The 57,671-nt window shown below is 71.6% G+C and carries 43 protein-coding genes, 2 tRNA genes and 1 pseudogene; 18 read left to right on the forward strand and 28 right to left on the reverse strand.

What is annotated here, in order from left to right:
- Window positions 1-413: 413 nt before the first annotated feature.
- The 4 genes from JXZ78_RS04740 to JXZ78_RS04755 all read right to left on the reverse strand — a co-directional run bounded on the left by JXZ78_RS04740 (window position 414) and on the right by JXZ78_RS04755 (window position 6,536).
- Complete coding sequence (locus JXZ78_RS04740; RefSeq protein WP_238782675.1) at window positions 414-1,157, reverse strand: TIGR03936 family radical SAM-associated protein; 744 nt, start codon at window positions 1,155-1,157, stop codon at window positions 414-416.
- A 118-nt stretch (window positions 1,158-1,275) separates the two neighbouring features.
- Window positions 1,276-2,484 (reverse strand): hypothetical protein, encoded by a 1,209-nt coding sequence (locus JXZ78_RS04745; protein WP_030020529.1) that lies wholly within the window; start codon window positions 2,482-2,484, stop codon window positions 1,276-1,278.
- 122 nt (window positions 2,485-2,606) lie between these two features.
- A complete protein-coding gene (locus JXZ78_RS04750) occupies window positions 2,607-4,532 on the reverse strand; it encodes a TIGR03960 family B12-binding radical SAM protein (protein WP_030020530.1) in 1,926 nt (641 codons plus the stop codon).
- A 195-nt stretch (window positions 4,533-4,727) separates the two neighbouring features.
- A complete protein-coding gene (locus tag JXZ78_RS04755) occupies window positions 4,728-6,536 on the reverse strand; it encodes a CYTH and CHAD domain-containing protein (RefSeq protein ID WP_238782676.1) in 1,809 nt (602 codons plus the stop codon).
- 297 nt (window positions 6,537-6,833) lie between these two features.
- Here JXZ78_RS04755 and JXZ78_RS04760 point away from each other — a divergent pair, with 297 nt between their 5' ends.
- The 3 genes from JXZ78_RS04760 (at window position 6,834) to JXZ78_RS04770 (ending at window position 10,776) form a co-directional block, all read left to right on the forward strand.
- Window positions 6,834-8,213: a family 2B encapsulin nanocompartment shell protein gene (locus JXZ78_RS04760; RefSeq protein WP_030020532.1), complete on the forward strand. Its 1,380-nt coding sequence runs from the start codon at window positions 6,834-6,836 to the stop codon at window positions 8,211-8,213.
- On the forward strand, window positions 8,200-10,167 hold the full coding sequence (locus tag JXZ78_RS04765) for a SufS family cysteine desulfurase (protein WP_372498396.1): 1,968 nt from the start codon (window positions 8,200-8,202) through the stop codon (window positions 10,165-10,167). The genes JXZ78_RS04760 and JXZ78_RS04765 overlap by 14 nt, the downstream gene beginning before the upstream one ends.
- 150 nt (window positions 10,168-10,317) lie before the next feature.
- Window positions 10,318-10,776, forward strand: a complete 459-nt coding sequence (locus JXZ78_RS04770; RefSeq protein ID WP_033037998.1) for a hypothetical protein — start codon at window positions 10,318-10,320, stop codon at window positions 10,774-10,776.
- A gap of 31 nt (window positions 10,777-10,807) precedes the next feature.
- Here JXZ78_RS04770 and rodA read toward each other — a convergent pair whose 3' ends face one another.
- From rodA to JXZ78_RS04815, 9 genes are all read right to left on the reverse strand, one after another.
- Entirely contained in the window at window positions 10,808-12,016 is a 1,209-nt protein-coding gene (gene rodA / locus JXZ78_RS04775) for a rod shape-determining protein RodA (protein WP_030020535.1), read from the reverse strand.
- Window positions 12,013-14,154 (reverse strand): penicillin-binding protein 2, encoded by a 2,142-nt coding sequence (gene mrdA, locus JXZ78_RS04780; RefSeq protein ID WP_030020536.1) that lies wholly within the window; start codon window positions 14,152-14,154, stop codon window positions 12,013-12,015. The genes rodA and mrdA overlap by 4 nt, the downstream gene beginning before the upstream one ends.
- Window positions 14,151-14,873, reverse strand: a complete 723-nt coding sequence (gene mreD / locus JXZ78_RS04785; protein WP_030020537.1) for a rod shape-determining protein MreD — start codon at window positions 14,871-14,873, stop codon at window positions 14,151-14,153. The genes mrdA and mreD overlap by 4 nt, the downstream gene beginning before the upstream one ends.
- A 3-nt stretch (window positions 14,874-14,876) precedes the next feature.
- A complete protein-coding gene (gene mreC, locus JXZ78_RS04790; RefSeq protein ID WP_030020538.1) occupies window positions 14,877-15,809 on the reverse strand; it encodes a rod shape-determining protein MreC in 933 nt (310 codons plus the stop codon).
- Window positions 15,810-16,023: 214 nt separating this feature from the next.
- Window positions 16,024-17,043 (reverse strand): rod shape-determining protein, encoded by a 1,020-nt coding sequence (locus JXZ78_RS04795; protein ID WP_003985182.1) that lies wholly within the window; start codon window positions 17,041-17,043, stop codon window positions 16,024-16,026.
- 289 nt (window positions 17,044-17,332) lie between these two features.
- Window positions 17,333-17,746, reverse strand: a complete 414-nt coding sequence (gene ndk, locus JXZ78_RS04800; RefSeq protein ID WP_030020539.1) for a nucleoside-diphosphate kinase — start codon at window positions 17,744-17,746, stop codon at window positions 17,333-17,335.
- 163 nt (window positions 17,747-17,909) lie between these two features.
- Window positions 17,910-18,269 carry a DUF4233 domain-containing protein gene (locus tag JXZ78_RS04805; RefSeq protein ID WP_030020540.1) on the reverse strand — a complete coding sequence of 120 codons (360 nt, stop codon included), beginning with the start codon at window positions 18,267-18,269 and terminating at the stop codon, window positions 17,910-17,912.
- 2 nt (window positions 18,270-18,271) lie between these two features.
- Window positions 18,272-19,810: a bifunctional tetrahydrofolate synthase/dihydrofolate synthase gene (folC, locus tag JXZ78_RS04810; RefSeq protein ID WP_030020541.1), complete on the reverse strand. Its 1,539-nt coding sequence runs from the start codon at window positions 19,808-19,810 to the stop codon at window positions 18,272-18,274.
- A gap of 112 nt (window positions 19,811-19,922) precedes the next feature.
- The gene (locus tag JXZ78_RS04815; RefSeq protein WP_030020542.1) at window positions 19,923-21,371 is read right to left on the reverse strand and encodes a peptidoglycan D,D-transpeptidase FtsI family protein; all 1,449 of its coding nucleotides are present in this window, start codon (window positions 21,369-21,371) and stop codon (window positions 19,923-19,925) included.
- A gap of 351 nt (window positions 21,372-21,722) precedes the next feature.
- Between JXZ78_RS04815 and JXZ78_RS04820 the strand changes: the two genes are divergently transcribed.
- Window positions 21,723-22,925: a hypothetical protein gene (locus tag JXZ78_RS04820; protein ID WP_030020543.1), complete on the forward strand. Its 1,203-nt coding sequence runs from the start codon at window positions 21,723-21,725 to the stop codon at window positions 22,923-22,925.
- On the opposite strand, the gene JXZ78_RS04825 is transcribed toward JXZ78_RS04820, so the two are convergent.
- Entirely contained in the window at window positions 22,891-25,536 is a 2,646-nt protein-coding gene (locus JXZ78_RS04825; protein WP_030020544.1) for a valine--tRNA ligase, read from the reverse strand. The genes JXZ78_RS04820 and JXZ78_RS04825 overlap by 35 nt on opposite strands.
- Before the next feature lie 159 nt (window positions 25,537-25,695).
- Here JXZ78_RS04825 and JXZ78_RS04830 point away from each other — a divergent pair, with 159 nt between their 5' ends.
- Both JXZ78_RS04830 and JXZ78_RS04835 read left to right on the forward strand, forming a co-directional pair.
- Window positions 25,696-26,622 carry a hypothetical protein gene (locus tag JXZ78_RS04830; RefSeq protein WP_030020545.1) on the forward strand — a complete coding sequence of 309 codons (927 nt, stop codon included), beginning with the start codon at window positions 25,696-25,698 and terminating at the stop codon, window positions 26,620-26,622.
- A gap of 42 nt (window positions 26,623-26,664) precedes the next feature.
- On the forward strand, window positions 26,665-27,729 hold the full coding sequence (locus JXZ78_RS04835; protein WP_157851606.1) for a hypothetical protein: 1,065 nt from the start codon (window positions 26,665-26,667) through the stop codon (window positions 27,727-27,729).
- Between the two features lie 81 nt (window positions 27,730-27,810).
- Here JXZ78_RS04835 and clpX read toward each other — a convergent pair whose 3' ends face one another.
- The 5 genes from clpX to JXZ78_RS04860 all read right to left on the reverse strand — a co-directional run bounded on the left by clpX (window position 27,811) and on the right by JXZ78_RS04860 (window position 32,746).
- Window positions 27,811-29,100, reverse strand: a complete 1,290-nt coding sequence (gene clpX, locus JXZ78_RS04840) for an ATP-dependent Clp protease ATP-binding subunit ClpX (protein ID WP_030020546.1) — start codon at window positions 29,098-29,100, stop codon at window positions 27,811-27,813.
- Between the two features lie 162 nt (window positions 29,101-29,262).
- Window positions 29,263-29,946: an ATP-dependent Clp protease proteolytic subunit gene (locus JXZ78_RS04845; protein ID WP_030020547.1), complete on the reverse strand. Its 684-nt coding sequence runs from the start codon at window positions 29,944-29,946 to the stop codon at window positions 29,263-29,265.
- 68 nt (window positions 29,947-30,014) lie between these two features.
- Window positions 30,015-30,617: an ATP-dependent Clp protease proteolytic subunit gene (locus JXZ78_RS04850; RefSeq protein ID WP_030020548.1), complete on the reverse strand. Its 603-nt coding sequence runs from the start codon at window positions 30,615-30,617 to the stop codon at window positions 30,015-30,017.
- Between the two features lie 324 nt (window positions 30,618-30,941).
- Window positions 30,942-32,339, reverse strand: a complete 1,398-nt coding sequence (gene tig, locus JXZ78_RS04855; protein WP_030020549.1) for a trigger factor — start codon at window positions 32,337-32,339, stop codon at window positions 30,942-30,944.
- Between the two features lie 330 nt (window positions 32,340-32,669).
- Window positions 32,670-32,746, reverse strand: a tRNA-Pro gene (locus tag JXZ78_RS04860).
- A 213-nt stretch (window positions 32,747-32,959) separates the two neighbouring features.
- Between JXZ78_RS04860 and JXZ78_RS04865 the strand changes: the two genes are divergently transcribed.
- Window positions 32,960-33,030, forward strand: a tRNA-Gly gene (locus tag JXZ78_RS04865).
- 197 nt (window positions 33,031-33,227) lie between these two features.
- Entirely contained in the window at window positions 33,228-33,605 is a 378-nt protein-coding gene (locus tag JXZ78_RS04870) for an arsenate reductase family protein (protein ID WP_030020550.1), read from the forward strand.
- A gap of 48 nt (window positions 33,606-33,653) precedes the next feature.
- Here the strand turns inward: JXZ78_RS04870 and JXZ78_RS04875 are convergent, their stop codons facing one another.
- Window positions 33,654-33,848: a hypothetical protein gene (locus tag JXZ78_RS04875; RefSeq protein ID WP_030020551.1), complete on the reverse strand. Its 195-nt coding sequence runs from the start codon at window positions 33,846-33,848 to the stop codon at window positions 33,654-33,656.
- Window positions 33,849-34,423: 575 nt separating this feature from the next.
- Between JXZ78_RS04875 and JXZ78_RS04880 the strand changes: the two genes are divergently transcribed.
- Entirely contained in the window at window positions 34,424-35,632 is a 1,209-nt protein-coding gene (locus tag JXZ78_RS04880) for an acyltransferase family protein (protein ID WP_372498397.1), read from the forward strand.
- Window positions 35,633-36,016: 384 nt separating this feature from the next.
- Window positions 36,017-37,216 (forward strand): cation:proton antiporter, encoded by a 1,200-nt coding sequence (locus JXZ78_RS04885; protein ID WP_030020553.1) that lies wholly within the window; start codon window positions 36,017-36,019, stop codon window positions 37,214-37,216.
- A gap of 20 nt (window positions 37,217-37,236) precedes the next feature.
- Here JXZ78_RS04885 and JXZ78_RS04890 read toward each other — a convergent pair.
- Window positions 37,237-37,551: pseudogene (locus tag JXZ78_RS04890) on the reverse strand (SRPBCC domain-containing protein); the annotation flags it as partial.
- Window positions 37,552-37,627: 76 nt separating this feature from the next.
- Complete coding sequence (locus tag JXZ78_RS04895; RefSeq protein ID WP_030020555.1) at window positions 37,628-38,770, reverse strand: PP2C family protein-serine/threonine phosphatase; 1,143 nt, start codon at window positions 38,768-38,770, stop codon at window positions 37,628-37,630.
- A 127-nt stretch (window positions 38,771-38,897) separates the two neighbouring features.
- Between JXZ78_RS04895 and JXZ78_RS04900 the strand changes: the two genes are divergently transcribed.
- Window positions 38,898-40,127 carry a GNAT family N-acetyltransferase gene (locus JXZ78_RS04900; protein WP_030020556.1) on the forward strand — a complete coding sequence of 410 codons (1,230 nt, stop codon included), beginning with the start codon at window positions 38,898-38,900 and terminating at the stop codon, window positions 40,125-40,127.
- A 15-nt stretch (window positions 40,128-40,142) separates the two neighbouring features.
- Here JXZ78_RS04900 and JXZ78_RS04905 read toward each other — a convergent pair whose 3' ends face one another.
- Window positions 40,143-40,952 (reverse strand): Fpg/Nei family DNA glycosylase, encoded by an 810-nt coding sequence (locus JXZ78_RS04905; RefSeq protein WP_030020557.1) that lies wholly within the window; start codon window positions 40,950-40,952, stop codon window positions 40,143-40,145.
- An 87-nt stretch (window positions 40,953-41,039) separates the two neighbouring features.
- Window positions 41,040-41,528, reverse strand: a complete 489-nt coding sequence (locus JXZ78_RS04910) for a ribose-5-phosphate isomerase (protein WP_030020558.1) — start codon at window positions 41,526-41,528, stop codon at window positions 41,040-41,042.
- A gap of 204 nt (window positions 41,529-41,732) precedes the next feature.
- Here JXZ78_RS04910 and JXZ78_RS04915 point away from each other — a divergent pair, with 204 nt between their 5' ends.
- Complete coding sequence (locus JXZ78_RS04915) at window positions 41,733-43,244, forward strand: amino acid permease (RefSeq protein ID WP_030020559.1); 1,512 nt, start codon at window positions 41,733-41,735, stop codon at window positions 43,242-43,244.
- On the opposite strand, the gene JXZ78_RS04920 is transcribed toward JXZ78_RS04915, so the two are convergent.
- Window positions 43,205-44,878 (reverse strand): serine/threonine-protein kinase, encoded by a 1,674-nt coding sequence (locus JXZ78_RS04920; protein WP_238782677.1) that lies wholly within the window; start codon window positions 44,876-44,878, stop codon window positions 43,205-43,207. The genes JXZ78_RS04915 and JXZ78_RS04920 overlap by 40 nt on opposite strands.
- Before the next feature lie 64 nt (window positions 44,879-44,942).
- Between JXZ78_RS04920 and JXZ78_RS04925 the strand changes: the two genes are divergently transcribed.
- The gene (locus tag JXZ78_RS04925; RefSeq protein WP_033038004.1) at window positions 44,943-45,692 is read left to right on the forward strand and encodes a hypothetical protein; all 750 of its coding nucleotides are present in this window, start codon (window positions 44,943-44,945) and stop codon (window positions 45,690-45,692) included.
- Window positions 45,693-45,963: 271 nt separating this feature from the next.
- On the opposite strand, the gene JXZ78_RS04930 is transcribed toward JXZ78_RS04925, so the two are convergent.
- Entirely contained in the window at window positions 45,964-46,563 is a 600-nt protein-coding gene (locus JXZ78_RS04930) for a biotin transporter BioY (RefSeq protein WP_030020562.1), read from the reverse strand.
- A gap of 311 nt (window positions 46,564-46,874) precedes the next feature.
- Between JXZ78_RS04930 and JXZ78_RS04935 the strand changes: the two genes are divergently transcribed.
- From JXZ78_RS04935 to JXZ78_RS04945, 3 genes are all read left to right on the forward strand, one after another.
- A complete protein-coding gene (locus JXZ78_RS04935) occupies window positions 46,875-48,287 on the forward strand; it encodes an amino acid permease (protein ID WP_030020563.1) in 1,413 nt (470 codons plus the stop codon).
- A gap of 288 nt (window positions 48,288-48,575) precedes the next feature.
- Window positions 48,576-50,042, forward strand: a complete 1,467-nt coding sequence (locus JXZ78_RS04940) for an amino acid permease (RefSeq protein ID WP_030020564.1) — start codon at window positions 48,576-48,578, stop codon at window positions 50,040-50,042.
- A 218-nt stretch (window positions 50,043-50,260) separates the two neighbouring features.
- A complete protein-coding gene (locus JXZ78_RS04945; protein WP_030020565.1) occupies window positions 50,261-50,902 on the forward strand; it encodes a superoxide dismutase in 642 nt (213 codons plus the stop codon).
- A 235-nt stretch (window positions 50,903-51,137) separates the two neighbouring features.
- On the opposite strand, the gene JXZ78_RS04950 is transcribed toward JXZ78_RS04945, so the two are convergent.
- The gene (locus JXZ78_RS04950; protein ID WP_030020566.1) at window positions 51,138-51,794 is read right to left on the reverse strand and encodes a DsbA family protein; all 657 of its coding nucleotides are present in this window, start codon (window positions 51,792-51,794) and stop codon (window positions 51,138-51,140) included.
- Between the two features lie 123 nt (window positions 51,795-51,917).
- On the opposite strand from JXZ78_RS04950, the gene pepN reads away from it, so the two are divergent.
- Together pepN and JXZ78_RS04960 are read left to right on the forward strand one after the other, a co-directional pair.
- Entirely contained in the window at window positions 51,918-54,500 is a 2,583-nt protein-coding gene (gene pepN, locus JXZ78_RS04955; protein WP_030020567.1) for an aminopeptidase N, read from the forward strand.
- A gap of 181 nt (window positions 54,501-54,681) precedes the next feature.
- Entirely contained in the window at window positions 54,682-55,728 is a 1,047-nt protein-coding gene (locus tag JXZ78_RS04960) for a putative endonuclease domain-containing protein (RefSeq protein ID WP_030020568.1), read from the forward strand.
- A gap of 30 nt (window positions 55,729-55,758) precedes the next feature.
- Here the strand turns inward: JXZ78_RS04960 and JXZ78_RS04965 are convergent, their stop codons facing one another.
- Window positions 55,759-57,570 (reverse strand): TIGR03767 family metallophosphoesterase, encoded by a 1,812-nt coding sequence (locus tag JXZ78_RS04965; RefSeq protein WP_238782678.1) that lies wholly within the window; start codon window positions 57,568-57,570, stop codon window positions 55,759-55,761.
- Window positions 57,571-57,671 lie beyond the last annotated feature (101 nt).

Here is a 57,671-nt window from a genome sequence, read left to right on the forward strand (position 1 = left end):
CCGTGCCCCCGGCGGAGGCGCTCGCCGCCCCCGAGGGCGGGCCGGCCGGCCGGGAGGCGGCGCGGCGCCGGCGGCGCGGCGGCAGCGTGTCGCTGGGGGTGCCGCCCTCGGAGGACTGCTCCGAAGGGCCGCTGGGTTCGTTGGGCTCAATGGGTTCGAGCATGCGGGCGGTTCTCCCGTCACGCTCCCGGGCGCCGCGCCTTGGTCCGGACGCGGCCCGCCGGTGCTGCACGGTGCCGCCCTCCGGGGCGCGGGCGCCGCACGGGAGCTGTCGTCTCGCTCGCCGGGCCCGTAGGTCGGGGACCGGCGAAAGTCTGCTGGTCAGTGCGTCTGCCGGGCCGGGGTGGCTCCCTGGCTGATCGGCGACGCGACGACGGCGGTCCTGAGCAGGACCGTCCGGCGCCTCGCGGCGCTCAGCCGGCGGCCGTTGTTGTGCCGGCCTCGGCAGCGTCGCGGTCGGGCGCGAGCGGGTCGGTCACCGCGCCGGTCTCCTCATCGAGCAGCCCCTGCGCCAGCCTGGTCACCGCTGCGGGGACCGGCGGCGCCAGGTCGGCCGTAGCTCGGAGGCCGGACAGGACGTCGTCGGGTCGTACGGCAGGTGTCAAATGCCGAACAACCAGCCGCAGTATCGCACAGGCTTTGCCGTCCGGCCTATCGCCCTCGGGGGCGACGGCTTCCAGGCGGGTGACCGCACCGCGCGCGTCGAAGGTCCGCATACCGTTTTTTGTACGGCGTTCGACCTGCACTTCTTCGGCGGCGAGGAACGTCTCGGCGGCCCGTGCCGCCTCGGCCGGCTCGACGCCGTCGAGCCGCAGCTCCCACACCGACGCCTGCAGCCGGTCGGCGAGGCCGGAGGTACGGGCCTCCACCGCGTCGGTGATGTCCAGACCGGTCGGCAGCGACTCGTTCAGCAGCTCTTGGAGCATGGCCGGATCGCGGCGCTCGGCGAGCTGGATCTCCAGGTACTCGGCCTCGCTGCCGGTACCGGTCGGCGCGGCGTTGGCGTACGACACCTTGGGGTGCGGGGTGAAGCCCGCCGAATAGGCCATGGGGACCTCGGCGCGGCGCAGCGCCCGCTCGAAAGCGCGCTGGAAGTCGCGGTGGCTGGTGAACCGGAGGCGGCCGCGCTTGGTGTAGCGCAGTCGGATGCGCTGCACCGCCGGTGCGGGCGGCGGGCCTTCGGGCTGTCGCTTGCCCAGTGTTACTTCTCCTTGGTGTGAGGGCGCTGCCGGACGTCACCCCGCGCGGGGCGGGGACGGTCCGTCCGGATGACGCCTACCCGGCGTCGCCCGGTCCGGGCCCCCGCCCAGGCGAGGACACGTCGCGCCCGGACGTCTTACCTAGAGTACGTGCCCGCGGTACCGCGGGTTCCCGCCGGGGCTCCGGCACCGCGGCGCGCTCCGGCCGCCGCGGCCCTCCGAACAGGGCCCGCCGGAGGTCGGCGCGGGTCTGCCGGACGGACTGCCGGGCGGCGGCCAGCGCGTGCCGTACGGACCGGCCCGCCGCGCCCGCCGCGCGCCGCACCGGGCGCCACAGACCGTCCCGTACGGCATGGCCCACCGGGGTGAGGACCGTGCGGTACGCCCACCGGAACGGCTCGACGAAGATCCACCGCAGGAGTGTGCCGAGGGCCCGGCCGACGGCCCGGGACACGTACCCGGCCACCCGCCAGCAGTGCCCGAACGCGGCACCGGTCTCGCGCACGACGACCGTCACGGCGGCGCCGGCCGCCCGGCCCACCGGGGCGAGGACGTACCGCCACACCGCGACGGCCGGTACGACGACCGTCCACCGTACGAGGGCGGCGACGGCGGCCGCGATGCCGCGGACCACCCGGACGATGCCGTGCCCGACGGGCGTCAGCACGTGCCGGTGGAACCACTGGGCGGGGAACACGACCAGGTGCCGGCCGAGCCAGGCCAGGCCCGCCCCCAGCCCGCGGATCAGCCGGGCGAGCCCGCTCCCGAACCACCTGAAGGCGTGTCCGGCCGGAGTGAGCACCCAGCGGTAGCACCAGAGTGCCGGCACCACGATCAGGTGATGAACCAGCCAGGCCACGGCCACGCCGACAGCCACACCGACCGGTACCAGTACATACCGCCACAGAGCGACCCACGGCCAGTAGAACAGTGCCTTGGCCAGCCAGAGCAGCCCCGTACCGAAAACCCGCGCGGTCCAGGCGATGCCGTGCCCGACCGGCGTGAGGACCCGGCGGTACACCCAGGCCAGCGGCGTGACGACGAGGACGTGCCCCAGCCAGGACAGCCCGCGCCCCACGGGACGCAGCACTCCGCGGTGCAGGGCACGGCCGCAGGCCGCGAGCGCGTCCCACACCATGCGCACCGGCACCACGAGCAGCAGTACGACGATGCGTACCGGCAGCCGGACCACTCGCGTCAGACAGCCCTCGCCCGGCGCGTAAGGCTCCGGTACCCGCTGCCGTTCGTGCGCCTTGACCAGCGACGGCCCACCCGTGGGCTCCATACGGTTTCCTCCCCCTCGCGCCCGTTATGGGCGCTGACGCACACATGCCGCGGCCCGGCCGCCGCATCGCTGCGGGGCCGGGCCGGAGCACGAGCCGTGGAACGCCTGCGCGCCTCGAACGCTTACTTGACGACGGTCAGCGGCAGCAGCTTCTTGCCCGTCGGGCCGATCTGGATGTCCAGGTCGAGCTGCGGGCACACGCCGCAGTCGAAGCACGGGGTCCAGCGGCAGTCCTCGACCTCGGTCTCGTCGAGGGCGTCCTGCCAGTCCTCCCAGAGCCAGTCCTTGTCCAGGCCGGAGTCCAGGTGGTCCCAGGGCAGGACCTCCTCGTACGTCCGCTCACGGGTGGTGTACCAGGCGACGTCCACGCCGTACTCGGGCAGCGTCTCCTCGGCGGCCTTCATCCAGCGGTCGTACGAGAAGTGCTCGCGCCAGCCGTCGAAGCGGCCGCCGCCCTCGTAGACGGCGCGGATGACCGAGCCGACGCGGCGGTCGCCGCGCGAGAGCAGGCCCTCGACGATGCCGGGCTTGCCGTCGTGGTAGCGGAAGCCGATGGAGCGGCCGTACTTCTTGTCGCCGCGGATCTTGTCGCGCAGCTTCTCCAGGCGCGCGTCGGTCTCCTCGGCGGAGAGCTGCGGCGCCCACTGGAACGGCGTGTGCGGCTTGGGCACGAAGCCGCCGATGGAGACCGTGCAGCGGATGTCGTTGGAGTTGGCCACCTGGCGGCCCTTGGCGATCACGTTGACCGCCATGTCGCCGATCTGGAGCACGTCCTCGTCGGTCTCGGTGGGCAGGCCGCACATGAAGTACAGCTTCACCTGCCGCCAGCCGTTGCCGTAGGCCGTGGCGACCGTACGGATCAGGTCCTCTTCCGAGACCATCTTGTTGATGACCTTGCGCATCCGCTCGCTGCCGCCCTCGGGCGCGAAGGTCAGTCCCGAGCGACGGCCGTTGCGCGTCAGCTCGTTGGCAAGATCGACGTTGAAGGCGTCGACGCGGGTCGACGGCAGCGACAGGCCGATCTTGTCTTCCTCGTACCGGTCGGCGAGGCCCTTGGCGATGTCGCCGATCTCGGTGTGGTCCGCGGAGGACAGCGACAGCAGGCCGACCTCCTCGAATCCCGTGGCCTTCAGGCCCTTGTCCACCATCTCGCCGATGCCGGTGATGCTTCGCTCCCGCACGGGGCGCGTGATCATGCCTGCCTGGCAGAAACGGCAGCCGCGGGTGCAGCCACGGAAGATCTCGACCGACATCCGTTCGTGGACGGTCTCGGCCAGCGGGACGAGCGGCTGCTTGGGGTAGGGCCACTCGTCCAGGTCCATGACGGTGTGCTTGGACACCCGCCACGGGACGCCGGAGCGGTTCGGCACGACGCGCGAGATGCGCCCGTCGGCCAGGTACTCCACGTCGTAGAACTTGGGGACGTACACGCTGCCGGTCCTCGCGAGGCGGAACAGCAGCTCGTCGCGCCCGCCGGGCCGGCCCTCGGCCTTCCAGGCGCGGATGATCTCGGTGATCTCCAGCACGGCCTGCTCGCCGTCGCCGACCACCGCGCAGTCCAGGAAGTCGGCGATCGGCTCCGGGTTGAACGCCGCGTGGCCGCCCGCGAGGATCAGCGGGTGGTCCTCCGTCCGGTCCTTGGCCTCGATCGGGATGCCCGAGAGGTCCAGGGCGGTGAGCAGGTTGGTGTAGCCCAGCTCGGTGGAGAAGGAGACACCGAGTACGTCGAAGGCGCTGACCGGGCGGTGCGCGTCGACGGTGAACTGCGGCACGTTGTGCTCGCGCATGAGCGCTTCGAGGTCGGGCCAGACGCTGTACGTGCGTTCGGCCAGCACCCCCTCGCGCTCGTTGAGGACCTCGTACAGGATCATGACGCCCTGGTTGGGCAGCCCGACCTCGTAGGCGTCCGGGTACATGAGCGACCAGCGCACATCGCAGGAATCCCAGTCTTTGACGGTGGAGTTGAGCTCTCCACCGACGTACTGGATGGGCTTCTGGACATGCGGGAGAAGCGCTTCCAGGCGCGGGAAGACCGTCTCGACAGGCATCGCGGCGTCTTTCATGAGCTGGCAGGGGTGACCATCCAGCGTACCCCGGGAACGCGGCCCTGTTGACGGGGACCGCCCTGGTGGGCAAGGGGTGACGGCGTACGGACAGTGGGTCACCGGGCGGACGGCGGCCCGCCGGGCGCGGCGCGGCCCCGTACTGCCGCCGCCGTCGCCCGGCGGATCACCTGCGGCGCGTCACCCGCGCAGCTTCCTGCGGTGCGCCGGTTTCGACGCCTTCCGCCAGACCTCGGGCAGCTCCCGCTCCCGGGCCGCCGCGGCCGCCTCCTCCCGTCCGTACAGCAGACCGAAACTGAATCCGCCCTCGCCCGCGCCGTGCGCCTGTACGGCGAGGTCCCGCAGCGCCGCGCGGGCCAGCACGCTGTCCTGGTGATCGCCGAGCAGCTGCTGCACCCGCTTCATACGGGTGGCGAACTTCTTCGCCGGACGGCCCAGCGCCGGCGTGGCCGCCTCCGCCGCGTACCGCACCCGCTTGGCCGCCTTGCGGGCGGAATGCAGCGCCTCGTCGCGCTCCGGCCCGGGTGGCGCCGCCAGCGCGGCCGCCATCCGCCGGTCCAGCCGCCGGTAGTCCTTGAGCACGGCCTTCGCCATCGTGCGCCCCGGCGGACGGGCCGCGGCCGGGCGCAGCGGCGGGTCCGCCAGGAGCGCGTGCAGGCTCTCCAGCAGCGCCAGGTGCCGCGCCCCGTCCAGAACCGCGAGCAGCGACTGCCGGGAGCCCAGCCGACGGCGCTGCGACCACAGGCGCAGGCGCGCGGCCACCGGGCCCAGCCGCAGTTCACGCGGCAGCTCCCCGAGCCCTTCCCGCAGGCGCTCCGCCAGCACCTCGCGGTCCCGGTCCAACCCCAACTCCCCCGCCAGCCACTTGAGTTCGTCGCCGATCGGATCGGTCACCGACCGGTCCAGCACCGCGCCGTACGAGCGGAAGGCGCTGCGCAGACGGCGGGTGGCGACGCGCATCTGGTGCACCGAGTCGGGTACGTCGCGGCGGACGGCCGGGTCCAGCTCGACGAGGGTGCGGATCTGCTCACGGACGTACGCGAGGACGGCGTCGCCGGCGGTGCGGAGGTCGGCGGGGCCGGGGGGCGCGGCAGCTTTTCCGGCCTTGCCGACCTTGCCGGGTTTGCCCGCCTTAACGGGTTCGCCCGCCTTGACCGCCTTGACCGCCTTGCCGGACTTTCCAGGCTTGGCCGGTTTCCCGGTCAGGGAAGACCTCCCCCGCTTGATCCGCTCCTGCGGCTGCCGACCCGCCGTCTCTGCTGTTCCTCCCGCCTCTCCCGCCTCTGCCGTCTCCGCCGCCTCTGCCGTCTCCGCCAGCGCGCGAGCCAGCTTGGACGCCGAACTGGCGGGCCGGACCCCGGCGGCCGCGAGAACCTCCTCCACGGCGTCCAGGAGGGCGGGAGTCCCGTCCCCCACCAGCTCCACCTCGATCTCGCGCCAGCGGACACCGACCGTCACCCGGCCTCCGGGCGGCGCCTGGCCATGCCCAGGGTCATGGCCCTGGTCCGGGCCTTCCTCCCCCCGGTCCGCGCCGTCCACCGCCCCCGCACCGTCCACCCGGTGCGCCACCACCTCGTCGACCGCCACCTCGGCGAGGGGTTCGCCCTGCTCGCTCTCCAGCACCCGCAGCGTGCGCCGGGTCCGCAGGTGCACCACCGGGGCCAGGCGCGCGCCGCGCACCCGCGAGCGCACCAGCGCCGCGAGCTTCGGCGGCACCCGGTCGGCGAGCGGCATCCGCACCTCGTCCCGTACGCCGGGCGCGACCGGCAGTTTCAGGTGCCAGCCCGCGTCGCCGCCGCCGGTGCGCCGCCGCAGCGTGATGCTGTCGGCGGCGAGCCGCTGGTCCGGGGTGTCGTAGTAGGTGGCGAGCAGGACTACGGTGCCCTGGTCCGCGACGGCTCCGACCCCGGCGACGCCGGTCAGGTCGGGCAGTTCGGTGCTGTCATCGGCCTCGTACTTTCGCTCGATTTCCCGCACGGTGTCCGCCATGGATCGAATCTAGCCGCGTGTGCGGCGCGGAGGCAGTCCCCGACCGGACGTTCTGGCGGTAGCGCGCCACCGACCGGAAGATTTCCGGGCTGGCCACGCGGCATCCGGCCCAAAAACAGTTCATCTCTCCACGAACACCTGCGAATGCCGGACAGCTCCTTTCCGGCCGGTTGCGGAAATACGCCGTCTTGCCGTCGGCAGTTGCCGCTCGGACGATCGGTCCCCTCATCCCGCGTGCGGACCGCGGCGGCCACGAGGGCCGCGGTGCGTCCGCGCGCCCTTTCCCGAGGAGGACCGATGACCACCAACGGCCGCCAGAGCCTCAGTCCCGACGCGGCACGGCAACTCGCCACCGCCACCAAGACCACGCCGCAGATGCGCGGCATCACCCCGCGCTACCTGCTGCGCGCCCTGCCGTGGGTGGACGTCGACGCCGGTGTCTACCGCGTCAACCGCCGCCGTACGTTCATCCTCGGCGACGACCGGATCAGCACCTTCTCCGAGGGCGACAGCCACCGCATCGTGCCCGAGGATCTGCGCGAACTGCCGTTCCTGCGGCAGGCGGACGAGGGGCAGCTGCGCGAACTGGCCGAGACGTGCGACGAGGTGACCTTCGAGGCCGGGCAGTTACTGTGCTCGGAGAGCGACAGCGCCGACCGGCTCTGGGTGCTCGTGCGGGGCCGCGCGGAGAAGCGGGTGACCGGCCGCTACGGCGAGGACGCACTCCTGGAGATCGTCGGCGACGGCCAGTTCTTCGACCTGGAGGCCTGGGCCAAGGGCGAGACGCTGCCGTACCGGGTCCGTACCCTCACCCCCGGTGTCGCGCTGTGCATCCACCGCTCCAAGCTGGCCGAACTGGCCGACCGGGACGAGTCGTTGCGCACCTCGATGGAGTCGTACTGCTCCGGCGAGGGGCCGACGCCGGGCGCCGAGGCGCCGGTCGACCTGGCCTCCGGGCACGTCGGCGAACCGGTGCTGCCGGGTACGTACGTGGAGTACGAGGACACGCCGCGCGAGTACCACATGAGCCTCGCCCAGACCGTGCTGCGCGTGCACACCCGCGTCGCCGACCTGTACAACCAGCCCATCGACCAGACCCGGGCGCAGAGCAACCTGACCGTGCACGCGCTGCGTGAGCGGCAGGAGTCGATGATGCTCAACCACCCGGAGTTCGGCCTGTTCAACCAGGTCGCACCGGGGATGCGGGTGCAGCCGCGCACCGGCGCGCCGACGCCGGACGACCTGGACGAGCTGCTGGCCAAGGTGTGGAAGCAGCCCGCGTACTTCCTCGCGCACCCCCGTGCCATCGCCGCGTTCGGCCGTGAATGTACCCGCCGGGGTGTGCCCCCGGTGACCGACACCCGGTTCGGCAGTCCGCTGCTGACCTGGCGCGGCGTGCCGCTGCTGCCTTCCGACAAGGTGGGCATCAACGGCGCGGGCACGACGGAGATCCTGCTGATGCGGGTGGGCGAGGCCGAGCAGGGCGTGGTGGGTCTGCGTCCGAGCCAGGTGCCCGACGAGGCGGAGCCCGGCCTGTCCATCCGCAACATGGGCGTGGACCAGAAGGCCATCACCTCGTACCTGGTCACGGCCTACTTCAACACGGCCGTCCTGGTCGAGGACGCCCTCGCCGTCCTCCAGAACGTCGAGGTGTCCAAGTACCATGACTACTCCTGAGGTCACGGGGCTCACGGCACCGCTGAGCGCGCTCCTCGGCAAGGGGGTCGGTACGGGCACCGCGGCCCCTGCCACCGGCACGGACACGGCGACGGACGCGGCCCCGGGCACCGCGCCGGCCACCGCACCCCGCACCGCGTCCACCACCGCACCGAGCATGGGCGCGGCTCCGGGCGCGGGGGCGACCGTCGTACCGGCCGCGGCCATGGCGGGTCTGCCGGGCATGCAGCAGGTTCCGAGCGCGGGCACCGCCGCGGGCGGCGCGCCGTCAAGTGCCGTACCGGGTACGACCGCCGCACCGGGTACGGCATCGGCAGTACCGGGAGCGGACCAGCTCCTCGGCATGGGCACCGTCCCTGACATGAGTGCGGTCCCGGGCATGAGTGCGGTCCCGGGAATGAGTGCGGTCCCGGGCATGAGTGCGGTCCCGGGCATGAGTGCGGTCCCGGGAATGAGTGCGGTCCCGGGCATGAGTGCGGTCCCGGGCATGAACGCGATACCGGGCATGAGCGCGGCATCGACCACGAGCGCGATACCCGGCACGAGCGCGATCCCGGGCGCGGACGCCGTTCCGGCCACCGCCACCACCGGAGCGGTCCCCACCGCCACAGCCCCCGCCACCAGCGCCTTCCCCACCACCGACACCGTCCCCACCACCCCCGCCCCAGCCCCCGGCGCGGCTCCCACCACCGTCCCCGGTTCTTCCACCGTCCAGCAGTTCCCCGGTGCCCAACGCGGCGCCTTCTCCCCCGAGATGGCGCGCCGCGACTTCCCGATCCTGCACCGGCTGGTCAACGGCCGGCCGCTCGTGTGGCTCGACAACGGTGCCACCACGCAGAAGCCGCGCCAGGTGATCGAGGCCGTGGCCGCGTTCTACGGCTCGGCCAACTCCAACATCCACCGCGGCGCCCACACCATGGCCCGCGACGCCACCGCCCTGTACGAAGCGGGCCGGGCCGCCGTCGCGGAGTTCCTGGGCGCCCCGTCCCCCGAGGAGATCGTCTTCGTCCGGGGCACCACCGAGGCGGTCAACCTGGTCGCCCAGACCTGGGGACGGGCCAACGTCGGTCCGGGCGACGACATCCTCGTCCCCGTGCTGGAGCACCACTCCGACATCGTGCCCTGGCAGCAGCTCGCCGCCGAGACGCACGCCAGGGTGGTGCCGGTGCCGCTGCTGCCGGACGGGCAGATCGACCAGTTCGCCTACGCCGACCTGCTGTCCTCCCGTACTCGCCTGGTGGCCGTCAGCCATGCCTCCAACGTGCTGGGCACCGTCCCGCCGGTGGCGGAGATGACGGCGCTGGCGCACCGCTACGGCGCCAAGGTGCTGGTGGACGGCGCGCAGGCGGTGGCCCACTTCCCGGTCGACGTCCAGGCTCTGGACGCCGACTTCTACGCCTTCTCCGGTCACAAGCTGTTCGCGCCCACCGGGATCGGCGCGCTGTACGCCAAGCCCGAGCTGCTGGCGTCGATGGCGCCGTGGCAGGGCGGCGGGAACATGATCGAGTCCGTTTCCTTCGACCGCACGACGTTCGCGCCCGCACCGCACCTCTTCGAGGCCGGTACGGGCCACATCTCCGGCGTGGTGGGGCTGCTCGCGGCCCTGGACTGGCTGTCGTCCTTCGACCACGAGGCCATCGCCGCGTACGAGACCCAGCTGCTGGCCTACGCGCAGCAGGCGCTGGCTGCCGTACCCGGTCTGCGGGTGCTGGGCGAGGCCCCCGACCGCATCGGGGTGCTGGCCTTCACGCTCGCCGGGCACGACTCGACGGCGGTGGCGCAGGCCCTCGACCTGGAGGGCATCGCCGTCCGCTCGGGCCATCACTGCGCGCAGCCGGCCCTGGCCCACTACGGCCTGGACAGCGCCGTACGTGCCTCCCTGGCCCTCTACAACACTCCCGAGGAGGTGGACCAGCTGGCGGCCTCCTTGCTGCGGCTCCAGCAGGGAGCGTGAGCTGACCGGGAGTGCCCGCCCCACCGTCGGGGCGGGCACTCCCCCGTACGGGACCGGGCCGCCGGGATCGGCAGCCCCTCCCCCGGGGCCGTTCGTAACCTGCCGGTACAGTGCGGTCCTTGGTTCGCGCGTATCACAGCAGGGGGGACGATGCTTGCGCATCTGACGGACACGGCTCGCCAGTTGGCCCGGGTTCTGTGGCAGCAGCACACGGTCTACCGGGACCGGACGGGCGGTGTGGTCATACGGGGTGAGCACGTCCAGCGGTGGATCAGCCTGTCCGTCACCGGGACGCGCGGCGAGGTGCTGTTACGGGCGGGCCGCATCCTGGACGGCGGTACGAGCGCGCCCGCGCGGGCGGAAACGGTCATGCGGCTGGACAGCGGTACGGGCGAACTGGCCGCCGCCTGCCGCCGGCTGCTGGCCGACACGGCCCTCAGCGGCGCTCCGGAGGCGCCCCGGGAGCCCCGGCCCGGCCGGGACCGGCCGCAGACCCGGCAGCGGGCGGGCGGGGCGCGGATCGCCCTGTGGGTGCTCCTCGCCACGGTGACGAGCGCCGCGGTGCTCGCCGCCCTCGTCGCCTACAGCTCCTACCGCGCCGCCCGCTGACGTACCGGCGTGCCGTACGGCCGGCGCGGGATCAGGCCGACACCGGCCGCTGCACATGGATGGACTGGAGCAGCCCTATGGCGATCCAGACCGCGAACATGGACGTGCCGCCGTACGAGACGAACGGCAGCGGAAGCCCGGTGACCGGCATGATGCCGAGCGTCATGCCGATGTTCTCGAACGCCTGGAAGGAGAACCAGGAGATGCAGCCCGCCGCGACGATGGTGCTGTAGAGCTCACTGGCCTCGCGGGCGATCCGGCAGGCGCGCCAGAGGACGACCCCCAGCAGGACGATGATCAGGCCCGCGCCGAGGAAGCCCAGCTCCTCACCGGCGACGGTGAAGATGAAGTCGGTCTGCTGCTCCGGGACGAACTGGCCGGTGGTCTGGCTGCCCTGGAAGAGGCCGGAGCCGGTCAGCCCGCCGCCGCCGATCGCGATGCGCGCCTGGTTGGTGTTGTAGCCGACGCCCGCCGGGTCCAGGCTCGGGTTGGCGAAGGCGGCGAACCGGGCGATCTGGTAGTCGTCCAGCAGTCCCAGCTGCCAGATGGCGACGCAGCCGAGGACGCCGGCGCCGAGCAGCCCGAGGATCCACCGGTTGGAGGCGCCGGAGGCGAGCAGGACGCCGAGGATGATCGCACCGAGGACCATCACCGAGCCGAGGTCCGGCATCAGCATGATGATGAGGACGGGGACCGCGGCCAGACCGAGGGCCTGGACGACGGTGCGGTGGTCGGGGTGCGGGCGGTCGCCCGCGTCGACCCGGCCCGCGAGGATCACCGCCATCCCCAGCGTGATCGTGATCTTGGCGAATTCGGCGGGCTGGAGGGAGAGGCCGCCGGGGATGGCCAGCCAGGAGCGGGAGCCGTTGATCGTGGCGCCCAGCGGCGTCAGGACGAGCAGCGACAGCAGCAGCGAGAGGGTGTAGAGGATCGGCACGGCCCCGCGCAGCGTGCGGTGGCCGAGCCAGATCGCGGCGGCCGCCAGGGCCAGACCGATGCCGGTGTTCAGCAGATGGCGCAGCAGGAAGCCGAACTCGTCGCCGTGGTTGAGTTCGGTGCGGTTGCGGGTCGCGGAGAAGACCAGCACCGCGCCGATCAGGGACAGGGCCAGGCAGCACAGCAGCATGACCCAGTCGAGCCGGCGGACGACCGAGTCACGTGCCGTCAGCCGGCCCCAGGCACCGCGGTCGGGGCTGTAGCGGCGGACGGTGAAGCCGTTCGCCGTGTGCGAGCTGGTCACTGTTCCCGCCTTCCGGCCGCGGCGCTCGGCGGTGTGGCGGCGACGGGCTTGATGGGCTGTGCCTGGATCGTGCCGTCGCCCAGGATCTTGGGCAGGCCGGTCTGCGGCCTGGGCAGCAGCGCGGCCTTCTCGTCGATCTTGCCCTTGTCGTCCACCCCGTACAGCGCGTTGTAGATCTTGCGTACGGCCGGACCGGCGGAGCCCGAGCCGGTGCCGCCCTGGGAGATCGTCATGATGATCGTGTAGTCCTTGGTGTACGTGGCGAACCAGCCCGTCGTCTGCTTGCCGTACACCTCGGCCGTACCGGTCTTGGCGTGCATCGGGATCTTGTCCTGCGGCCAGCCCTGGAAGCGCCAGGCGGCGGTGCCGCGGGTGGCGACACCGGCCAGCGCGCCGTCGATCTGGGACAGCGTCTTGGCCGTCACCGGCAGCTTCCCGTGCGCCTTGGGCGCGATGTTCTCGATGTGCTTGCCGTCCGGACTGACGACGGCCTTGCCCACGGTCGGGTTGTAGAGGGTCCCGCCGTTGGCGATCGCCGCGTAGATCGTCGCCATCTGTATCGGGGTGACCTGGGTGTCGCCCTGGCCGATGGAGTAGTTGACGGAGTCACCGGCGCGCATCTTCATGCCGGACTCGCAGTTCTCCCTGGCGATCTTCGAGACGTAGTCGTCGCCGGTCTTGCCCTGCTTGCACCAGCTGTCCTTGTTGGCCTCCCAGTACCGCTTCTTCCACTGGCGGTCCGGGACCCGGCCGGTGACCTCGTTCGGCAGGTCGATGCCGGTCTCCTTGCCGAGGCCGAACTGGTGTGCCGTCTTGTAGAACCAGTCGGCCGGGTTCTTCGGCTTGTTGCCGCCGTCCTTCTGCCACTGCTGGTAGGCGAGGCTGTAGAAGACGGTGTCGCAGGAGACCTCCAGCGCGCGGCCGAGGTTGATCGGGCCGTACCCCTTGGACTCGAAGTTCTTGAAGACCTGGTTGCCGATGCTGAAGGAGGCGGTGCAGGGGTAGGTGCCGTTGAAGTCGTACCCGGCGTTGACCGCGGCGGAGGTGGAGATGACCTTGAAGATCGAGCCGGGCGCGGCCTGGCCCTGGATGGCCCGGTTGAGCAGCGGGTAGTTGGACTCCTTGCCGGTCAGCTTCGCGTAGTCCTTGCCGGAGATGCCGCCGACCCAGGCGTTGGGGTCGTAGGACGGGTTGGAGGCCATGGAGACGATCCGGCCGGTCTTGTTCTCCATGACGACCACGGCGCCCGCGTCGGCCTTGTAGTTGGTGCCGGTGTTCTTGTCGTGGGTGTCGCGGGCGTCCTTCATCGCCTGGGCCAGTTCCCTCTCCGCTATGGCCTGGACACGGGCGTCTATGCTCGTGACGACGTTGGAGCCGGGGACCGCCTTGTCGCTCTTGGCCTTGCCGATGACCCGGCCGAGGTTGTCGACCTCGTAACGGGTCACGCCGGCCTTGCCGCGCAGCGCGCTGTCGTAGGTGCGCTCCAGCCCGGACCGGCCGATCTGGTCGGAGCGCAGCAGCGGCGAGCGGGTGTCCTTGGCCTTCTGGATCTCCTCGTCGGTGACCGGCGAGAGGTAGCCGAGGACCTGGGCGGTCTGGGCCTTGCCGGGCGCGGCGTAGCGGCGTACGGCGGTGGGCTCGGCGGAGATGCCGGGGAAGTCCTCGGAGCGTTCGCGGATCTGGAGGGCCTGCTGCGTGGTGGCCTCGTCGGTGATCGGGATGGGCTGGAAGGGCGAGCCGTTCCAGCAGGGCTGCGGCGTCTTGGCGTCGCACAGCCGGACCTTGTTGCGGATCTCCGTCTCGGTCATGCCGAGGACCTTGGCGAGCCGGCCGAGCACGGCCTTGCCGTCGTCCTTCATCTTCAGCAGGTCGGTACGGCTGGCGGAGACGACCAGGCGGGTCTGGTTGTCGGCGAGCGGGATGCCGCGGGCGTCCAGGATGGAGCCGCGGGTGGCCGGTTCGACGACCTGCTGGACGTGGTTGTTGCGGGCCTCGTCGGCGTACTCCCGGCCGTTGCGGATCTGGAGGTACCACAGCCGGCCGCCGAGGGTCAGCAGCAGGGAGAAGACCAGGATCTGGATGGCGATCAGCCGGATCGTGACGCGCGAGGTACGGCCGGTCTCCGGAATGTTGGTCACAGTCGCTTGACCCCCTTGATGCGTCCTGCCTTGTTACGGGCCGGTCTGCCGAGCAGTCCGCCGCGCTGGCCGCCGATCCGGGCCGGCTTGGACGGGAGGCCGGTGCGCATCGAACGGCTCGCCTTCAGGCCGGTGCCGGAGCCGATCCAGCCGTGCACGCTCTTGCGGCCCTTGGCGGAGCCGCCCTGCCCGCCGGCCGCGTCCGCCGCCAGCGGGTCGTGCTCGGTCCGGCGGGCCAGCGCCATCACCAGGGGTACGGCGAACGGGGCCAGCAGCAGGTCGTAGAGCGTGGCGGTGAACAGCAGCCAGCCGAGGCCGACGTGGCGGGCGGCGGAGTCGCCGACGAGCGAGCCGACGCCCGCGTACAGCAGCGTCGAGCCGAGGGCGGCGGCGACCACGACGGCCAGCGGCATGGTCGCCGAACGGTGCTGCCCGGTGTCCGGCCTGGTCAGCCCGGCCACGTACCCGATGACGCAGAGCACCAGCGCGTACCGGCCGATGGCGTGGTCGGAGGGCGGCGCGAGGTCGGCCAGCAGCCCGGCGCCGAAGCCGACCAGGGCGCCGCTCACATGCCCGTACACCAGCGCCAGGCCGAGGACGACCAGGAGCAGCAGGTCCGGGGTGGCACCGGGCAGTTGGAGCCGCGCCAGCACGCTGACCTGGACCAGCAGGGCCACGACCACCAGCGCGGCGGAGAGCAGGATCCTCTTGATGCGCATCGGTCAGCTCCTGGGGGAGGCGCTCGCGGTGGGGGTGGCCGTGACGGTGACCGTCGGCGTCGGCTTGGGTTTGGCGGGCTTCTGCGGCAGCACCGTGTCGCGCGGGTCCTCGCGGGGCGGCTGGACGACCACGCCGACGATGTCCAGCTGGGAGAAGCCGACGAACGGGCGGACCTGGAGGGAGCGGGTCAGATCGCCGTTGGACGGGTCGACCTTGACCGCCCGTCCGACCGGGACGCCGGGCACGAACGGCTTGTCGGCGCTGGAGCCGAAGGTGACCAGCCGGTCGCCCTTCTTCACCTCGGCCTTGCCGTTGAGCAGCTGTACGCGCAGCGAGTCACCGCCCTGGCCGGTGGCGAAGCCGATCTCGTTGGTCTTCTCCATGCGGGTGCCGACGGTGAAGTCCGGGTCGTTGGCGAGCAGCACGGTGGCGGTGCTGCGGCCGACGGTGGTGACCCGGCCGACCAGGCCGTCCCCGTTGAGGACGGTCATGTCGCGGGCGATGCCGTCCTGGGAGCCGGCGTCGATGGTGACGGTCCAGGAGAAGCCCTGCGCCGCGCCGATGGCGATGACCTGGGCGCCCTTGATGCCGTACTGGCCGGTGCCGGCGGTCTTGAGCATCGCGTCCAGCTCGGCGGCGCGGTTGCGGTTGCGGTCGGAGGAGCCGAGCTTCGCCTTGAGCGCGGCGTTCTCCCGCTCCAGGGCGCTGATCCGGGTGTGCCGCTCACCGGAGTCGCGTACCGCGCCGACCGCGTTGCCCACCGGGTCGACGACCGTGGCGATACCGCTCTCGACCGGGCCGAAGGCCGCGGCGGCGGCCTGCCGGGCGGGGGCGAGCGGGGACCGTTCGCCGCCGCGGATGTCCACCGTGATCAGCGCGAACGCGATCGCGACCAGCAGCACCAGTAGCAGCCGGCTCTCTCGTGTGTCCCTCACGTGCGGCGGCCGTGTCCTTCCTCGTAGGACCGGCCGGCTGCGGGCCCGCGCCGGTCGCGCTGGGGAGTGCGGTTGTGCCTTGGTGCGCACAGCTCGCCCCTCGGGGGCGTGGTGCCTTTATACGCAGTGCTCGCCCGTCGGGGCGTGGTGCTTGTATATCAACGATCCGCCGTACGGACGATCAGCCGCCCGTACGGCGGAATGTCGGCTTCCGCTAGCGGCGCGGCTGGGAGTCCAGTACCTGCTGGAGGGCCTCGAACTCCTCGACGCACTTGCCGCTGCCGAGCGCGACGGAGTCGAGCGGGTCCTCGGCGATGTGGATCGGCATGCCGGTCTCGCGGCGCAGGCGCTCGTCGAGGCCGCGGAGCAGGGCGCCGCCGCCGGTGAGCACGATGCCGCGGTCCATCACGTCGCCGGACAGCTCCGGCGGGCACTTGTCGAGCGTGGTCTTGACCGCGTCGACGATGGAGTTGACCGGCTCCTCGATGGCCTTGCGGACCTCGGCCGCCGAGATGACGACGGTCTTGGGCAGGCCGGAGACCAGGTCGCGGCCGCGGATCTCGGTGTGCTCGTCCTGTTCCAGGTCGTACGCCGAACCGATGGTGATCTTGATGCTCTCGGCGGTGCGTTCGCCCAGCAGAAGGCTGTACTCCTTCTTGATGTGCTGGATGATCGCGTTGTCCAGCTCGTCGCCGGCCACCCGGATCGACTGGGCCGTGACGATGCCGCCGAGCGAGATCACGGCGACCTCGGTCGTACCGCCGCCGATGTCCACCACCATGTTGCCGGTGGCCTCGTGGACCGGCAGACCGGAGCCGATCGCGGCGGCCATCGGCTCCTCGATGATGTGCACCTGACGCGCACCGGCCTGGGTGGACGCCTCGATGACCGCGCGGCGCTCGACTCCGGTGATGCCGGAGGGGACACAGACGACGACGCGCGGACGGGCCAGGTAGCGGCGCTTGTGGATCTTGAGGATGAAGTAGCGGAGCATCCGCTCGGTGATCTCGAAGTCGGCGATCACGCCGTCCTTCAGGGGACGCACCGCGACGATGTTGCCGGGGGTGCGGCCGATCATCTTCTTCGCCTCGGCCCCGACGGCCAGGATGCCGCCGGTGTTGGTGTTGATGGCCACGACCGACGGCTCGTTGAGGACGATTCCGCGACCCCTGACGTACACCAGCGTGTTGGCGGTCCCGAGGTCGACAGCCATGTCACGGCCGATGAACGACATGTTGTTCCCCATGAGGATACGTCTGGCCTTCCCAACTGGAGCGAATGCTTACTTGAGGTCGGCAGGTGTGGTGCGCCGGGGCGCGGAAGCTCCATCGTAGTCACGAAGTCCCCACCGCTCGAACGCGGTGCGGGGTTCCTTCGCCATTGTCGGCGGAACACGGACCCGCCCCCCTCAATGGGGACGTCGTGTCGCGCCGAAGCGTTCCCCCGTTCGGAGTGCGGATCCCGCGGGGTGACCGACGGGCCGCCGGTCACCCCAGGTCACCGGGGGTCGGGGCGCCCTGATGTCAGAAGCGGCCCGGGAAGAAAATCTTGATTTCACGCTCCGCCGACTCCGGCGAGTCCGAGGCGTGGACGAGGTTCTCCCGCGTGATGGTCCCGAAGTCGCCGCGGATCGAGCCGCCGGGCGCCTTGATCGGATCGGTCGGCCCGGCCAGCACGCGTACGCCCTCGATGACCCGCTCGCCCTCGACGACCAGGCTGACCACCGGGCCCGACGACATGAACTGCACCAACGGCTCGTAGAAGTCCCGGCCGACGTGCTCGGCGTAGTGCTGCTCCAGGATCTCGCGGTCCAGGGTGCGCAGCTCCAGCGCGCTGATCGTCCAGCCCGCCTTGCGCTCGATACGGCCGAGAATCTCACCGACCAGGCCGCGGCGGACCGCGTCGGGCTTGAGGAGGACGAGCGTGCGCTGGCTCACGGGAGGGGCTCCTTGTGTTACGCGACAGACGGCAGGTGCCCTGAGGCTACATGGGTGACGGCGTTGCGCTGTACGCGGTACCGGGGCCGGGCGGAGGGCCGGACGGGTGACGCGGGGGCGGTTTTCGCACGGGCGCGCGATCGGACCCGTCCGGGAGCCGTGGCTACGCCGTACCCGGCTGCGGCCCCTCCTCCGCCTGGGCCGCCCACCGGGCCTTCGCCTCGTCGATCTTGCGGCCGAAGTGCACCGACGCCCACCACAGCGCGGCGAAGACCGCGCCGAGGAAGAACATCGTGCCCACCACGAAGCCGCTGGCGACCAGGCCCGCCTGGAGGGCCCAGCCGAGCTGCACGCCGCCGGGGCGGTTGAGCACGCCGCACAGCAGGACGCACAGCAGCATCGCGACGCCGCTGACCGTCCAGACCGTGGCCGTGGAGTGGCCCGAGGTCTGCATCGCGACCAGACCGGCGAATCCGATCACGAAGAACTCGCCGATCAGCGTGCTCGCACACAGCGTGCGCATGGTCAGTTCCTTCCCAGGAGCAGCCGGGCCTCGCCGACCGTGATCACGGAGCCGGTGACCAGCACGCCGGCCCCGGAGTACTCGCCCTCCTCCTCGGCGAGGGTGATCGCCGCCTCCAGCGCGTCGTCGAGCCGCGGCTCGACCTGCACCCGCTCGGAGCCGAAGATCTCCACCGCGACGCCCGCCAGCTCGTCCGCGTCCATGGCGCGATGGCTGGAGTTACGGGTCACCACGATCTCCGCGAAGATCGGCTCGAAAGCCTCCAGGACACCGCGTACGTCCTTGCCCTCGCTGGCGGCGAGCACGCCGACGAGTCGGCTGAAACCGAACGCCTCGCTGACCGCCTCGGCCGCGGCCCGCGCGCCCGCCGGGTTGTGCGCCGCGTCCAGGATCACGGTCGGGCTGCTGCGCACGACCTCCAGGCGGCCCGGCGAGGCCACCGCGGCGAACGCGGAGCGGATGGTGTCGATGTCCAGGGTGCGGGCGTGCTCGGAGCCGATGCCGAAGAACGCCTCCACCGCGGCCAGGGCCACCGCGGCGTTGTGCGCCTGGTGGGCGCCGTACAGCGGCAGGAAGATGTTCTCGTACTCGCCGCCCAGGCCGCGCAGCGTCAGCAGCTGGCCGCCGACCGCCACCTCGCGGCTGAGCACGCCGAACTCCATGCCCTCGCGGGCGACCGTGGCGTCCACCTCGACCGCGTGCTTGAGCATCACGGCCGCCGCGTCCACCGGCTGCTGCGCCAGGACGACGGTGGCGTCCTTCTTGATGATCCCGGACTTCTCGCCGGCGATCAGCTCGGGGGTGTCGCCGAGGCGGTCGGTGTGGTCCAGCGAGATGGGCGTGACGACGGCGACGTCACCGTCGATCACGTTGGTCGCGTCCCAGGTGCCGCCCATGCCGACCTCGACCACCGCGACGTCCACCGGGGCGTCCGCGAAGGCGGCGTACGCCATGGCGGTGAGCACCTCGAAGAAGGAGAGGCGGTACTCCTGCTGTCCGTCGACCATCTCGACGTACGGCGCGATGTCGCGGTACGTCTCGATGAAGCGCTCGGCCGAGATGGGGGCGCCGTCCAGGCTGATCCGCTCGGTGACGGACTGCACGTGCGGGCTGGTGTACCGGCCGGTACGCAGGTCGAAGGCGGTCAGCAGGGCCTCGATCATGCGGGCGGTGCTGGTCTTGCCGTTGGTGCCGGTGATGTGGATGGACGGGTACGCGCGCTGCGGCGAGCCCAGGACGTCCATCAGCGCCTCGATGCGCTGCACCGACGGGTCCAGCTTGGTCTCGCCCCAGCGGCCGGCCAGCTCGGCCTCCACCTCGCGCAGCGCGCGGTCCACCTCGGGGTCCTCGGGACGGGCGGGAATGCCGTCCCCCTGGGGCGGGCCGGCCTGCGCGCGCAGCGTACGGCTGCCGGCCTCGATCACCGCGAGGTCGGGGTCGCGGGTGGTCTCCGCGTCCACCATCTCCTCGAAGGGGTCGGCCTGGCCGTCCGGGCCGGGAATCGGGTCGGGGTCGTCGTTTCGGGGGCGCTCGTCGCTCACGGCTCCAGTCTACGAGCCACCACCGACAGCGGTGGGTGGCGGCCTGCGGCCGGGGCGGGACGGCCCGCGACCCCGGCCGCGACGGGACGCCCGCCCCCGGCCGGTCCCGCTGCTACGACAGCGCCGCCTTCATCATCGCCTTGGCCACCGGCCCCGCCAGGCCGCCGCCCGAGATCTCGCTGCGGGCCGCGTCGCTGTCCTCGACCATGACGGCGACGGCCACCTGCCGGCCCTGGTCGTCCTTGGCGTAGGAGACGAACCACGCGTACGGAGTGCCCTCGTTGTCCACGCCGTGCTGGGCGGTGCCGGTCTTGCCGCCGACCGTCAGGCCGTCGATCTTGGCCTTGGAGCCGGTGCCCTCGTTCACGACGGTCTGCATGGACGACTGGAGCTGCTCGGCAGTGCGCTGCGACATCGCCCTGCCGTACTGCTCCGGCTCGTACTGCTGGAGCGTGTTGCCGCCGCTGTCGGTGAGCTTGTCGACCATCTGCGGCTTCTGGAGTTCGCCGCCGTTGGCGATGGCCGCGGAGACCATGGCCATCTGGAGCGGCGTCGCGGTGTCGTCGAACTGGCCGATGCCGGACAGCGCGGTCTGCGCCTTGTCCATGCCCTTCGGGTACAGGCTCTTGCCGGCCCGTACCGGGGTGTCCAGCTTGCCGTTGTTGAAGCCGAACTTCTCGGCCTGCGCGCGCACCTTGTCCTGGCCCAGGTCGGCGGCCATCTTCGCGAAGACGGTGTTGCAGGAGTACTGGAGCGCGGTGCGGATGGTCGCGTTCTTGCAGGGCGCCGAGGCGCTCTCGTTCTTCAGGGTGGTGCGGGTGCCGGGCAGGACGTACGGGTCGGGGCTGTCGGTGGCCTCGTCCACGGAGGAGTACAGGCCGTTCTCCAGCGCGGCCGCCGCGACGACGAGCTTGAAGGTGGAGCCGGGCGGCAGCGGCTGCCGCAGCGCGCGGTTGATCTCGGGGTGCTTCTCGTCCGCCGACAGGTCCTTCCACGCCTTCTGGTCGCCGCTGCCGGAGCCGGCGAACTTACCCGGATCGTAGGACGGGGTGCTGACCATGCCGAGGACCTTGCCGGTGGCCGGGTCGAGGGCGACCGCGGCGCCGGTCTTGTTCCCGAGCGCCTCGTAACCGGCCTGCTGCACCTTGGAGTCGATGGTGGTGGCCACGTCGCCGCCCTTGGGCCGCTGGCGGGTCAGCGCGTCGCCCGGGTTCTGCAGACGGCTGTCGGAGCCGTCCAGGAGGTCGCCGTACAGGCTCTCCAGCTGGTTGCTGCCGAAGATCTGCGAGGTGAAGCCGGTGACGGGGGCGTAGAGCGGGCCGTTCTTGTACGTCCGCTTGTTCTTGAGGGTGCCGTCGGTGGCGGTGGAGCCGGTCACCGGCTGTCCGTCGACGAGGATGTTGCCCAGCGGATTCGCGTACTTGGCTATGGAGACGCGGGGATTGTGCGGATCGTCCGTGAACGTGGACGCCTTGGCCCCCTGCAGCCAGGTGACCCACGCCAGGAGCGCGAGGATCAGCAGGATGCAGAAGACCGAGACGCGGCGCAGCGGTTTGTTCATGGGTGGCGCGGCTCCTCGTCGCTGGACGGTGGTGCGGCCGACTACGTACGCCGTACGTTTCGCCGGAAAGTCCCGTTTGCGGGCCCCATGCTCCCCCGTCTCGATGAGAGGCCGATGAGAAAGCGGCGGCCACCGCCCCGCCGTGACGCACGCCTCCGATCGCCGCCTCCGGGCAACGCACCACCCCCCTGCTCGCATCTTCCCCGGCGGGCTCTGTGAGCCTTGACCGACACGAAGATCCGGCGAAGGCCGGAAGAGAACGGGCCCCGGGGGCGGCGGACGGACGGCCGCCGGGCTCCCCGGGCGAAACAGGAGCTGAAGAGCGTGCGCGTGCCGGCAATCAGTCAGCGGATGCACTTGGTGCTGCTCACCGCGTGGACCGTGCTGTGGTTCGTCGTGGTCGAGCCGAACGGGGGTTTCTCCTGGCACTACCTGCGCACCGGCGGCGAGCTGATCTACCAGGGCGCGTCCGGCGACGGCACCGGCGGCCTCAACCTCTACGCCCACCACCCCGAGTTGCAGATGGGCCCGGTCAGCTTCCTGGTCGCCGGTCTGTTCAACCCGTTCCCCGAGCACACCGGGCAGTTCCTGGCCGCGGCCCTGATGTCGCTGCTCGGCCTGGTGATCGTGGTGCTGGCCGGCCGCAGCGCCGCCTGGCACTTCCTGGGCACCGGCACCAACCACCAGCGGCTGCGGCAGCGCGTCCTGATAGCCGGCCTGGCGTTCATCCCCATGTGGATCGAGGTCTCGGTCCGCTTCGGGCACCTGGACGACGTCCTCGCGCTGTTCTTCACGGCCCTGGCCGTACGGTCGGTGACCCGCGGCAACGCCGCGCTGACCGGCGTCTTCCTGGCCCTCGCGATGGACTCCAAACCGACGGCGCTGGCCTTCGTCCCACTGCTGCTCGCGCTCCCCAGGGAGAAATGGCTGCGCGCGGGACTGTGGATGGCGGCCCTGGTCGCGGTGGCCTGGCTGCCGTTCTTCGTCGGTGACATGAACTCGTTCTCGGCAGCCAAGTTCGCCATCCCCAACCACCCGGCGTCCGCGCTGCGCTGGCTGGGCGTGGCCGACCCGGAGACGCCCGGATGGGACCGGCCGGCGCAGTTCGCGCTGGGCCTGCTGCTGGGCTGTCTGGCGGTGTGGCGGGGGCGCTGGGCCGCGGTCGTCCTGCTGGGCGCCAACGCTCGTATCGTCCTGGACCCCAGCGTCTACACGTACTACACCGCGTCCGTACTGCTCGGCACGCTGCTGTGGGACGTCATCGGGCAGCGCCGGCTGGTGCCCTGGTGGAGCTGGCTGGCGCTGCTGATCCTGTACGGCAGCGTCTTCGTGGTGCCAGACGACTCGGCGCGCGGCCTGATCCGTCTCGCGTTCGTGGCCGTGTCGACGGCGTACGTCCTGCTGTGGCCGGTACGGGAACGCGGCGACCGGCGCGGCTCGGGACGGCGCAGGCCCCCCGCCCGGAAGGACGAGGGGCCTGCGGAGCCGTATGCGCCGGGTGCCGTCCCGGCGCCGGGCGCTACGCCTTGGGCAGGGCCGCCAGCTGCGCGCTGATGCGCACGATGTCGGCCTCGGCCGTCTCCAGCCGCGTACGGATCTTGGCGACGACGTGTTCCGGGGCCTTGCCCAGGAACGCCTCGTTGCCGAGCTTCCCGTTGGCCTGGGCCTTCTCCTTCTCGGCCGCGGCCAGGTCCTTCGACAGGCGCTTGCGCTCGGCCTCGACGTCGATGGCGCCCGACAGGTCCAGTGCCACCGTCGCGCCCGCGACCGGCAGGGAAGCGGTGGCGGTGAACTCCTCGCCCGCGGGCTGGAGGCGCAGCAGCGAGCGCATCGCGGCCTCGTGGGCGGCGAGCTGCGTACCGGCCAGCTCCAGCTTCGCCGGAACCTTCTGGCCGGGCTGCAGGCCCTGGTCGGACCGGAAGCGGCGGACCTCGGTGACGACCTGCTGGACGGTCTCGATCTCCCGCTCGGCGGCCGCGTCGCGGAAGCCGCTGTCGGCCGGCCACTCGGCGATCACCAGGGACTCACGGCCGGTCAGCGTCGTCCACAGGGTCTCCGTGACGAACGGCACGACCGGGTGCAGCAGCCGCAGCGTGACGTCCAGGACCTCGCCGAGCACCCGGCGCGAGGCGTCGGCGGCCGGGCCGCCCGCCATGAAGGTGGTCTTGGACAGCTCGACGTACCAGTCGAAGACCTCGTCCCAGGCGAAGTGGTAGAGCGCGTCCGACAGCTTCGCGAACTGGTAGTCCTCGTAGTACGCGTCGACCTGCGCCACGACCGTGTTCAGGCGGGACAGGATCCAGCGGTCGGTCGCCGAGAGCTGCTCGGCCGGCGGCAGCTCGCCCTCCAGCGTCGCGCCGTTCATCAGCGCGAAGCGGGTGGCGTTCCAGATCTTGTTGGCGAAGTTGCGGGACGCCTGGACCCAGTCCTCGCCGATCGGCACGTCCGCGCCCGGGTTGGCGCCGCGGGCCAGCGTGAAGCGGACGGCGTCCGCGCCGTAGGCGTCCATCCAGTCCAGCGGGTCCACCGAGTTGGGGTTGGACTTGGACATCTTCTTGCCGTGCTCGTCACGGACCAGGCCGGTCAGCGCGATGGTGTGGAACGGCGCCCGGCCGTCCATCGCGTACAGACCGAACATCATCATCCGGGCGACCCAGAAGAAGATGATGTCGTGGCCGGTGAGCAGCACGTCGGTCGGGTAGAACTTCGCCAGGTCCGGGGTCTTCTCCGGCCAGCCCAGCGTGGAGAAGGGCCACAGGCCGGAGGAGAACCAGGTGTCCAGGACGTCGGACTCCTGGGTCCAGCCCTCGGCCTCGGTGCCCGGCGGCTCCTCGTCGGGACCGACGCAGACGATCTCGCCCTCGGGGCCGTACCAGACCGGGATGCGGTGACCCCACCACAGCTGGCGCGAGATGCACCAGTCGTGCATGTTGTCGACCCAGTCGAAGTAGCGCTTCGACATGTCCTCGGGATGGATCTTGACCCGGCCGTCGCGGACCGCGTCACCGGCGGCCTGCGCCAGCGGGCCGACCTTGACCCACCACTGCATGGACAGCCGCGGCTCGACGGTGGTCTTGCAGCGCGAGCAGTGGCCCACGGAGTGGGTGTACGGGCGCTTCTCGGCGACGATCCGGCCCTGCTCGCGCAGCGCCGCCACGATCGCCGAGCGCGCCTCGAAGCGGTCCAGGCCCTCGAACGGGCCGTGCACGGTGATCACACCGCGCTCGTCCATGACGGTCATCGACTCCAGGTCGTGCCGCTGGCCGATGGCGAAGTCGTTGGGGTCGTGGGCCGGGGTCACCTTGACGGCGCCGGTGCCGAACTCCGGGTCGACGTGGGTGTCGGCGACCACCGGGATGGTGCGGTCGGTCAGCGGCAGCTTGATCCGCTTGCCGATCAGGTGCGCGTACCGCTCGTCGTCGGGGTGGACGGCCACCGCCGTGTCGCCGAGCATCGTCTCGGCGCGGGTGGTGGCGACCACGAGGGTCTCCTCCCCCTCGCCGTACGTGATCGAGACCAGCTCGCCGTCGTCGTCCTGGTACTCGACCTCGATGTCGGAGATCGCGGTCAGACAGCGCGGGCACCAGTTGATGATGCGCTCGGCGCGGTAGATCAGCTCGTCGTCGTAGAGCCGCTTGAAGATCGTCTGGACGGACTTGGACAGGCCCTCGTCCATCGTGAAGCGCTCACGCGACCAGTCGACGCCGTCGCCGAGACGGCGCATCTGGCCGAGGATCCTGCCGCCGTACTCCTGCTTCCACTTCCAGACGCGCTCGACGAACTCCTCGCGCCCCAGGTCGTGGCGGGACTTGCCCTCCTCGGCGAGCTGCTGCTCGACCTTGTTCTGGGTGGCGATGCCCGCGTGGTCCATGCCGGGCAGCCACAGGGCCTCGTAGCCCTGCATGCGCTTGCGGCGGGTGAGGGCGTCCATCAGCGTGTGCTGGAAGGCGTGGCCGAGGTGCAGGCTGCCGGTGACGTTCGGCGGGGGGATGACGATCGTGAACGGCGGCTTCTCGCTGTCCGCGGCGGCCTCGAAATACCCCCGCTCCACCCAGCGCTCGTACAGCGGCCCCTCTACCTCGGCCGGCGCGTACTGGGTCGGCAGTTCAGTGGGGCTGCTGTTCGGCCCGCCGTCTCGGGGGCTCTGCTGAGTGTTCTCGGTCACGACGCTCAGTGTACGGGCGCGGATGTCGCAGTCTCGAATCGGTTTGGCCCCCGGAGGACCGGCCGGCGGTGCCGTCGTACAGGATGTTGGCGACGCGAAGACATCAACTGTGACGGGCGTCATCGGGCGCCGTCAGTTGCCACGAGGGGAACCCGCTCCATGAGCTTCAACCAGCCGCCTCCCGGCCCGTACGGCCGGCCGCCGCAGCAGCCGGGGCCGTACGGTCAGCCCGCGCCGCAGCCGGTCGGGCAGCCCCAGTACGGCTACCCCCAGCAGGGCGGCCAGGTCCCCCCGCAGCAGCCCTACGGCTACCCGCAGCAGGCTCCCCAGCCCGGCTACCCGCAGCAGCCCCAGGCGCCCTACGGACAGCCGCCGCAGCCCGCCCCGTACGGCCAGCAGCCCGGCGGCTACGGTCAGCCGCCGCAGAACGGCGGCAAGGGCAAGGGGATGAAGATCACCCTCGGCGTCGTCGCGGTGGCGGCCGTGGCGGGCATCGGCGTGGGCGCCTACTACGCGTTCGGTCCCGGCGGGGACGTGAAGCCCTACACGATCTCCATGCCGGACAACCTCCTCGGTACGTACAAGAAGGCGGCGGGCAAGGACGAGAAGAAGGACGAGTCCGACGACGCGGAGACCAAGGCCCTCGGCATCACCGAGGGCACCAGCGTCCAGGGCAGCTACGCGAACGACAAGGGGCAGCCGCTGCTCGTCACCGGTGTCTACGGCAAGGTCGCCGACCCCAAGAGCACGGTGAACAAGATGGTCGCCCAGATCGAGAAGAAGTCGGAGCGGACGGACACCCAGGGCGCGAAGCTGGAGACCGTCACCCCGGTGACGGAGTTCTCGCCCGACGGCTTCGACGGCTCGGTCATGAAGTGCAAGGCCGTCAAGGGCACCGCGTCGAGGGCCGGCCTCACCGCGACGTCCACGGTGACGTGGTGCATCTGGGGCGACTCCAGCGCGGTGGGCATCGTCATGAACAACGGGGTGGCAGCACCCACCAAGTCCACCGGCACCGCCTTCTCGGCCGAGCAGTTCGCCGAGAAGACCCGCGAGATCCGCGACGCGGTGCGCCACGAGAAGTGACGGCCGCGGCCGTACCGCACCACTTCAGGGGGAGGACACGTCATGAGCTTCAACCAGCCGCCGCCGGGGCCTTACGGGAGCAGCGGGCAGCCGCCGCAGGGGCCGTACGGCGACAGCGGGCAGCAGCAGCCGCAGGGCGGTGGCTTCGGGCCGCCTCAGGGGCCGCCGCAAGGCACTCCTCAGGGGTCGCCTCCGATACCGCCGCAAGGGCCTCCTCAGGGACCGCCGCCCGGCCCGTACGGGTACGGTGCGCCCCAGCAGCCGCAGGCCCCGCAGCAACCGATGCAGCAGCCGATGCAGCCCTCGCAGTTCCCGCAGTACCCGCCGCCGGGGCCGTCCGGTCCGTCCGGCCCGTCCGGCGGCGGCAGCACCGGGAAGATCATCGCGGGAGTGGCCGCCGGTGTCGTACTCGTGGGCGCCATCATCGGCGGCGCCGTGATGCTCGTCTCGGGTGACGGCCACGACGGTCCCCCGCGGGCCCGTGGCGGCGAGTCCACCGCTCCGGGCGCCGGTTCCGGCACCTCCAGTACGTCGGACTCCGGCACGTCCGGCTCCGGCACGTCCGGCTCCGGCCCGTCCGAGGAGAAGCCGTCCGCCGAGGACGGCGGGCAGCGGATGCGGCTGACGACGCCCAAAACGGTCGACGACGGCGCGTACACGCTGGAGAAGGACAAGGCCGCCCTCCAGCGCGACGGCCTGAAGCTGAGGACGCCGCCGCCCGGCATCACCCAGGAGATCGCCCGCTACCAGGGCACCCGCGGCAGCCGGCCGGCCGGCCTGATGTTCTCCGGCGGCTACGGCACCATCGACGACCCGGACAGCGTGGTGGACGGCATGTTCCGCGGCGTGGCCACCGGGGGCGCCACGGTCGTACGGCAGCGCGAGACGTTCCGGCCCGGCGCGGCCGGCGGTGACGTGAAGATCGACTGCGAGGTCCTGAAGATCCCGGCGGCCGGCTACGCGCCGGTCTGCGGCTGGGCCGACGGCTCGACCGCCGCGGTGCTGCTCTACATGAACGGCGAGCTGCGCTCCCCCTCGGAGGTCGATCTGGCGCAGTACGCGGACACCACCGCCGTGGTGCGCGGCGAGACCCGTACCCCTCGGTAGCCGGGCGAGCGCAAGGGCCGCCTCGCGACCGGTGGTCGCGGGGCGGCCCCGAGGCGCGTCCGTGCGGGGGGAACGGACGCGCTACGCGCTCTTCTCGTGATGCTCGCCCGACTCGCCGCCGCGGTTGCGCGGCACCAGCGTCGGATTCACGTTGGAGTGCACGACCTCTTCGGTGATCACGACACGGGCCACGTCCTTGCGGGACGGGACCTCGTACATCACCGACTGCAGGACCTCTTCCATGATGGCGCGCAGGCCGCGCGCGCCGGTGCCGCGCAGGATCGCCTGGTCGGCGATGGCCTCCAGGGCCGGGCGGTCGAAGTCCAGCTCCACGCCGTCCAGTTCGAACAGGCGCTGGTACTGCTTGACCAGCGCGTTGCGCGGCTCCAGCAGGATCTGGAGGAGCGCCTCGCGGTCCAGGTTGTGCACCGAGGTCAGCACGGGCAGGCGGCCGATGAACTCCGGGATCATCCCGAACTTCACCAGGTCCTCGGGCATGACGTCCTGAAGCTGGTCCTTGGACTCGATCTCGCGCTTCGAACGGATGTTGGCGCCGAAGCCGATGCCCTTGGCACCGGACCGGGCCTCGATGATCTTCTCCAGGCCGGCGAACGCGCCGCCCACGATGAACAGCACGTTCGTCGTGTCGATCTGGATGAATTCCTGGTGCGGGTGCTTGCGGCCGCCCTGCGGGGGCACCGAGGCGGTGGTGCCTTCCAGGATCTTCAGCAGGGCCTGCTGGACGCCCTCGCCGGAGACGTCACGGGTGATCGACGGGTTCTCGCTCTTGCGGGCGACCTTGTCGATCTCGTCGATGTAGATGATCCCGGTCTCGGCCTTCTTGATGTCGAAGTCCGCGGCCTGGATCAGCTTGAGGAGGATGTTCTCCACGTCCTCGCCGACATAGCCGGCCTCCGTCAGCGCCGTCGCGTCGGCGAAGGCGAACGGGACGTTGAGCATCCGGGCGAGCGTCTGCGCGAGCAGCGTCTTGCCGGAGCCGGTGGGGCCGAGCAGCAGGATGTTGGACTTGCCGAGTTCGATGCCGTCGTCGCCGCCGCGCGCGCCACCGTTCTCACCCGCCTGGACCCGCTTGTAGTGGTTGTAGACGGCGACCGAGAGCGCCTTCTTGGCGGGCTCCTGGCCTACGACGTAGCTCTCCAGGAACTCGTAGATCTCCCGGGGCTTGGGCAGTTCTTCCCAGCGGACCTCGGAGGTCTCGGCGAGCTCCTCCTCGATGATCTCGTTGCAGAGGTCGATGCACTCGTCGCAGATGTACACACCAGGTCCCGCGATGAGCTTCTTCACCTGCTTCTGACTCTTCCCGCAGAACGAGCACTTGAGCAGGTCGCCGCCGTCACCGATGCGTGCCACGAGGTGCTTCCCCTTCGCCTGGGATCCGCATTGCTCCGCGGACCCGGGTGCTTGCCTATCGACGGTACCTTGCCGGGCCCCCCGTACGGGCCCCCCTTGGACCGACTCGGTCAACCCGGTCCAAGGGGGCGTGTCTCCGGCTCACTTCGCGACGGGTCGCGATCAGACCGAGGCGGCCGTCTTACGGGTCGAGACGATCTGGTCGACCAGACCGTACGCCAGTGACTCCTCGGCGGTCAGGATCTTGTCGCGCTCGATGTCGTCGCGGATCTTCTCGATCGGCGTGGTGGAGTGCTTGGCCAGCATGTCCTCCAGCTGCGTCCGCATCCGGAGGATCTCGTTGGCGGCGATCTCCAGGTCGGACACCTGGCCGCGGCCGGTCTCGCTGTACGGCTGGTGGATCAGCACGCGGGCGTTGGGCAGCGCCATTCGCTTGCCGGGGGTGCCGGCGGCGAGCAGCACGGCCGCGGCGGAGGCCGCCTGGCCCATGCAGACCGTCTGCACGTCGGGCTTGACGAACTGCATCGTGTCGTAGATCGCGGTCAGCGCCGTGAAGGAGCCGCCGGGCGAGTTGATGTAGATCGAGATGTCCCGGTCCGGGTCCATCGACTCCAGGCACAGCAGCTGCGCCATGACGTCGTTGGCCGACGCGTCGTCGATCTGCACGCCGAGGAAGATCACGCGCTCCTCGAAGAGCTTCGCGTACGGGTCGTACTCGCGCACGCCCTGCGAGGTGCGCTCGACGAAGCGCGGAACGATGTAGCGGGACTCGGCGGGCTGGCCCTGGAACTCTGCCTGCGGGGCGTCGTGGCGCTCGTAGAGGCTACGGCCGGGGAAGTTGTTCATCTGGAGGTTCACCGTCCTGGTGGCGGTCAAAGGGGCTGGAGTCGGCTGCGTGGCGAGTCGTCCGGGGCTCAGGCCCCGGTGCCGCCCCCGCCCGGAACGCCCGCCGCGGTGGTCATGACGTCGTCGATGAGGCCGTACTCCTTGGCCTCCTGCGGGTCGAACCAGCGGTCGCGGTCGGAGTCGCGGGTGATCTGCTCGACGGTCTGGCCCGTGTGCTGGGCGGTGAGCTCCGCCATGCGCTTCTTGGTGTGCAGCAGCCGCTCGGCGTGGATCTTGATGTCCGACGCGGAGCCCGCCAGGCCCGCGGAGGGCTGGTGGATGAGGATCTCGGCGTTGGGCAGCGCGAAGCGCTTGCCCGGGGTGCCGGCGCTCAGCAGGAACTGGCCCATCGAGGCGGCGAGGCCCATGGCGATGGTGACCACGTCGTTCTTGATGTACTGCATGGTGTCGTAGATCGCCATGCCGGCCGAGATCGAGCCGCCCGGGCTGTTGATGTAAAGGAAGATGTCCTTGTCCGGGTCAGCGGCGAGGAGCAGCAGCTGCGCGGTGATCTTGTTGGCGATGTCGTCGTCGACCGGCTGGCCGAGGAAGATGATCCGCTCGCCGAGCAGCCGGTTGTAGACCTGGTCGCCGAGGCCACCGAAGGTCGGCTCAGCGGCGGCGGAAGGCATCGGGATCGTCACGTGTCCACCTGCTCGTTGTCGGACGGCCCAGGGCCGTCTCAGCGTCGTCTTCTGGGGCGCGGGGAGGGCGCGGCGTGCTCCGCCGGCGCCGTTACGGCTAGTCCCCTGCCCTCGTATCTACGGACCCTAACGCGCTGGTCGGCGGGCGCCATCCCGCATTGTCAACTGTTCGCTGTGAGCGCAGGCTCACCGGCGTGCACGGGCCCTGACGACGTACGGGCCCGAACACGCGGGCGTGGCGTGTTCGGGCCCGTACGTCTACTGGCGTCACGGGGCGGCCGGGGCCGCCCGTGCGACCGGGGAGGCCGGGGCTCAGCCCTCGTTCTTCTCGGGCTTCTCGGCCTTCTCGGCGTCGGTGCCCTCGGTCTCGGAGGCCTCGACGGTCTCGGCCGTCTCGTCCTCGTCGTCCAGGTCGACGACCTCGCCGTTGGTGTCCTTGACCGTGGCGGCCTCGACGACGACCGCGAGGGCCTTGCCGCGGGCGACCTCACCGACGAGCATCGGCACCTGGCCGCCCTCGACGACGGCCTGGGCGAACTGGTCGGGGGACATGCCGGAGGACTGCGCGCGGCGCATGAGGTGCTCGGTGAGCTCCTCCTGGCTGACGTTCAGCTTCTCCTTGTTGACCAGCTCGTCCAGGATGAACTGGGTCTTGATGCCCTTCTCGGCCTGCTCCTTGGTCTCGGCGTCGAACTCTTCCTCGGTCTTGCCCTGGATCTCCAGGTACTTCGCGAGGTCGAGGCCCATCTGGCCGAGCTGGTGGTTGACCAGGTTGTGCTTGCGGGTCTCGATCTCGTCCGCGAGCAGCTTCTCCGGCATCGGGACCTCGACCAGCTTCAGCAGCTCGTCGAGGACCTTCTCCTGGGCCTGGGTGGCCTGGTCGTACTTCTTCATCTGGGCGAGGCGCTTGGCGCTGTCGGCGCGCAGCTCCTCCAGCGTGTCGAACTCGCTCGCCAGCTGGGCGAAGTCGTCGTCCAGCGCGGGCAGCTCACGGGCGGCCACGGCGGTGACGTCGACCTTGACCTCGGCCTCCTTGCCGGCGGCGGAGCCGCCCTTCAGCTCGGAGGTGAAGGTGCCGGACTCGCCGGCCTTCAGGCCCTTGACGGCGTCGTCGATGCCGTCCAGCAGCTCGCCGGAGCCGACGGTGTAGCTGACGCCCTGGGCGACGCCGTCCTCCAGCACCTCGCCGTCGACCTTGGCCTCCAGGTCGACGGTGAGCACGTCGCCGTCCTCGGCGGCGCGCTCGACCGGGGAGGTCGAGGCGAAGCGCTCGCGCAGCTGCTCGACCGACTTGTCGATGTCCTCGTCCGACACCTCGACGGCGTCGACCTCGACCTCGATGCCGGAGTAGTCCGGGATCTCCAGGGCCGGGCGGATGTCGACCTCGGCGGTGAAGGTCAGCAGCTCGCCGTCCTTCAGCTCGGTGATGTCGACCTCGGGCTGGCCGAGGACGTTCAGCTCACCCTCGTTGACCGCCTCGGTGTAGAACTTCGGGAGCGCGTCGTTGACGGCCTCTTCAAGCACGGCGCCGCGACCGAACCGCTGGTCGATGACTCGGGCCGGGATCTTGCCCTGGCGGAAGCCCTTCACCGTGACCTGCTGGTTGATCTTCTTGTACGCCGCGTCGAGGCTGGGCTTGAGCTCCTCGAAGGGCACCTCGACAGTGAGCCGAACCCGGGTCGGGTTCAGGGTCTCCACGGCGCTCTTCACGGTTCGGTCTCCTTGGGGCTGACTTCTGGGGTTCTGCTTGAGATCTGCCGGCGCCTGGAGCCCAGGCGCCCTGCGGACCGCGCCCGGGAGAAAGACACACGGGCACGCAGCTTGCATAGTAACCGCAAGCGGGTTGGCACCCGCAATGTGATCTTGACGGGCCGCTTACGGACCCCCTCCGTGCGGGCCCGCACCGGCCGCGTCGAGCGGCCCTGTGCGCGGCGGGCGCACCGGAGACCCGGCCGGAAAAGGGGCCGGGACGCCGTACGGCCGAACGCCGTACTGCCGCACGCTGTACGACTGCACGCCGTACTGCTGAAACAAACCTGCTGGTCGGGGTGGCCGGATTCGAACCGACGACCTTCCGCTCCCAAAGCGGACGCGCTACCAAGCTGCGCCACACCCCGTCGGTGCGACACGTAGGGTACATGGCCGTGGACGGTACGGCTGCCGGATATCGACGGGCACGGGCCGCGGACCAGGGGGCGCACGGTGCACGAGCGGGGCGCGTGGGGCTCGGACGGCCGCCGCGACCGGCGGTGACGGGGCGGAGTGTGCGGCGGACCCGGGTGACCCGCTACGATGCACTGCGTGCCGCGGTCACCCGACCGGCGGCGCATGCGGGCGTAGCTCAATGGTAGAGCCCCAGTCTTCCAAACTGGCTACGCGGGTTCGATTCCCGTCGCCCGCTCGGCAGCCCAGGGCCCGGCCGTGAGAATCCTCTCCGGACCGGGCCTTCGGCGTTCCCGGGCCCGTACGTCCGCGGGCTCACGGTTCCGGGCGGCCGGCGCCCGTCATCGCCCGGCCGGCGCATCGCCCGGCCGCCGTTTCTTGTCACCTCCCGACCGAGCGCGACCGCACCCCGAGGGCGCTCACTAGGGTGTCGGCATGGAGATCTGGCTCAATCCCGCGTGTTCCAAGTGCCGTTCCGCCGTCGACCTGCTGGACGCGGAGGGGGCGGACTACACCGTACGCAGGTATCTCGAACAGCCCCCGACCGCCGCGGAGTTGCGGGAGGTACTGCACCGGCTGGGGCTGGAGCCGTGGGACATCACGCGCACGCAGGAGGCCGAGGCGGCGGAGCTCGGCATCGGCGGCTGGGAGCGTACGGACGCCACGCGGGAACGGTGGATCGAGGCGCTGGCCGGGCGGCCGCGGCTGATCCAGCGGCCGATCATCACGGCGGACGACGGCACGGCACTGGTCGGGCGCAGCGAGGAGGCCGTGCGGGAGGCGGTCGCGCGGAGCGGACGCGACGACCGCTGACCGTCCCGGCCGGGCCCGCGCACGACAGGGGTGCGGGCCCGCGACGCGCTAGAAGCTGATGTTGTTGATCGTCTCGGCCACCGAGTTCAGGAACCGGTTGATGGACGGCGCGATGCCGGTGGAGGCGAGGAAGAAGCCGAAGAGGATGGCCACCAACGCCGGTCCCGCCTTGAGCGACTTGCCGCGTATCAACACGATCATGATGATGCCCAACAACAGCACGACGGACAGCGAAAGAGCCACAACTGATCACACCCTCGGTCGGAACGCCTGGCCGGCCCCGGAAGCGTGCAGCCGCGCACACCCCCGCTCGGCACCATCGTGCCACCAAGTCACTGCCCAGTGGAGGCGGGTGGCGAATCATCGGCCAAGGCTTTGCCTGCGAACCGGACGACCGCGCCGCCGGGCACGGGCGGACACCGGTCGGCGGTACGGGAATTGACGCCCCGGCACGCATTCGGCCGCGCGGCCGGAACCCGCACACGGCGCTGGCCGGATGACACCGTACGGACCGGTCTCCTTTTGTGCACACGTGAATTCGTGAGGCACGTGCGCGGCCGACGGACGCCCATCGCACCGACATACCGGTAGCGAAGCGGACATCACCCCCGCTCCCGCGGCGGGGCATATGCCCTCGCATAAACGGATGACGCACCCTCGGACCGGATATTCACCGGCTCTCCGGGAAATACGCGAAAGCACACCTGGAATGCTCGGGAACCGCCCTCCGATAAGGAATTCCCGCCACGCCACGCCCGCATTGCGCATTCGGCCGAGAAGGTTTTACCCATTCCACGGCCGCCACTAGGGTGCGTCAGATGTTTCCCGCTGCGCCGACCTCACGACGTGTGCTTCCCCCGGCCGCCGAGCCCCCGGGCCGGGACACGGCGACCCCCGCCGCGGACGCCCCGGAAGAGGCGCCACGAGCCGCCGGGCGGCCGCCGGCGGAGACCGTGCGGCCCGTTGCCCGGATCGGCCGGGACGGCGCCGGGCGCGGTCGGGACGCCGCCGGCAGTGGCCGGGACGCCTTCTTCGACAATGCGAAGTATCTGGCGATCGTGCTGGTCGCCATGGGGCATTCCTGGGAGCCGCTGACCGGGCAGAGCCGCACGGCCGGCGCGCTCTACATGACGGTGTACGCCTTCCACATGCCGGCGTTCATCATCATCTCCGGCTATTTCTCCCGGGGTTTCGACCTGCGCGCGGACCGGCTGAAACGTTTGATCACCGGGGTCGTGGTGCCGTACGTCGTCTTCGAGACCGCCTACACGCTCTTCGCACGCTGGGCGAACCACGATCCGGACATGCCCGTCAGCCTTCTGGACCCCTGGTATCTGACGTGGTTCCTGGCCGCGCTGTTCGTGTGGCGGCTCACGACTCCCCTGTGGCGGATCGTCCGCCGGCCGGTCCCCCTGGCCCTCGCCGTGGCGGTACTGGCGTCCGTGTCCCCGGAGGTCGGCGACGACCTCGACATGCAACGGCTGCTCCAGTTCCTGCCGTTCTTCGTCCTGGGGCTGAACCTGCGGCCCGAGCACTTCGCGCTGGTGCGGCGGCGCGCGGCACGGATCGCGGCGGTGCCGGTCTTCGCGGCCGCCCTGGCGCTGGCCTACTGGGCGGTGCCGCGGATGACCTCGGCGTGGTTCTACCACCGGGAGAGCGCGCAGGAGTTGGGGGCGCCCTGGTGGGCGGGGGCGGTGATGACGCTCGCGATGTTCGGCTGCTCGCTGGTCCTGACCGGCTGCTTCCTCGCGTGGGTGCCGGCCCGCCGTACGTGGTTCACGGTGCTGGGCGCCGGAACCCTGTACGGCTACCTGCTGCACGGCTTCCTCACCAAGGGCGCCCGTGCCCGCGGCTGGTTCGACGGCCACGGGTGGCCGCACTCGCCGCTCGGCGAGGTCGCGGTGAGCCTGACGGCGGCGGCCGCGGTGACGGCGCTGTGCACCCCGCCGGTCCGCAGGGCCCTGCGGTGCGTGGTGGAGCCCAGGATGGCGTGGGCGTTCCGCAAGGAGCCGGCGCCCCAGGGCTGACGGCCGTCGCGTCCGCCCCCACACCCCTCAGGTCACGACCGCCCGGCGCACGCGGTCCGCCGCGCGCCACCCCTCGCTCCGTACGCCCGGTCGCCCTCCCGGCCGTACGGAGCGGGAGTGAACCTGCGCCAGGACGGCTGCCGCCGCCCCGAACGCGGGAAAACCCCTGGCAGGGCTCTCGACGGGAGGCCCGGGAAGATCCCGGAGGCGGGTCGGTGAAGGAGCGGGCCGGAGCGGGCACGGCAGGCGGTGCGCACAGGGGCCCCCTCCCCGAAAAGTCGTTTGGTAAACTAACCATTAACGCTTTCTTGACTCCCCCTTGACCGAACACCGTCCGGCCGAACCTCTGGAGGAGCCATCGGACACGCAGAAACCCTCCTCGCGATGGGCGGGGCCTTCCTGGCCGCAGCCGTCCTCGCCCGCCTGGGCAGCCGCATCGGGCTTCCCACGATCCCCCTCTTCATCCTGGCCGGAATACTGCTCGGCCCGCACACCCCCGGCGTCGCCCTGGTCGACGACCCGCACGAGCTGGAGATGCTCTCCCTGCTCGGTCTGGTGCTGCTGCTCTTCTACCTCGGCCTCGAATTCCACCTGGACGACCTCAAGGAGGGCGGCCGGAAGATGGCCGTCGCCGGGGCCGCCTACCTGGCGCTGAACGTCGGCGCCGGTCTGATCTTCGGCTTCGTGGTCGGCTGGGGCACCTCCGAGGCGCTGGTCCTGGCCGGGGTGCTCGGCATCTCCTCGTCGGCGATCGTCACCAAAGTCCTCATGGACACCGGCCGGCTCGGCAATCCCGAGACCAAGCCGATCCTCGGCATCATCGTGGTCGAGGACATCTTCCTCGCGCTCTACCTGGCCGCCCTCCAGCCGGTGATCTCCGGCGCCGACTCGATGGCCTCGGCGGCCCTCGACGCGGGCAAGGCGTTCGGCTTCCTGCTGCTGCTCGCGGTGGTCGCCCGCTGGGGCACGGCGGTGATCGGCAAGCTGATCGCCACCAAGGACAACGAGCTGCTGGTCATCTCCTTCCTGGGCGCCGCCGTCTTCGTGGCGGGCGTCTCGGAGTGGTTCGGCGTCGCGGACGCGATCGGTGCGTTCATGGTCGGTCTGATGCTCGGCAGCACCAGCTCAGGCAAGAAGATCATGGAGCTGGTGCACCCGCTGCGGGACGCCTTCGGCGCGATCTTCTTCTTCGCGTTCGGTCTCTCCATCGACCCCGGCGACCTGCCGTCGGTGGTGTGGCCGGTGCTGATCGCGGTGGTGCTGACCCTGCTGATGAACGTCGTCGCGGGCCTGGTCGCCGCCCGGATCTACGGCTTCGGGCCGCGCCCGGCCGCGAACATCGCCACCGCGCTGCTCGCCCGCGGCGAGTTCGCGCTGATCCTGGCGACGATGGCGGCGGGCGCCGGGCTGGACGAGCGGCTGGCGCCGTTCATCGCCGGGTACGTGCTGATCCTGGCCGTCCTGGGACCGCTGGCGGCCGGCCGGTCGGCCTGGCTGGCGCGCGTCCTGCCGGGCGGCGGGGGCCCGGACCCGGACGCGCCGACGAGCGGCGGGCAGCCCGAGCCCGCGGCCGCCGGCAGGTAGGACGACCCCCGGGCGGCCCGTACGGTCAGCCGGACGATCTCCTCGTACGGCTCGATGCCGAACGCCACCGTGGAGACGCCGGGACCGGCCCGGGCCGCCCCCGCGCCGGGCTCCGCCCACGTGGTCACCAGCCGCGTGGGCGGACTGCTCTCGACCACCGCCCCCTCGACATCGGCGATGCCCGAACCGTCGGTACGGCGGTGCTCCCAGCGCGAGCCCGGCTGCCAGTCGGAGACGTTGCTGTGCCCCCAGTGGGCGGCGGTCAGCTCGGGATCGGTGAGGGCGTGCCAGACCCGCTCCGGCGTGCTCTCGACGTACGTGACGTAGCGAAAGGTGAGTGTGCCTGCCGTCCGTGTGCCTGCCACGCGTCCTCCCCGGGTGGGGTCCGGGCCGCCGGGCTCACCGTACGGTTCAGTCGCGGCAGATCAGCAGCAGCGCGCGGTCGTCGTTGACATCCTTGGCCACGGCTTCGATCAGATGCCAGGCGGCACCGGCGAAGCCGCCGGCCACATAGCGGTCGGCCTCGCCGGTCAGCCGGTCGATGCCCTCGGCGATGTCCCGGTCCGCGGCCTCCACCAGGCCGTCCGTGAAGAGCATCAGCACGTCACCAGGGCGCAGCGTCCCTTTGACCGGGTCGAACTGCGCCCCGTCGTACACCCCGAGCAGCGGCCCCTCGGCGGCCTTCTCCTCCCAGCGGCCGGTCCCCGCGCTGAGCTGGAGGGCGGGCAGGTGCCCGGCGGACAGCAGTTCGTAGTCGCCGGACTCCAGGTCCAGGACGAGGTGGATGGAGGTGGCGAAGCCTTCGTCCCAGTCCTGGCGCAGCAGGTAGCCGTTGGCGGCGGGCAGGAAGCCGTGCGGCGGCAGCGAGCCGAGCAGGCCACCGAAGGCGCCGGACAGCAGCAGCGCGCGGGAGGCGGCGTCCATGCCCTTGCCGGACACGTCGGTCAGCACGACTTCGAAGATGTTGCCGCCGTGCGTACGGGAGGCCACCACGAAGTCGCCGGAGAAGGACTGTCCGCCGGCCGGGCGCAGCGCCATCTCGCGGTGCCAGCCGGCCGGCAGTTTGGGCAGCTTGCTCTGCACCCGGATGCGTTCACGCAGGTCGAAGAGCATCGTGCCGCCGCGCCGCCACGGCACCCCGACCCGGCTGCGGAACTGCGCGATCATCAGTCCGGACAGGCCGGCCGCCGCGACCACCAGGACCGTGCCCGGGGTGATCCGGTCGCGGCCCTGGTCGTACGGGCCGAGCAGCGACGCCTCGACGATCAGGGCGGCGGCGGAGGTGCCGTACAGGGCGAGCAGGTTGGCCGGGCGCAGCAGCAGCCCGCCCGCGATGACCGGCAGGACCAGCGCGGTGGGCGCGACCCAGTCGGGGCGCCAGACAGTGCCGCAGGCGATGGCCGGGATGGCGATCAGGAGGGCGGCCAGGGCGATCCAGTCGGAGCCGTCGCCGCGGAAGTAGTCGACCCCGGCCTTGCGCACGCTGATGCGGACCCGGTGCACCGTCTTGCGCCACCGGGCCGTCGGGGACTCCGCTCCCGTTCTGCTCGCCATTGTTCTGGGACCTTATCCACCCGTTCGGCGGCGCGTCGATTCACGGCACGCCGCCTGGCTCAATCACCGGGAAACCGCGTTCGAAAAACGGTCGCGCGGGCGGAGAAGGTCCTGCTACGCATGGCCCATGACGACCGAATTGCGGCAGCTGCGTCCGGACGACTGGGCCGACTGGTACGGGAAGCTGGAACGGGCGTTCGGCGGCACCCCCGAAGCCCCCGAGGAGCGCGCCCTGTGGCGGGGGCTCGGCGAGCCCGAGCGCTGCCTGGACGTGCGGGACGGCGGCGAGACGGTGGGCACGGCGGGCGCGTACTCGTTCCGGCTGACGGTGCCCGGCGGCGCCGTCCTCCCGGTGGCCGGTGTGACGCTGGTCAGCGTGCAGCCCACGCACCGGCGGCGCGGCATCCTGCGCACGATGATGCGCCACCAGCTCGCGGACTTCCGGGACCGGCGCGAGCCGCTGGCCGTGCTGACCGCCTCCGAACCGGCCATCTACGGGCGCTTCGGGTACGGCGCCGGGTCCGAGGCGGTGAGCATGACGCTCGACACGCTGCGCCAGTCGGTCGCCGTGCCGGAGGGCGCCGACGAGGTACGGCTGCGGCTGGTCGCCCCGGAGACCGGGCTGGCGGACTGCGAGAAGGTGTACGAACAGCTGGTCACCGGCCGGCCCGGGATGCTCGCCCGGCAGCCGGGCTGGGAGCGGCTGCCGCTGCTCGACCCGGAGGCCGACCGGGACGGGGCCGGGCCGCTGCTGTGCGTGCTGGCCGAGGTGGCCGGTGAGGTGCGCGGGTACGCGCGCTACGCGGTCAAGGCGGGCTGGGACGGGGGCGGGCCGGACGGGACGGTGGTCCTGCGGGACGTCGAGGCGCTGGACCCGGTGAGCTACGCGGCGCTGTGGCGCTATCTGTTCGGCATCGACCTGACGTCGCGGCTGACGGTGCGCAACCGCCCGGCCGACGATCCGCTGCTGCACCTCGTGGACGACATCCGGCGCTGCCGGGTCATGGTGCGCGAGTCGCTGTTCGTACGGCTGGTGGAGGCCGGTGAGGCGCTCGCGGCGCGGACGTACACGGCGCCGCTGGACGTCGTCCTGGACGTGGCGGACCCGTTCTGCCCCTGGAACGAGGGCCGGTGGCGGCTCACCGGCGACGAGAAGGGCGCCTCCTGCGAGCGGACCACGGACCCGGCCGACCTGGCGCTGTCCGTACGGGAGCTGGGGGCCGCCTACCTGGGCGGGTTCACGCTGGAGGCGCTGGCGGGGGCGGGGCGGGTACGCGAACTGCGCCCGGGCGCCCTGCGGGAGGCATCGGTGGCGTTCGGCACGTACCGCAAGCCGTGGCTGCCGCACGGGTTCTGAGGGCGGCGCGGGCGGTCACTTCGGCTGGCAGCCGGGGCACCAGAAGAGGTTGCGGTTGGCCAGGGCCGCGGTGCGGATCTCGGCGCGGCAGACGTGGCACTCCTGGCGGGCCCGGCGGTAGACGTAGACCTCGCCGCCGTGGTCGTCGACGCGCGGCGGGCGGCCCATGGCCTCGGGGAGGTGTTCGGGGCGTACCGTGTCGATGCGGTTGTGCCGGACGCCTTCGCGCATGAGGGCGACCAGGTCCGCCCAGACGGCGTCCCATTCCGACCGCAGGAGATCACGCCCGGCGCGGTACGGATCGATGCCGTGCCGGAAGAGGACCTCGGCGCGGTAGACGTTGCCGACGCCCGCGATCACCTTCTGGTCCATCAGCAGCGCCGCGACCGACGTACGGCTGCGGGAGATCCGGGCCCAGGCGCGCTCCCCGTCGTCCTCGGGGCGCAGCGGGTCGGGGCCGAGCCGGTCGTGTATCGCCTGCTTCTCGGCGTCGGTGAGCAGCGCGCAGGCGGTGGGCCCGCGCAGGTCCGCGTAGGCGGTGGCGTTGGCCAGCCGCAGCCGTACGGTGTCGGTGGGCGGCGGCGCGGGGGCGTCGCCGAAGTTCAGCTTGCCGAAGAGGCCGAGATGGATGTGGACCCAGCCGGCGGGCCCGAAGCCGAGGAAGAGGTGCTTGCCGTGCGCCTCGGCGGTGGTCATGACCTGGCCGTCGATCAGCGCCGCGCTGTCGGAGAACTTGCCCTGGGGGCTGCTCGCCCGGACCGGCGCACCCTCGAAGAGCGCACGGTGGTCCAGCGCGAGGCGGTGGATCGTGTGCCCCTCGGGCATGGTTCGGCGCCTCCTCGGCGGGGTGGGACGGGGACCGCGCGGCGGCCGCCCGCGCCGGCGGCGGCGCGGGCGGGACAGCGGGTGGGCTCAGCCCTGCTGCGGGTGGTGCGCCGGGATCTCCGGCAGCTCGCCGGTGGTCTCGTAGCGGGAGAGCATCTCGATGCGGCGGGTGTGCCGCTCCTCGTTCGAGTACGGCGTGGCGAGGAAGGCCTCGACGAAGCGCGTCGCCTCGTCCTGGGTGTGCATCCGGCCGCCGACCGAGATCACGTTGGCGTTGTTGTGCTCACGGCCCAGCTTCGCGGTCTCCTCGCTCCAGGCGAGCACCGCCCGTACGCCCTTGACCTTGTTGGCGGCGATCTGCTCGCCGTTGCCGGAGCCGCCGATGACGACGCCCAGGCTCTCCGGGTCGGCCGCGGTCCGCTCGGCGGCCCGCAGGCAGAACGGCGGGTAGTCGTCCACGGCGTCGTAGATGTGCGGGCCGCAGTCGACGGGCTCGTGGCCGTGGGCCTTGAGCCAGTCGACGAGGTGGTTCTTCAGTTCGAAACCGGCATGGTCGGAGCCGAGATACACGCGCATGTGCTGAGTGTTGCACGGACGTGTGGTCCGCCGGGCCGGGGGTAGGTGTCGCCGGGTCCTCCCACCGCCATACATGCGGTGTACACGCGGTGACGTGCGGAAATGAGATCCAGGCAACGATCCGGATTCAGATCTTCCAAAACGACCGTTAACGCAGTTCTAATGCGGGGACTCGACACCGAGAACCACAGAAGGACGGTGCACATGGGCGCGCATCCGCCGACCATGAACGCGGGCAAGGCGGCCGGTGGCCCCGGCGGCCCCGGCGGAGGCCAGTCACCCGACGGGCTTCAGGCAGGTCTCAAGAACCGCCATCTGTCGATGATCGCCATCGGCGGGGTGATCGGCGCCGGCCTGTTCGTGGGCTCCGGCGCCGGCATCGCCAAGGCCGGGCCCGGCATCCTGATCTCGTACGCGCTGACCGGCCTGCTGGTCGTCCTGGTGATGCGGATGCTGGGCGAGATGGCCGCGGCCTCCCCCACCTCCGGCTCGTTCTCCGCCTACGCGGACCGGGCGCTGGGCCGCTGGGCGGGCTTCACCATCGGCTGGCTGTACTGGTTCTTCTGGTCGGTCGTGCTGGCCGTCGAGGCGACCGCCGCCGCCTCGATCCTCACCGGCTGGGTCCCCGCCGTCCCGCAGTGGGCGTGGGCGCTGCTGGTGATGATGGTGCTGACCGGCACCAACCTGATCTCCGTCGGCTCATTCGGCGAGTTCGAGTTCTGGTTCGCGGGCATCAAGGTCGTGGCGATCGTGGTGTTCATCCTGGTCGGCGCGCTGGCGATCTTCGGACTGCCGCCCGGCGACCACGCGGTGGGCCTGTCGAACCTGACCGGCCACGGCGGCTTCCTGCCGAACGGGCCCGGCGCGATCCTCTCCGGCATGCTGCTGGTGGTCTTCTCCTTCATGGGCAGCGAGATCGTCACCCTGGCCGCCAGCGAGTCGCCGAACCCGGTGCAGGCCGTCCGCAAGGCCGTCAACAGCGTCATCTGGCGGATCGCGCTGTTCTACCTCGGCTCCATCGCGGTGATCGTGACGCTGCTGCCGTGGGACGACCCGGCGCTCGACAAGAGCCCGTACGTGGCCGTGCTGAAGTCGCTGGACATCCCGGCGGCCGGCACCGTGATGGACGTCGTGGTGCTCACCGCCGTGCTGTCCTGCCTGAACTCCGGCCTCTACACCGCCTCCCGGATGGCCTTCTCGCTCGGCGAGCGCGGCGACGCGCCGAAGTCCTTCGCCCGGGTGAACAAGGGCGGCGTCCCGGCGACCGCCATCTGGGCGTCGGTGGCCTTCGGCTTCGTCGCGACGATCTTCAGCTACACCTCCAAGGACACCGTCTTCGAGTTCCTGCTGAACTCCTCCGGCGCGGTGGCGCTCTTCGTCTGGCTGGTCATCTGCTTCTCCCAGTTGCGGATGCGCAAGGTCATCGAGCGGGACATGCCGGAGCGGCTGACGGTACGGATGTGGCTGTACCCGTATCTGACGTACGCGACGATCGCGCTGATCCTCTTCGTCGTCGGCTACATGTTCTACAACCCCGACGGGCGCAAGCAGATGGTGCTGTCGGTGGTCGCGGCCGCGGTCGTCCTGGTCGTCGGCCTGGTGCTGGACCGCCGGCGGCGCGCCAAGGGCGGCGCGGCGGGCGGCGCCGGTGCGGTGGACGGCGGTGGCCCGGGAGGTCAGGGGGATGTGCGGAAGGACTCCTTGACCCGGTCGTAGGCGCGCAGGGCGGCGGCCTCGGCGGTGTCCAGGTACCAGAGGCTGAGCTGACAGGTCCGGTTCCCGGCCCGGAAGCCGAGCTGCCGCCCGTGCGCCGGTTTCCCGTCGCGGGTGTAGGCGAACTCCCACTCGACGGCGGGGTGCCCCTGGAACGTGGTGCGCTCCAGCCGGACCCTGCGGTAGCCCGGCACGTCGTGCTGCTGCGCCTCGTACTGCTGCCAGACCGTCAACAGGTCGCCGCCGGAGGACGGATCCTGCCGCGCCGAGACGAGCGTGGAGCCGTCCTTCGTGCTGTACGTGATGTCGCTGGGGGACTCCTCGGTACGGTTCCAGCCGGCCGGCGGCACCCAGCTGAAACCGTTCTCGGTACGGCGGGCGCCGGGCGTGGCCGCCGGGTCGCCGCTCCCGCTGCCCGTGGCGGTGCCCGTACCGGCGCTGGGGCCGGTGGCGGAAGGGCGGCCGGTACCGACGCCGGCACCGGCCGTACCGCCGGGGTCCGCGCCCTGCGTCGCCACGAGGACCACCACCACCGCGGCGGCGGACGCGAGGACGCCGACGGCGGCGAGCAGGGTGTGCCGCTTGCGGCGAGGGTGACCGGGTGGGTCGGTGAGGGCGGGCGGGGCCGAGGGGACTGCGGGAGCGACCGCGGCCTGCGGGCCGGTGTCCGTACGGGCGGCAGGCACTTCCGTCTGGACGCGGTCCGTCGCCGGATCGGCCACCGTGGGCGTACGGACGTCCACCACCCGCGCGGCGTTCATCGGCTCCGTCGGATTCGCCGCGGCGGCCTGGCGCGCGAGCGGGCCGAGCCGCGCCTCGACCTCGTCGAGGGAGGGACGCGCCTCCGGGATCTTGTTCAGCAGGGCGGTGAGCACCTCGCGCAGCGGGCCCGCGGCAGGCGGGATGGCGGGCTCCTCGTGCAGGACCGCGTGCAGCGTGGCGAGGGTCGTGGCACGGGTGAACGGTGACTGCCCCGCGACGGCGGCGCACAGGGTGGCGCCCAGGGACCACAGGTCGGAGGGCGGCCCCTGCTCCTGTCCCGCCACCCGTTCCGGCGCCATGTAGTCGGGCGAGCCGATGAGCATCCCGGCCATGGTCAGCGCGGTGGCGTCCTGCATGGCGGCGATGCCGAAGTCGGTCAGCACCACGGCGCCGCGGTCGTCGATCAGGACGTTGCCGGGCTTGATGTCCCGGTGGAGCACGCCCACCGCGTGCACCTCGCGCAGGGCGCGGGCCAGCCCGGCGCCGACCCGGGCCGCCGCGTCCGGGGCCAACGGGCCGTCCTGGGCGAGGATCTGCTCCAGGGAACGGGCCTGGACCAGCTGCATGACGATCCACAGCCGGTCGCCCTCCTCGGCCACGTCGTGGACGCGCACCACGTTCGGATGATCGATCCGGGCGGTGGCGCGGGCCTCGCGCAGGCTGCGTTCGCGCTGCACCACGCTTTCCTCACCGGCGTGTTCGTCGATACGTATTTCCTTGACCGCGACGCACCGGTCGAGCATTTCGTCCTGGGCGCGCCAGACCCGCCCCATTCCGCCGCGTCCGATCAATTCCAGCAGGCGGTAACGGCCGGCCGCCAGGCGCCCGGGTCCCACCTCGCTCGCATTCCCCACCATGCCCAGCCCCCACAGCACCCGCGGAATCTTGTGGTACCCATCAAATACCTCGGTAGAGCACGGGGAAAAGGGGGGTTCAAGAATGTACACAACCCGACAGGGAAAACGCGCGTTCGTGGTGGCCGCGGCGGCTGCCGTACTGGCGCTGCCGGTCGGTTCCGCGGCCCTGGCGGCCGAACCCGTACCGAGCAGCAGCGTGGGCGGCAAGGCCGGGCCGAGCGCGCCGGCGGGCTATCGGATCACCACGGAACTGCCGGAACGGATTTCCGTCGACAACCGCAGCGGAAAGACCGAACTGACCGCCAAGGTCACCAACAAGGGGACCACCACCACCGGTGCCGTACGGCTGACGGTCGCCGGTTTCCAGGGACTGACGGTCGACAACGTGGCCGGATGCTCGAAGGTGCCCGAGGCGCGTCTTCCGAAGGGCTCGAACAGCGCGTACTCGTGTGCCGTCGACTCGTTGGCGAGCGGAAAGAGCCGTACGTTCGATGTCACCGCGCATTTCGATCTGAACCGGCAGGGGCAGATCTGTCTGCCGGTGACACTGGGAAACACGGAGACCTTGCTGTGGCAGCAGGGACCGGTCAATTTCGGCACCCGGAACCCGGTGTCCGACGCGCCGGACACCCCGCTGATGCTCAACACCGTCAACGTGCCGGCCGGCTCGTCGGCCGCCACCCCGGCCCCGTCGGAGTCGGCGGCCCCTGAGCAGCGGCTGCCCGAGACCGGCCCGCCGTCGGTCCTGCCGCTGGCGGGCGCCGCCGCCGGCCTGCTGCTCCTCGGCGGCGCCGGGGTGTGGATCACCACCCGCAGGTCGTCCCACAGGTGACCTCGGGCCGTACGGGCACGAGTCGCACGGGTTCGGGTCGCACGGGTTCGGGTCGCACGGGTTCGGGTCGCACGGGTTCGGGTCGCACGGGTTCGGGTCGCACGGGTTCGGGTCGCACGGGTTCGGGTCGTACGGGTTCGGGTCGTACCGAACGCGCGGCCCGTACACGCGGGCCGTACATTCCCGGAACGCCGCCGGGCCCCGTACCGCCACGCGAGGTGGTGGTGCGGGGCCCGGTCCGGTTCCGTACGGAAGGACGGCGCGCGCGGGGTCAGCCGCGGCGGCCGAGCAGCTTCCACGCGGTGGGCAGCGCGCCCATCGCCAGCGCGGCCTTGAGGGCGTCGCCGATCAGGAAGGGGACGAGACCGGTCGCGACGGTCTGGCCGAGCGACATGCCGGTGCTCAGCGCGAGGAAGGGCACGCCGACCGCGTAGATCAGGGCCGTGCCGACCGCCATCGTGCCGACCGTGCGCAGCGGGCCGCGGTCGCCGCCGCGGCGGGCCAGCGCGCCCACCGCGGTGGAGGCGAGGAGCATGCCGAGGACGTAGCCGAAGGTCGCGCCGCCCGCGCCGGCCGCGCCGCCCGCGAACCAGGGCAGGCCCGCCATGCCGAGCAGCGCGTACAGCGCGAGGGAGGCGAAGCCGCGGCCCGCGCCGAGCGAGGCGCCGACGAGCAGGGCGGCGAAGGTCTGGCCGGTGACCGGGACCGGGGAGCCGGGGACCGGGAGGGCGATCTGCGCGGCGATGCCGGTGAGCGCGGCGCCGCCGACGACCAGTGCGGCGTCGCGGACGCGGGCGCGGGTGGCGCCTGCTGCGGGCAGCAGATCGGCGAGGACCGCACCGGGCCTGGTGGTTGCGTCGGCAGTGCTCATCGGAACTCCGCGGGGTGTGAGGTGGAGCGGGGACAGGGTGGGACGCGATGACGTTAGTCCAGCGCCCCGGAGCCGATCATCGTGTGGCGGCGACAAAGGCGCAATGGTGTCCTTGGAGACTTCCGTACAACACCCCGCCCCCGGGGCCGAACCGCCTCGTCAGCGGTCTTCGCAGGTCACGTGATGCTCGTCACGGCCCGCGCCCCGGACGGGTGCGCATTTTGTGGTAGCGCGCGGCGGGCGGGGAAACTGAGGGGACAACGCGGAACCCTGTGGGGTTCCCCCAAAGACCTTTGCGAGAGTACGAGCCCATGCACGACGCACCCACCGCCACCGGAACGCCTCCGCCGGGCGATGGCGCCGGCGGGCGAGAGCCGCTGTCCGCCGGGCTCAAGCAGCGCCACCTGACCATGCTCGGACTGGGCGGGGTGATCGGCGCGGGCCTGTTCGTGGGCTCCGGCGCGGGCATCGCGGTGGCCGGCCCCGGCATCGTCATCTCCTATCTGATCGCGGGCGCGCTGGCCATGCTGATCATGCGGATGCTCGGCGAGATGTCCTCGGCGATGCCCGCGTCCGGCGCCTTCTCGGTGCACGCGGAGCGCGCGCTGGGCCGCTGGGCCGGCTTCAGCGTGGGCTGGCTGTACTGGTTCCTGTTGGTGGTGGTGCTGGCGGTGGAGGCCACCGGCGCGGCGCAGATCGCCAACGGATGGGTGCCCGCGGTCCCGCAGTGGGGCTGGGTGCTGATCTTCATGCTGGTGTTCACGGCCGCCAACCTCACCGCGGTCAAGAGCTTCGGCGAGTTCGAGTTCTGGTTCGCGACGCTGAAGGTCGCCGCGATCGTGCTGTTCCTGGTGCTCAGCCTGCTCGCGATCTTCGGCGTGCTGCCGGACACCGAGGCGGTCGGGCTGGCCAACCTCACCGGGCAGGGCGGCTTCCTGCCCAACGGCTGGCAGGGTGTGATCTCCGGTGTGCTGGCCGTCGCGTTCGCCTTCGGCGGCCTGGAGGTCGTGACCATCGCCGCGGCCGAGTCCGACGACCCGGCGCGCAACGTGGCGCGCGCGGTGCGCAGCGCGGTGTGGCGCATCCTCTTCTTCTACGTGGGCTCGATGCTGGTCGTCGTGACGCTGCTGCCCTGGTCGTCGATGCAGCCGGGCAAGAGTCCGTACGTCGCGGTGCTGGACAGCATCGGTGTGCCGGGCGCGGGCCAGATCATGAACGTGGTGGTCTTCGTGGCGCTGCTCTCGGCGCTCAACGCCAACCTCTACGGGTCCTCGCGGATGGTCTTCTCGCTGGCCGAGCGGGGCGAGGCGCCGCGCTCGCTACTGAAGGTGACGGCGGGCGGGGTGCCGCGCCGGGCGGTGCTGTCCTCGGTGGCCTTCGGCTTCGTCTCGGTGCTGCTCAATCTGCTGTGGCCGGACACGGTCTTCCTCTACATGCTGAACGCGGTCGGCGCGGTGCTGCTGTTCGTCTGGGCGCTGATCGCGCTGTCGCAGCTGCGGTTGCGGCGGCAGATCGAGCGGACGGCGCCGGAGAAGCTGACCCTGCGCATGTGGGCCTTCCCGTATCTGACCTGGACGGCGCTGGCGGCCATGGTGGCGGTACTGGTGCTGATGCTCACCGACGACGGAGCCCGGCCGCAGCTGCTGTGGTCGGCCGCGGCGACCGGTGCGGTGCTGGCGGTCGCGGGGCTGCGGGAGCTGCGGCTGCGGCGGTCCGGCCGCTGACGGGCGTGCGCGGCCCTCGCGGGAGCCGGGCGACCGGCCCCCGCGGAAACCGGGACGACCGCCCTCGCGGGAGCCGGGCAATCGGCCGGAATCGGCCGCCCCACTTCCGCTCCGCGAACACCCGGGGTCACGTCTCACAACGGTGTGAATACGACCGGTCACGATCACGTCTGAATACCGAACAACTGCTGCACGACTGTTGCCCTCAGCGGACACAGACACTCAAACTGAGCGCGTTTTCACCGTCGATCGTCTCGCTCGCTCTCACTTAATGGGACAGGTACGACCATGAATCGGACACCTTCGTCCACCACGCCCGAGCGCGAGCGGACCGGCCAGGTCCCGGGCGCGGACGGCACCGGCAGCGCGGCGGACCCGGGCACCGGCGCCCCGCTGTCCAACGGACTCAAGCAGCGCCATCTGTCGATGATCGCCCTCGGCGGTGTGATCGGCGCCGGGCTGTTCGTCGGCTCCAAGGAAGGCATCGCGGCGGCCGGTCCCTCGATCGTGCTCGCCTACGCCGTCTCCGGCTGCCTGGTCATGCTGGTGATGCGGATGCTCGGCGAGATGGCGGCGGCCAGCCCCGCCTCCGGCTCGTTCTCCGTGCACGCGGGGCGCTCGATCGGCCCGTGGGCGGGTCTGACCACCGGCTGGATGTTCACCGCGCAGCTGTGTGTGGCGGTGGCCGCCGAGGCGATCGGCGCCGCCGGGATCATGACCGGCTGGTTCCCCGACACGCAGCCCTGGATGTGGGTGCTGCTGTTCATGGTGGTCTTCTGCGGCGCCAACCTCGCGGCGGTCAGCAACTTCGGCGAGTTCGAGTTCTGGTTCGCGGCCCTGAAGATCACCGCGATCGGCATCTTCCTCGTCCTGGGCCTGCTGGCCATCTTCGGCGTGCTGCCCGGCACCTCCGCCCCCGGCGTCGCCCATCTGACCGGCGACGGCGGCTTCCTGCCCAACGGCTCGGACGGCCTGGTCATCGGCCTGCTGGCGTCCGTCTTCGCCTACGGCGGCCTGGAGACGGTGACGATCGCCGCCGCCGAGTCCAAGGACCCGGTGCGCGGTGTGGCCCGCGCCGTGCGCACCGCGATGTGGCGGATCGCCCTGTTCTACGTCGGCTCGATGGCGGTCATCATCACCGTCATCCCCTGGAACAACGCGGACATCGCCAAGAACGGCCCGTACGTCGCCGTCCTGGACTACCTGGACATCCCGGCGGCCGGGCAGATCATGAACGTCGTCATCCTGATCGCGCTGCTGTCCGCGATGAACGCCAACATCTACGGCTCCTCCCGGATGGCGCACTCCCTCTCCGCCCGCGGCCAGGGCCCGCGCTTCCTGCGCACCGTCAGCGGCGGCGTGCCGCGCCGTGCGGTGATCCTCTGCTCCGCCTTCGGGTTCCTCGCGGTGCTGTTCAGCTACTGGTGGCCGGAGACCGTCTTCCAGTGGCTGCTCAACATGGTGGGCGCGGCGATCCTGGTCGTGTGGGGCTTCATCGCCGTCGCCCAGCTGCGGATGCGCCGCCGGCTGGAGCGCGAGGAGCCCGGGAAGCTGGTCGTGCGGATGTGGCTCTTCCCGGTGCTGACGTGGGTCGCGCTGGCCGGGGTGGTGGCGGTGCTGCTGCTGATGCTGCGGGACGAGAACCAGCGCGTCCAGCTCTACTTCACCGGCGGGTTCGCGGTGGTGCTCGTCGCCGTCGGTCTCGTCAAGCAGCGAATGGCGCGTCAAAAGGACGCCGGGCAAGCGGAGAAGTAAGGCTTACCTCACCAAAGCAGAAAGTGCGGTAAGGCTTACCTCACCAGAATGCGCCGCGCTTTTCCGGAGGCGGTGCCGGACCTCGGACCGGGGTCGGGCACCGCCTCCTTCTTTTGGCCCAGACTCCGCCCCTAGCCAGGTTCGTGATCACTCATGCTGGTAGCGTGCAGTTGCAAGTCGATTGCAATTAAAGGTCGTAAGCAGCTGGAGGGCTCGGCATGGCCACCTACAATCTTCCGGAACTTCCGTACGACTACGCGGCGCTCGAACCCGTCATCAGCCCCGAGATCATCGAGCTGCATCACGACAAGCACCACGCCGCGTACGTCAAGGGCGCCAACGACACCCTGGAGCAGCTCGCCGAGGCGCGCGACAAGGACCAGTGGGGCTCCATCAACGGCCTGGAGAAGAACCTCGCGTTCCACCTCTCCGGCCACATCCTGCACAGCATCTACTGGCACAACATGACCGGTGACGGCGGCGGCGAGCCGCTGGAGAAGGACGGCGTGGGCGAGCTGGCGGACGCCATCGCGGAGAACTTCGGCTCGTACGCCAAGTTCAAGGCCCAGCTGACCAAGGCCGCGGCCACCACCCAGGGCTCCGGCTGGGGCGTCCTGGCCTACGAGCCGATCACCGGCCGCCTGATCGTCGAGCAGATCTACGACCACCAGGGCAACGTCGGCCAGGGCTCGGTGCCGATCCTGGTCTTCGACGCCTGGGAGCACGCCTTCTACCTGCAGTACAAGAACCAGAAGGTGGACTTCATCGAGGCGATGTGGCGCGTCGTCAACTGGCAGGACGTCGCCAAGCGCTACGCGGCCGCCAAGGAGCGCTCCAACGTGCTGCTGATCGCTCCCTGATCCCCGCGCCCCGCGGCGCACCGGTGAGCGTCCTGCCTCGTGATCGTCTTCTCAACCTTCACCCGGCAGGCGGAAGAAGGAAGGACCCCCGTGAGGACATGACTCATGGGGGTTCTTCTGTACGGGCCCGGGGTGCTTCCGACCGGGCCCGGGGTTCGCGCGCGGGCCCGGGGTGTTCTTGCGCGTGGGGCGGCGGGTTTCCCGCGTCCGTACGCGATGCCGCCGCCCCCGCGGCTCAGTCGAAGACCGGCCCCTGCGTCCGCGTCCGCTTGATCTCGTAGAAGCCCGGGACGGACGCGACCATCAGCGTGCCGTCCCACAGCTGCGCGGCCTGCTCGCCCTTCGGGGCCGGGGTGACGACCGGGCCGAAGAAGGCGATCGGCTCACCGTCCGCGCCGGGCACGGCGATGACCGGGGTGCCGACCTCCTGGCCCACCAGGTCGATGCCCGCCTTGTGCGAGGCGCGCAGCTCCTTGTCGTACGCGTCGGTGTCCGCCGCGTCGGCCAGCCCGGCGGGCAGCCCGGCCTCCTTCAGGGCGGCCACGATCGTCTCCTTCGTACGCGGCAGGCCCTGGTGGTGGAAACGGGTGCCGAGCGCCGTGTAGAGGCGGGCCAGCGCTTCTTGCCCGTGCTCCCGCTCGGCGGCGACGCACACCCGCACCGGCGCCCACACCGCGCCGCCGGGACGGTTCTTCTCCCGGTACTCCTCGGGCAGCTCGTCGAGCTTGTCCTCGTTCAGCACGCCGAGGCTCATCACGTGCCAGCGCACGTCCACCGGGCGCACCCGCTCCACCTCCAGCATCCAGCGGGAGGTCAGCCAGGCCCACGGGCAGGACGGGTCGAACCAGAAATCGGCCGGGGTCCGGCCGGTTGCGGCAGCGGTCTCGGACACGGTTGCTCCTCGAACGTTCGGGTCGGTGGCCGGCCGGCGGACCGGCCACCGGATTCAACCGGGGTGCGGCGTGCCATGATTCCCAGTGTTCGACATACGAGACGAGGACGAGGGAGTCACGTCGTGCCCGGTGAGAATCTGACCCGAGACGAGGCCCGGGAGCGGGCCGGACTGCTGAGCGTCGACGGGTACGACGTGGCGCTGGACCTGCGGTCGGCGGTCCTGGAGGGCGAGGCCGCGCGCACCTTCCGCTCGCGCACCACGGTGCGTTTCCGGTGTGCCGAGCCGGGGGCCGCCACCTTCGCCGACCTGGTGGCGCCGTCCGTCACCGCCGTCACGCTCAACGGCCGGGAGCTGGACCCGGCGGAGGTCTTCGACGGCACCCGGGTCGCGCTGGCGGACCTGGCCGCGGAGAACACCCTGGTGGTCGACGCGCAGTGCGCGTACAGCCGGACCGGCGAGGGCCTGCACCGCTTCGTCGACCCGGAGGACGGCGAGGTCTACCTCTACACGCAGTACGAACCGGCCGACGCCCGCCGGGTCTTCACCACCTTCGAACAGCCCGACCTGAAGGCGCCGTTCCGCTTCGAGGTGACCGCGCCCGACGGCTGGGTGGTGCTCAGCAACGGCGCCCAGGAGGGCGAGCCCGAGGCGGGCACGTACCGGTTCGCCGAGACGCGGCCGATCTCGACGTACATCACGGCCGTCGTCGCCGGCCCGTACCACTACGTCTCCGACACCTACCGGCGCACCCTGGCCGACGGCACGGAGCTGGAGATCCCGCTCGGCGCGCTGTGCCGCAAGGGACTGTCGCGGCACTTCGACCCCGCGGACATCTTCACCGTCACCAAGCAGGGCCTGGACTTCTTCCACGAGCACTTCGACTACCCGTACCCCTTCGGCAAGTACGACCAGGCCTTCGTGCCCGAGTACAACATCGGCGCGATGGAGAACCCGGGCTGTGTGACCTTCCGTGAGGAGTTCATCTTCCGCGGCAAGGTGACCGAGGCGTCCTACGAGCGCCGCGCCAACGTGATCCTGCACGAGATGGCGCACATGTGGTTCGGCGACCTGGTGACCATGCAGTGGTGGGACGACCTGTGGCTCAAGGAGTCGTTCGCCGACTTCATGGGCGCGCTGTCCCTGGTCGAGGCGACCCGCTTCACCAACGGCTGGATCACCTTCGCCAACGGCCGCAAGGCATGGGCGTACCGCGCCGACCAGCTGCCGTCCACCCACCCGGTCACCGCCGACATCGGCGACCTGGAGGAGGCCAAGCTCAACTTCGACGGCATCACGTACGCCAAGGGCGCGGCCGTCCTCAAGCAGCTCGTCGCGTACGTGGGCCGGGACGCGTTCCTGGAGGGCGCGCGGCGCTACTTCAAGCGGCACGCGTACGGCAACACCCGCCTGAGCGACCTGCTGTCCGTCCTGGAGGAGACCTCGGGACGCGACCTGGCCACCTGGTCGCGCGCCTGGCTGGAGACGGCGGGCGTCAACGCGCTCACGCCGCAGGCCACGTACGACGCCGAAGGCCGCGTCACCGACCTGAGCGTCCTCCAGGAGGCCTCCCCCGAGCGCCCCGAACTGCGGCCGCACCGCGTGGCCGTGGGCCTGTACCGGCGGGAGAACGCCGACGGCGCCCTGGTCCGCTACGCCCGCGCCGAGCTGGACGTCTCCGGCCCGCGCACGGTCGTCACCGAACTGACCGGCGCCGACCGCCCGGAGCTGATCCTGGTCAACGACGACGACCTGACGTACGGCAAGGTCCGCTTCGACGAGCGGTCGCTGGCCACCCTGCGCGGCCACCTCGGCGAGATCACCGACCCGCTGTCGCGCGCGCTGTGCTGGTCGGCGGTGTGGGGCCTGACCCGCGACGGGCTGATGCCCGCCCGTGACTACCTCGACCTGGTGCTGCGCTTCGCGGGCCGCGAGTCGGACATCGGCGTGCTCCAGTCGCTGCACGCCCAGGCCGGCTACGCGCTCACCCACTACACGGCGCCCGGCCACCGCGACCTGGCCGCGCGGGAGCTGGCCCAGGGCGCGCTGCACGAACTGCGGCTGGCCGAGCCGGGCAGCGGTCACCAGCTGTCCTGGGCGCGGTTCTTCGCCTCGGTGGCCGGCACGGCTGCCGACCTCCAGCTCCTCCAGGGCCTGCTGGACGGCACCGCGAAGATCGACGGGCTGGACGTCGACCAGGAGCTGCGCTGGACGTTCCTGGAGCCGCTGGCCGCGCACGGCGCCGCCGACCAGGCCGCCCTGGACACCGAACTGCGGCGCGACGACACCGCCTCGGGCCGCCGCCACCACGTACGGTGCCTGGCCGCCCGGCCCTCGGCCGAGGTCAAGGCGCGGGCGTGGGCGGACGTGGTGGAGTCCGACGAGCTGTCCAACGCGCTGGTCGAGGCGACGATCTCCGGCTTCGTGCAGGCGTCGCAGCGGAACCTGGCGGCCCCGTACGCGCCGAAGTACTTCGCGGCCGTCGAGCGGGTCTGGCGGGAGCGGTCGATCGAGATCGGCATGGCCGTCGTCCGGGGGCTGTTCCCCGCCCACCAGGACCGTCAGGAGACGGTGGACGCGGCGGACGCGTGGCTGTCCGGGCACCCGGACGCGCCGTCCGCGCTGCGGCGCCTGGTGTCGGAGTCGCGCGACGACCTGGCGCGGGCCCTGCGGGCGCAGGCCTGCGACGCGCAGGCGGCGCGGTAGCCGTTGGCTCCCGTGTGCGGGTCCCGGCCGTGCGGCCGGACCCGCGCACCGGCGTCAACCCCGGCCGGACCCACCGTTTTCGGCGCTCGAACGTCCGTACTTTAGGACGGCGTTGTCCGGGTTTGTCGACGGGCGTGTAACAGGCGTTAGGAGACCGGGCGGCAGCGGGAATGGCCGGGACATGAACCACACTTCCCCAACGTCCGGCGGGGAGTCCCCCACCCCGCTCTCGCCCCGTCCGCTGCACGGCCGTCCCGGCCGCGGACCCCGCGTACTGACCAGCCGCCAGCTGCGCGAACACGGCATCGGCGCGGCGGAGACCGCCGAGCGGTGCCGCCCCGGCGGCCCCTGGCAGCAGGTGCTGCCGGGCGTGCACCTGCTCCACCCCGGTCCGCCCACCAGCGAGGAACGCCTGCACGCGGTCCTGCTGTACGCGGCGAGCCGCCCGACCGCCGTCCCCGCGCAGGCCGGCACGGCGCCTGCCGCGGAGCCGATGATCACCGGGCTCGCGGCGCTGGCCCTGCACCGCTTCTCCTCCGCTCCCCCGCTGCTCTCCCTGGACCGCATCGACGTGCTGGTGCCGCGCACCCGGCGGCTGCGCACCACCGGATTCGCGCAGGTCGTGCGGGCCCAGGTGATGCCACAGCCGCAGCAGGTCACCGGGGTGCCGGTGGCCCCCGTGCCCCGGGCCCTGGCGGACGCCGTCAGCGGGCTCACGGACGCCTGCACGGTGGGCCGGCTGCTGACCGAGGCGGTACGCGGCGGACACTGCGAAGCGGCCGCGGTGGTACGGGAGTTCAACCAGGCCCGGCTGCTGAACCTGCCGCACGTGGTGGACGCCGTGCACGCGCTGCTGGCCGAGGGCCGCGCACTGGCCGAGGGACGGCTCTACGAGCTGGTGCGGCACTACGGCCTGCCGGACCCGCTGTGGAACGTGGACCTGCGGCTGCCCGGCGGCCCGCACCTGGGCGGGGTGGACGCGTACTGGCCCGAACAGGCGGTGGCCGTGGAGATCGACGCGCGGCTGCCCCGCCAGGAGGACGAGGCGCTGCGGGCGGAGTACGCCCGCAAGCGCGAACACCTGGAGCGGCTGGGCATCACGGTCGTCCGCCTCGGCCCGCGCAAGCTGCGCGACGCTCCGGAGCAGCAGGCGGCGGTGGTCCGTACGGCCCTGATGGCGGCGGACGACCACGAACCGGGGTCGTACGTGGTGGTGCTGCCGCGCTGAGGACCCGCACGGCCGCGTACGGCCCTTCGCTCAGCGCCGCCTCAGCAGCAGCTCGGTGTTGCGGTCGCCCGGGTCACCGGCGAGATCGCTCCGGGCCCCGGGGGCGTTGCAGGACAGTTCGCGGTAGAGCGCCGCCAGCCCCCGCTGCGACAGGTCGCCGAAGTCCGTGCGGTGCGGCGCGTGCGACTCGACCAGCGTGGTGAACAGGGACAGTGTGCCGTCCCGGTTGTCCGTCACCTCCACGACCCGCGCCAGCTGCGGGAAGTCGATGTGCGAGGCGGTGGTGACCTCCCAGAAGGTGCCGTGCGGGGTGATGCGGTTGCGGTGGCTGTGCCCGTTGATCCACGCCCGTACGTTGCGGTGCCGGGCGAGCAGGGCGACCAGCTCGGGCCCGCTGTGCCGCCGCTCGGCCGGGCGGGACGGGTCGGGCAGGGTGTTGTCCATGGACGTACTGGTGTGGTGGCTGAAGACGAGGACGTGCTCGTACGCGTGCGCCCGCAGCGTGCGGTCGAGCCAGCGCAGCTGACCCGATCCGACGGAGCCGGTGTGGTGGCCGCCGGGGTCGGTGGTGTCGAGGCTGACGCCCACCACGTCCTCCGCGATCCGGAACGTGTAGTGGAGCCGGTCCGCTTCGAGGTCGTCCGCCGTGTAGCCGTGCCCGTGCGGTCCCGGGCCGGTGTGCCGGGGGTCCAGGTGGGCGCGCAGGTAGGCGGGGCGGGTGAAGGGGACGCGGCGTTCGTCCGGTGTCACGGAGCGCGCCCGCTTCCCGTGCGCCCTCAGCAGGTCCGCGAACTCCTTTCTGCCGGGGCCCGGCCCGTGGCGCACCGCCAGGTAGGCGCGGATGGCCTCGTCGGGCGGCAGCAGTTCCAGCTTGCGCCCGCCGGTCGCGACCTCCGCCAGGAACGGGTCGTCGGGGGCGCAGCAGCCCGCGGGCAGCGAGTCGTGGTTGCCGGCCGTCGAGTACCAGGGCAGGTGCAGTCCGGGACTGGTGACCGTGCGGGTCGCCGCCTCCAGGAAGCCGGGTATGCCGGGGAAGCCGCGCAGCTTGTCGGCGTCGCGCAGGGCGCTGTCCGGCTGCCAGTACAGCGGGTGGCCGCTGTTCTGCACGCCTTCGTAGTGCCGCGGGTCGCCCGAGTTGGGGGTGATCCGGCCGCCGCTCAGCGCGGTCAGGAACCAGTCGAGTTCGATGCTGGAGTTGTTGTCCGTGTTGTCGCCCGTGGTCATCGCGAAGGACAGCGGCGCCCCGGTGGCGGGCCCGCCGGGCAGGCTGTTGACCCGCTCGACGAGGGAGACCGCGCCCGCGACGGACAGCGCCTCCTGGGGTCGCCAGGCGCCCGCGGACCGCACCCGCAGGTATTCGTAGCGCAGCGGGTGCTGCACGTCGACCACGTGCAGGTCGGTGAGCTGCACGAACGCGGCCAGTACGGTGCGCCGGTCGGCCCGGCCGGGGCGCGGGGCGGCGAGGTCCCGGCGTACGACACGGTCCCAGCCGGGGCCTTCGGCGAGCCTGCGGTAACCCGCCGCGGCGCCGCCCGGGGTGGCGACCGAGGCGAGGGTGGTGCCTTCGGTGTAGGGGACGCGGGGGACGGGCGGCGCGGCGACCGGCTCGGGGGCGACGAGGGTCGGGGCCGGTCTGTCCGGCCCGGCGTCGGCCGGGGCGGCACCAAGCCCGTACGCCAGCGCGAGCACGGTCGTGGCACCGACGGCACCGGTGGCGGCGAGGAAGGCACGGCGGTCGACGGCGGGCGCGGCGGGTGCGGCAGAGGCGGCAGGGTCCGTGGGGGTGGCGAGGGCAGCCGGGGCGGCGGGGACAGTCGGGGCGGCGGACCGTGTATGGGACATGCACGAGCTCCCTGGTACGGACGGGGCGGCGGTGAGGGCGGCGCGGAACGCCCGTGACCGCCCTCTCGCCAGGGAGCGTTGGCAGCGGGTGTGGCCCACGG

Source organism: Streptomyces monomycini, from assembly GCF_022271435.1.
GTDB lineage: Bacteria > Actinomycetota > Actinomycetes > Streptomycetales > Streptomycetaceae > Streptomyces > Streptomyces monomycini.

Bases quoted from the DNA above. Each gene is read 5' to 3' on its own strand.
- JXZ78_RS04960 (WP_030020568.1), top strand. From the start codon at position 54,682: ATGAACCACACTTCCCCAACGTCCGGCGGGGAGTCCCCCACCCCGCTC.
- JXZ78_RS04815 (WP_030020542.1), bottom strand. From the start codon at position 21,371: ATGAACAAACCGCTGCGCCGCGTCTCGGTCTTCTGCATCCTGCTGATC.
- JXZ78_RS04805 (WP_030020540.1), bottom strand. From the start codon at position 18,269: ATGCGCACGCTGTGTGCGAGCACGCTGATCGGCGAGTTCTTCGTGATC.
- JXZ78_RS04770 (WP_033037998.1), top strand. From the start codon at position 10,318: ATGCTTGCGCATCTGACGGACACGGCTCGCCAGTTGGCCCGGGTTCTG.
- JXZ78_RS04820 (WP_030020543.1), top strand. From the start codon at position 21,723: ATGCACTTGGTGCTGCTCACCGCGTGGACCGTGCTGTGGTTCGTCGTG.
- JXZ78_RS04945 (WP_030020565.1), top strand. From the start codon at position 50,261: ATGGCCACCTACAATCTTCCGGAACTTCCGTACGACTACGCGGCGCTC.
- JXZ78_RS04885 (WP_030020553.1), top strand. From the start codon at position 36,017: ATGGGCGGGGCCTTCCTGGCCGCAGCCGTCCTCGCCCGCCTGGGCAGC.
- JXZ78_RS04830 (WP_030020545.1), top strand. From the start codon at position 25,696: ATGAGCTTCAACCAGCCGCCTCCCGGCCCGTACGGCCGGCCGCCGCAG.
- JXZ78_RS04880 (WP_372498397.1), top strand. From the start codon at position 34,424: ATGTTTCCCGCTGCGCCGACCTCACGACGTGTGCTTCCCCCGGCCGCC.
- JXZ78_RS04940 (WP_030020564.1), top strand. From the start codon at position 48,576: ATGAATCGGACACCTTCGTCCACCACGCCCGAGCGCGAGCGGACCGGC.
- JXZ78_RS04765 (WP_372498396.1), top strand. From the start codon at position 8,200: ATGACTACTCCTGAGGTCACGGGGCTCACGGCACCGCTGAGCGCGCTC.
- JXZ78_RS04905 (WP_030020557.1), bottom strand. From the start codon at position 40,952: ATGCCCGAGGGGCACACGATCCACCGCCTCGCGCTGGACCACCGTGCG.
- JXZ78_RS04760 (WP_030020532.1), top strand. From the start codon at position 6,834: ATGACCACCAACGGCCGCCAGAGCCTCAGTCCCGACGCGGCACGGCAA.
- JXZ78_RS04930 (WP_030020562.1), bottom strand. From the start codon at position 46,563: ATGAGCACTGCCGACGCAACCACCAGGCCCGGTGCGGTCCTCGCCGAT.
- JXZ78_RS04835 (WP_157851606.1), top strand. From the start codon at position 26,665: ATGAGCTTCAACCAGCCGCCGCCGGGGCCTTACGGGAGCAGCGGGCAG.
- JXZ78_RS04845 (WP_030020547.1), bottom strand. From the start codon at position 29,946: ATGAACAACTTCCCCGGCCGTAGCCTCTACGAGCGCCACGACGCCCCG.
- JXZ78_RS04900 (WP_030020556.1), top strand. From the start codon at position 38,898: ATGACGACCGAATTGCGGCAGCTGCGTCCGGACGACTGGGCCGACTGG.
- JXZ78_RS04915 (WP_030020559.1), top strand. From the start codon at position 41,733: ATGGGCGCGCATCCGCCGACCATGAACGCGGGCAAGGCGGCCGGTGGC.
- JXZ78_RS04910 (WP_030020558.1), bottom strand. From the start codon at position 41,528: ATGCGCGTGTATCTCGGCTCCGACCATGCCGGTTTCGAACTGAAGAAC.
- JXZ78_RS04965 (WP_238782678.1), bottom strand. From the start codon at position 57,570: ATGTCCCATACACGGTCCGCCGCCCCGACTGTCCCCGCCGCCCCGGCT.
- JXZ78_RS04925 (WP_033038004.1), top strand. From the start codon at position 44,943: ATGTACACAACCCGACAGGGAAAACGCGCGTTCGTGGTGGCCGCGGCG.
- mreD (WP_030020537.1), bottom strand. From the start codon at position 14,873: ATGCGCATCAAGAGGATCCTGCTCTCCGCCGCGCTGGTGGTCGTGGCC.
- JXZ78_RS04750 (WP_030020530.1), bottom strand. From the start codon at position 4,532: ATGCCTGTCGAGACGGTCTTCCCGCGCCTGGAAGCGCTTCTCCCGCAT.
- JXZ78_RS04755 (WP_238782676.1), bottom strand. From the start codon at position 6,536: ATGGCGGACACCGTGCGGGAAATCGAGCGAAAGTACGAGGCCGATGAC.
- JXZ78_RS04870 (WP_030020550.1), top strand. From the start codon at position 33,228: ATGGAGATCTGGCTCAATCCCGCGTGTTCCAAGTGCCGTTCCGCCGTC.
- JXZ78_RS04850 (WP_030020548.1), bottom strand. From the start codon at position 30,617: ATGCCTTCCGCCGCCGCTGAGCCGACCTTCGGTGGCCTCGGCGACCAG.
- JXZ78_RS04935 (WP_030020563.1), top strand. From the start codon at position 46,875: ATGCACGACGCACCCACCGCCACCGGAACGCCTCCGCCGGGCGATGGC.
- JXZ78_RS04745 (WP_030020529.1), bottom strand. From the start codon at position 2,484: ATGGAGCCCACGGGTGGGCCGTCGCTGGTCAAGGCGCACGAACGGCAG.
- JXZ78_RS04795 (WP_003985182.1), bottom strand. From the start codon at position 17,043: ATGTCGTTCATCGGCCGTGACATGGCTGTCGACCTCGGGACCGCCAAC.
- JXZ78_RS04895 (WP_030020555.1), bottom strand. From the start codon at position 38,770: ATGGCGAGCAGAACGGGAGCGGAGTCCCCGACGGCCCGGTGGCGCAAG.